Raw genomic sequence first — 46501 nt, forward strand, 5'->3', positions numbered from 1 at the left:
GTCTGGCTGCCGTTGGTGGTCGCCCTGTCGCTGGCCCTGATGCGGCCGGGGCGGGGACTGATGATCGGGCTGCAATATCGGAACCAGCGATGAAGCGTTTCCCCTGGATCCTGACCGTGCTGACGGTGCTGGGCCTGATCCTGCTGATCGGGTTGGGCGTGTGGCAGGTCGAGCGGCTGAAGTGGAAGGAAGGGCTGATCGCGGCGGCCGATGCGGCGGCGGCGAAACCGCCCGCGCCGCTGGAGCAGGTGCTGGCCGAAGGTGATCTGGAGTTCAGGAAGGCGCTAATCGTCTGTCCGGGCCTGGCCAGCGCACCCTTCGTCGAGCTTCAGAGCATCCATGACGGCGAGGCCGGGGTGCGGCTGATCTCGGCGTGCAAGCCGGCGGGGGCGGATTTCACCCTGCTGGTCGATCGTGGCTTTGTCGGCGACGGCGTGACGGCGCGTCCGCGCGTGCTCGAAACCACCCTGCCGCTCGTGATGGTCGGAGAGTTCCGCACCTTCGACAAGCCCGGCGCCATGAGCCCGGCGCCCCGCGACGGCCGCTTCTACGCCCGCGACACGGCGGCGATGGCCAGGGCGCTGAACGTCTCCGGGCCGGTGCGACCCGAGGCCGTGTTCGCCATCACCGCCGTCAATCCCGAGTTCCCGGCGCTAAGGCCCTCTGCGCCGCCCGCGGCCTTTTCCAACAACCATTTCGGATACGCCCTGACGTGGTTCGGACTGGCGATCGCGCTTGCGGGTTTCTATGTGGCCCTGCTTCGCCGTCGCATCAAGAAAGACGGTCCTCAAGCAGCCGCGCACCGCGTGCGCGGCGATAGGAAAGACTAAAGTCCTGACCGCTACGCTTCACACCCTGTCCAACGGCGTTCGCGTCATCTGCGATCCGATGCCGGGGCTGAAGACCCTGGCCGTCGTCGTCACCGTCAAGGGCGGGGCGCGGTGGGAGCCGCTGGATCGGTCCGGCTGGTCGCACCTGTTGGAGCATCTGGTGTTCAAGGGCGCGGGCGACATGGCCGCGCGCGAGATCGTCGAGCGGATCGAGGCCGAGGGCGGCACGATCAACGCCTCCACCGGATACGAGCGGACCAGTTTCGAGGTGCGGGGGCTGGACGGCTCCCTGCCGCTGGCCATGCAGGTGCTGTCGGACCTGGTGTTCCGCCCCACGCTGGACCCGGCCGAGATCGAGCGCGAGAAGGACGTGGTCGCCCAGGAGATCGCCGAGGCCTTCGACACGCCTGACGACCATGTGTTCGAGATGGTCCAGACGCGCGCCTTCGCCAAACAACCGCTGGGCCGGCCGATCCTGGGCTCGGTCGCCAGTCTGAAGCCGGCCGACAAGGCGTCGGTCGAGGCGTGGCGTGCGCGGCTGTATTCGCCCGACCGGATGGTGGTGTCGGTCTCAGGCGCAGTGGACGAGACCGAACTGCTGGCCCTGGCCGAGCGCTGGTTCGGCGATGCCGTGGCGACGCCGGCTGACGCGCCCGCACCGGCCGCCTTCGTCGGCGGCCATGCCAAGCTGACGCGCAAGATCGAACAGGCCAATCTGGTGTTCCAGCTGCCCGCCCTGTCCGCGACCGATCCGGCGCTTTCGGCCATGCGGCTGTTCGGCGAGATCCTGGGCGGCGGCATGGCCTCGCGCCTGTTCCAGAGCGCGCGCGAGGAGCGAGGCCTGGCCTACGCCATCGACGCCTATCAGGAGCCGTACGAAGATGCGGGCGTGCTGGGCATCTACGCCGGGGCGGCGGCGGATCGGGCGAAAGAACTGGCCGAGGTCTCGGCGGCCGAGGTGCGGGCCCTGGCCGAGGTCGGGCCGACCGAAAAGGAGCTGTCGCGGGCCAAGGCGGTGATGAAGGCCGGCCTGTGGATGTCGGACGAAAACCCGATGAGCCGGGCGGGACGCAACGCCGCCCAGACCCTGATCTTCGGCGCCCCACGCTCCAGCCTGTCGATGACCGAACAGCTGGAAGCCCAGACGATTGAGAACGTGCGCGCGGTCGGCGGCCGGGTGCTGGCCTCTGGCCAGGCGGCCAGCGCCGTCTTGGGCCCGAAGTCGGCCGCACCGGCAGGCGAAGCGTTCGCTGCGGCCCTGTCTGCAGGCTAGGTTTTCGGCTCTTGTTCTCTCGGTTCGGTCGCTCTTGCGCGGAGATCCAGCGGGACAGACTATCCCAGCGGCGGCCGTCTGAATGTCCGGATCAGGGTTGAGGCAAACGTCTCTTCACGACCCATCGCGGGCGTTCACACAGCGTTTGGTAGCTCGGCGATGAACTGGTCGGAGAAGGTGTCTCCGTGCACATGGGGCTCATACCAAACGTCGGTCCTGCCATTGAAGAACCGGGAAACCTCGTAGCGGTCGTCGAAGACTTCGATCTGTAGGTTCTTCGCTTCTTCAGCCTCCCACTCCACAAGGAAGGTCGGCCAATAGCCCGGCAGTATGGAGGGAGCAGGTCGTTTGGACTTCTGAATGTAGGCCAGAAGATCGTCCAAGTTCTGGATGACCGATGCCTCATACTCGTCAGGACGGGCAGCTACCACCTCAGCAACAGCCCGTTTTACCCCTGCCCAACCGTCAATGCTCGTGCTCATGGCGCCATCGTCGCGCTGCCATACCCGGCACGCAATGTCCGTTTTCCACCGGAACATCCTACCGCCGGGATCGGTTATGCTGACGCTTGAACCCGTCCAGCCCGGAGACTTCCATGACCGTCCGCGTCGCCCTGATCGTCGGCAGCCTGCGCAAAGGCTCCTATTCGCGCGCCATCGGCATGGAGCTGAAGGCGCTGGCTGAGCCGGGGCTGGAGATCGAGCCGGTCGAGATCGGCGATCTGCCGCTCTATGACCCCGATCTGGAAACCGACAACCCGCCGCCCGCCTGGGAGCGGTTCCGCGAAGAGGTGGCGACGACCGAAGCGGTGCTGTTCGTCACGCCCGAATACAATCGCTCCATCCCCGGCGCGCTGAAGAACGCGCTGGACGTCGGCTCGCGCCCCTATGGCCACAGCGTCTGGCAGGGCAAGCCCGCCGCCATCGTCAGCGTCTCGCCCGGCGCCGTCGCGGCCTTCGGCGCCAACCACCACCTGCGCCAGCCGCTGGTGTTCCTGAACATGCCGACGATGCAGCAGCCCGAGGCCTATATCGGCAACGTCGCCAACCTGCTGGACGAGAACGGCAAGCTGAAGAAGGACGACACCAAGACCTTCCTGAAAAGCTTCACCGACGCCTTCGCCGCCTGGATCGACAAGACGAAGGCGTGAGGCCGCCGCCTCAACCGATCCATGAAATCCCTGTCATGAGGTAACGGTAAGCTGTGCCGTTGAACGGGACATGTCACTAGAGCCGTGACGGCTTGCGCTTCGCATCCGCGAAATGAGGCCGAACACGGGACGAAATGACATGAAGGCTTTGATGATCGCGCTGGGCGCCGCGCTGCTGCCGGGTCTGGCCGTCGCGCAGGAAGCGCCTCGCGAGGTGTCCATTCCGTCGGGCGATGCGACGATGTCGGCGCGGCTGCTGCAAGGCGTCGGAGAAGGCGCGCGTCCAGCCGTCGTCCTGTTCAACGGTTTACCCGCCGGGCCCAACATCCCGCGCATCGCACTGGATCTTCAGAAGGCCGGCTATAGCGTGCTGCTGCCGCAGTATCGCGGCACGGGAACGTCCGGCGGGACGATCAGCCTGCAGCACTCGCGCGAGGATGGGGCGGCGGCCGTGGCTTGGCTGAAGACTGATGCGGCCAGCGGAGCGGACGCCTCGAAGATCGGCGTGATCGGCGTCAGCTATGGCGGCTGGGTGGCGTTGCAGACGGCGGCGGCGGATCACGGCGTGCGCTGCGCCGTCGCTCTGGTTCCGGCCGACATGGGCGTTATCGGCGCACGCTGGGGCACGGACGCGGACTATCGTGCGGCCTGGAAGACGGATCTGGACAGTTTCGCCGCAGAACCCGAGACGACCCGTTTCGGCCCCGAAGGCGTGGACGGCTTCATGAACGCCATCACGCGCGACGCCGCCATGTCCGGTCTGGCCCAACGCGCGCCCGAGCTGGCGGACCGGCCGATCTTCGTCGCGGGCGGCCGCAAGGATCCGGCCGCGCCGTTCGCAGACCACTATGCGCCGCTGGTCGAGGCCCTGCGCGTGGCCAAGGCGCCGTTCGCGGCTCTGGAGTTCGACGGCGGGCACAATCCCTCAGAAGCCTCGGCCGCCGCGCAGGGCTTCATCGAGCGGACCTGCTTCGGGCGATAGGCTGAGCCCCAATTGAAAACGGCGGCTCCGTGAGGAGCCGCCGTCGCCAGTTCAGCTGTGACGCTGAAATCAGCCGATGGTTTGCAGCTGGCCAGCCGATTCCTTGCCCGAACGCTTGTCGCGTTCCAGCTCGTAGGAAACCTTCTGGTTTTCATCCAGGCCGCGCAGGCCAGCGCCTTCGACGGCCGAGATGTGGACGAAGACGTCCTTGCCGCCGTCGTCGGGTTGGATGAAGCCGTAACCCTTGGTCGGGTTGAACCATTTGACAGTGCCGGTAGCCATTTTGAGACCTCCGTTAGAAATTGACCGAGGGAACGTCCCTGCGGCCTGTCGGGTCTGAATGGGAGCGGCCTTGACTCGTGCGTTCGCAGAGAGAGTGGGCGTTACGCAGAGAGATCGACGAGCTCTATGTGCGCAGATATTCATGACAGATGCAAGCGCGGGCCGGGCGGGACGAAAATCCAATAATGGGAACGGTTTAGCTTGGCGCACGTTGTTCGAAGGCACGAAAGGCTTCCAACATGAACCGCACCCACGTCGTGGAGCGCGCCTACCAGCTCGCTCGGACCAACGATTGTCTGAACACCGGCGACGTCGTCAAGGCGCTGTCGGGCGAGGGCTATTCGGGCGCCGAAATCTCGCACTTCCAGGGCAGCTCGATCCGGGCCGACCTGAACCGCATCTGCAAGATGCCCAAGCCCGACCTCGAACCGACCTCCAACGCCGCCTGACGGCTCAATGCGCGCCGGCGCCGTCCGGCAGATGCATCTTCTCGAACCGCCCCACCCGCGTGACCAGGGTGCGGGCGGCGTCGTTCATGCCCAAGACCTGCACGTCCGCGCCCTGACGGCGGTAGCGGAAGACGACCTTGTCCACGGCGGCGACGCCGGTCAGATCCCACAGATGGGCGTCGCTGAGATCGATCTCGACGCGCGTGGGTTGGCCGTGATGCTCAAAGCTGGCGGCGAACAGATCGGCCGAGGCGAAGAACAGCTGGCCTGAGACGCGGTAGCGCAGGACGCCCGGTTCCGGCGTCGAAACCTCGGTCACGGCGATGGTCTTGCCGACCTTGCGCATGAAGAAGATCGCCGACAGCAGCACGCCCAGGATGACGCCCTTGGACAGGTCGTGGGTGGCGACGACGGTCACGGTCGTGGCGATCATGACGATGGACGACTGAAGCGGAGTGGAGCGCAGCTTCATCACCGAGGACCAGTCGAAGGTGCCGATCGAGACCATGATCATGACGGCGACCAGGGCGGCCATCGGGATCCGGGCGACCCAGGTCTGAAGCGCCAGCATCAAAAACAGCAGGAACAGGCCGGCCCACAATGTGGACAGACGCCCGCGTGCGCCGGAGGTGACGTTAATCATCGACTGACCGATCATGGCGCAGCCCGCCATGCCGCCGAACAGGGGCGACAGGATGTTGGCGATCCCTTGGCCGCGCGTCTCGCGATCCTTGTCCGAAGGGGTGTCGGTGATGTCGTCGATCAGGTTCGCGGTCAGCAGGCTTTCCAGCAGGCCGACGAAGGCCAGGGTCGCCGAAATCGGGGCGATGATGACCAGCGTCTCCCACGTCAGGGGGACGGCGGGCAGATGGAACATCGGCAGGCTGGTCGGCATCTGGCCCATGTCGCCGACGGTGCGCACATCCAGCTTCAGCACGATCACCAGGGCGCTGATGGCGACGATGGCGACCAGGGGCGAGGGCACGGCCTTGGTGAGGCGCGGAAAGCCGTAGATGACGACCAGGGCCGCCGCGACAAGGGCGTAGGTGATCCAGCCCTGGCCGATCAGCTCAGGCATCTGGGCCAAGAAGATCAGGATCGCCAGCGAGTTGACGAAGCCGGTCATGACGCTGCGGCTGACGAACTTGATGTAGCGGCCCAGCTTCAGCAGGCCGATGACAATCTGGAACACGCCGCAGAGCAGCGAGGCGGCGAAGAGATATTCCAGCCCGTGGTCGCGCACGAGCGTGACCATCAGCAGGGCCATGGCGCCGGTCGCGGCCGAGATCATGGCCGGCCGGCCGCCCACGAATGCGATGGTCACGGCGATGACCACGCTGGCGTAGAGGCCGACGGCGGGATCGACGCCGGCGATGATGGAAAAGGCGATGGCTTCGGGGATCAGGGCCAGGGCCACAACGGTCCCCGCCAGAAGATCGCGGCGAGGATTGGCGAGCCATTGCTGGCGCGCGGAGGCGATAATGGACATTTCAGGATTTCATCTGGATGAGCCTTACCGATGCTTCGGTTTCTGGCGGCTCGGTTTCCCAGCGGATCGGCGGCGGGGATAGCCACCCGTCGCCTGCGAACAGGGCCGGGTCCAAGGTGATGGCGTCCTGATGCGATGTTGCGCCGCGAAAAGCAAGCGTGACGGCTAGATCAATCCGTCCATCGTCGGCGCTTCGGCGGCGCTGCCGGGGAAGACGCGGGCGTCCAGGGCGGCGCGGTCGAGGCCCATGTGATCGCGCAACACGCCCTTGAACACCGAACGGATATCCAGCGTCGGCGCCAGGTCGCGGTTCTCGAACAGGCGGTTGTCGGCCAGGGTCGGCCAGTCGCCGATGGGGCCGCCGCGCTTGACAGCGCCGCCCGCCAGCAGAAGCGAGGAGCCGGTGCCGTGGTCGGTTCCCTGGGTGCCGTTGGCGCGGGCGGTGCGGCCGAACTCGGTGGCGACGACGACGGCGGTGCGCGACCAAGCCTCGCCGAGACCGTTCTTCAGGCCTGAGATCAGTTGATCCAGTCCGGTCAGGCGGGTCTGGAGTTGCGCCCTCTGACCCGCGTGGGTGTCCCAGCCGTCCAGCGAGACGGCGACGATGTCGGCGCCCTCCGGTCCGGTCATCAGCTTGGCGACGGCTTGGCCCAGGCCCTGGACGTCGTTGCGGCGCAGGCGTTGGTCGCCGCCGTCCATCCCCACCAGTTGCTCGGTCGCCAGACCCCGCGCCAGGTTCTGGCCCAGCATCGGATCCTCGACATAGAGGTCCTGAAGCAGGGAGGCGATGCGGTCGCCGTCGCGCACCTGTCCGCCCGGCGCCCAGCTGGACACGGGTGCGTCGCCGCGCAGGATCAGGGGCGTCTGGGCGCCGATCGACAGGCCTTTCAGCGACGTTCCGCCGACCGCGACGATGGCGCGGTTCAGCCAGCCGTCGGATTGCTGGCGCAGACCTTCACCGCCGTTCTCCAGCACGTCCTGGGCGTCGAAATGCGAGCGGATGCGCACGGGCAGGGCGACGGCGGGGGCGAACCGCATCTGACCCTGACCATAAAGGGCGTGCAGGCCCGCCAGCGCCGGATGCAGGCCGAAGCCTTCGCTTAGGGCCAGGGCGCCGTTCGTCTCGCCGGGCGCGGCGATGGCCAGACCACCGCGCAAGGGGACGTAGTTCGGATCGGCGTAGGGGACCGTAACCGACAGCCCGTCCATCGCGCCGCGCGCGATGACGACGACCAGCTTGTTGGTTGGGCCGTTGGTCTGGGCGGCGACGCGTCCTGCGAAGGCCAGGCCGACCCCGGCGGAGGCGGCGGCCAGCAGATGGCGGCGGTTCATATTGAGGGCGGTCATCGGCGTTGGAACTCCGGCGACATGAACAGAAGGGTGAGGGCCTCCGGCCGGCTTTCGGCGCGGGCGACGGCGAGCCGCGTGCGTTCGCCGAGGCGCGGGCCGAGGGCGGCGGCGGCGACCGCGTTTGGATCGCTCGCTTGCGCCAGATCGGCGGCGGTGCGCGACCAGTTCAGCCGTTTGACCAGGGCGTCGGGACCGGCCCAGTCGGCGGCCGTGTCGGGCCAGCCCTCGGGCGACGCGGGCGCGAACGGCGGCTGGCCCATGTCGAGCAGGGCCTGGCGCAACGGCTGGATCCGCTGAGGCTGGGTTCCCAGCGCGCGATGGGTCGAGACGATGAAGTCGTAGGGCGTCTTGATCTTGGCGGGCTGGGGCGTCCAGGTCTCGGGCGCGCCGATCAGGGTGCGGGCGACCTGGGCCAGATCGCCGCCGGAGCGGGTCCAGGCCGCTTCCAGTCGGGCGACCAGGGCGGGCGGCGGATCGTCGGCGACGAAATGGGCGGCGAGACGGCGCGACAGACGTTTGGCCGTCGCCGGATGCCGGGCGAGGTCGCGCAGGATGGCCTGCCCCTGGGCCAGGCCCGCCGCGGGATAGGTCTTGCCCATCACCGTGCGGGCGCCGGGTTCGTGGACATTGGCGCGGAAGACAAAGCCGTCGGGACCGGGCTCGGCCTGGGCGGCCATCCTGCGCGCTCGCTGAGGGCGACCCGGCTGACGCTGGTCGCGCGCGGCGGGGATCGACCAGCCGGTCAGGGCTCGGGCCAGTTCGGTGACGTCGCCCTGCGTATAGCCGCCGTCGGCGCCGACGGTGTGCAACTCCATCATCTCGCGGGCCAGGTTCTCGTTCAGCCCGGCGTTGCGGCGGGCGCCGGCCAGGCTGTCGGGACCGACGGAGCGGGCCTGATCCAGATAGAGCAGCATGGCGGGATGCTGTTCGGCGGCCAGGACCAGATCCTCGAACCGGCCGAAAGCGTGGGGGCGGATGGCCTCGCGCTCGTACTGGCCGACGAAGGCGCCGCTGGCGAACTTGGCGGCCGAGACGGTCAGGGCGTTCGACCAGAACAGGGCCCAGCGCTCGGCGAAGCCGTCGTCGGTGGTCGCGCCCAACTGGGCGCGGGCCAGGAATTCCTGCGCCGTGTCCTGGGTGATGTCGCGGCGGGCGGCCTGGCGGGCTTCGCGCCGGGCGACGGCTTGCGGATCGGCGGCGTCCGGCATGGCTGGCGAGGGAGCGGGCGCGGCGTCGGCCGTCGCCGGAGCGGCGGCGCGTCGGTCGCGGCGGACCAAGCCGGCGTCGTTCTGATAGTCGATATATTGGGCGACGCGTTCGGCGGTGTCGGCGAACTGGCCGGACGGCTCGGGCGCGCCCTGGGGCCGAATCTGGCCCATGGCCCAGCCGCGCGGATCGACGGCGACGCGGTCGATCTCGCCGGGCCGTGCGCCGAGACCCAGGCGGGTCAGGGCGACGGCGGCGTCGGTCGGTGATGAAGCCATGGCCTTCTCCTCTCCGTCCCCAGCACACTGTAACGCCGTCGGGCGAAAACTCCGTCGCGGGGTCGGATTTGAGAGTCAGGCCGGTTGGGCCAGGCCGGCCTCCGCGTCCGCGATCAGGTCGCGGTCGTCGACCTGCCACGGGTGGAAATCGGGTTTGTAGAAGGCGAGGTAGTCGCCGATCATCCGGCGATACAGACCCGGCTTCAGCCACAGCCAGCGGAACAGGCCCAGACGCGCCCGCCAGCCGACGATGCCGTCTTGTTTGAGCAGCATGAAGGTCGTCTCGCGCACCGTGCGGGTGAACAGCAGGGTCGTCAGGAACATGGCCCAGCGGCGGATGCGCCAGCGCTTCAGCGGACTGAGGTCCCGGGTCGCGTGCAGGAAGACGTCATAGGCCACGCCCTTGTGCTCGATCTCCTCAATGGAGTGCCAGCGCCACAGGCGGGTCAGGTCGTGGGGCGAGCCCTTCAGCAGCTCCGGATCGGCCAGCAGCCGATGGGCGAAGGCGGCGGTGAAATGCTCCAGCGCCATGGTCGCCGCCAGCTGGGCCAGGGCCGGACGGGCGCGGGCGATGTCGAGACGGGCAGTGACATAGGCCTCGATCTCGGCGGTGTCGTAGCCGGCGCGTTCGGTGATGGCGTTGAAGGCCATGTGTTCGCGGGTGTGGGCACCTTCCTGGACCGTGAAGGCGCGGATGTCGGCGGCCAGAGCCGGGGGCGCGTCCTTGGCGAACCGCTTGACCGACTGGATGAAGAACCGCTCGCCGTCGGGGAAGGTCAGGCTGAGCGCGTTCATCACGGCGGTGCCGAACGGGTCGCCGTTCAGCCACCACCGTGGCGTCGGAGCCTCGCGGTCGATATGCAGGTCGCGCGGCTTGATCTGGAGGTCGGCGGGGGTGGCGGATTTCGCCATGGTTCTGCTCCTCGATTTCGAGAGGATTATGGAGTTAACTGACATCAATGTCAACTAATGGTCCGGTGAAGCGGCGACGCGGGGCGGTGGCGCGCGAAGAGGCGCTGGAGGCGGCGCGCGACCTGTTGCTGTCGGGCGGGCCGGCGGCGGTGACGCTGAAGGCGGTGGGCGAACGTATGGGCGTGGGTCACGCCAATCTGATCCATCATTTCGGCTCGGCGGCCGGGCTTCAGGGCGCGCTGATGGATGCGATGGTTCGCGATCTGGCGCAGCGGATCGAGGCCGGCCTGGGAGAAGGGCGCGACGGCGTCGAGCCGGGGCGGCTGATGAGCGTCGTGTTCGACGCCTTCGGACCGGGCGGCGCCTCTCAGATGGCGGCCTGGCTGGCGCTGGCGCGCGAGCAGGGCCGCGCCGAGAGCTTCGCCGAGGTGGTGCGCGATCTGGCCGAACGGCTGGCGGCCATGGTGCCCGATGATCCCAAGGCGGCCGAGCGGGCCAAGGCCCTGGTGGTGACGGCCGCCTATATGGCCTTCGCCGAGGGGCTGATCGGGGACATCCTGAGGCCGATGCTGGGCGCGCCCGAGGGACTGGGCCGCGATCTGGCGCTGAAACTGACCGCGACACTTTTGGCCGAACCGTAAGGTTCAGAGCCGAATCTTGGTGCTATAGTTCCCATCGATGGCGCTTCTGGACTGGATGAGCGATGTGGCCGGGCCCGTGGTCCGGAGGGACGGCGTGCTGCTGCGGCCGCCGCGCGCCGCCGATTACGCCGCCTGGTCCACGCTGCGCGACGGCTCGCGCGACTATCTGCAACCGTGGGAGCCGGCCTGGCCCGAGGACGACCTGACCAAGGCGGCCTTCCGGCGCCGGTTGTCGATCTATGCGCGCGAGATGGAGCTGGGCAACGCCTGGCCCTTCTTCGTCTTTGTGCAGGACGGCAAGACCCTGGCGGGGGCGGTGACCCTGTCGAACGTGCGGCGCGGCGTCGCCGAGACGGGGACGCTGGGCTATTGGATCGGTCAGCCGTTTTCCGGTCAGGGCGTGGCGACGGCGGGCGTTCGGGCCGTCGTCGGATACGCGTTCGACAAGCTGAAGCTGCACCGGCTGGAGGCGGCCTGTCTGCCCACCAATCACGGGTCGCGACGGGTGCTGGAGAAATCCGGCTTTCGCAACGAAGGTCGGGCTCGCGCTTATTTGAAAATTAACGGCGAGTGGGCAGACCATTTGTTGTTCGGCCTGGTCGAGGACGAGCGTTGACGGCCGGGGGCCGTCTGGAAGGGCGAGACGCGTGACACCACGATCCCGATCGCTGGCCTGGGACGCCACGACCGCCATCGAGGCGCTGGCCGCCGCCGAGACAGCCCTGTGGGTCTGGACCCCGGCGACGGACGAACTGCGCTTCACCGGCGCGACGCGATCGCTGGGCCTGGGACCGTTGGCGCCGGAATGCACGGCCGCCGGATTCGTGGCCCTAGCCATGCCGCAGGATCGCAGCCTGGCCGAGCGGATGCTCAAACCCCAGGACGAGGGGGCCGAGATCGCCGTGCGTCTGCGCATGCGCGGGTCCGAGACCTGTCTGTGGCGCGGCGTCTGGCTGGAGGACGGCCTGCGCGCCGCCGGCGTCGTGGCGCTGGAGACCAAGTTCGCCGGATCGGACCGCGATACGCTGACGGGCCTGCTGGATCGTCGCGCCTTTTTGACCCGCGTCAGCGAGGTGCTGACCCAGCCCGGCGAATACGAGATCGTGGTCGGCGACGTGGACCGGCTGCGGCGCCTGAACGAGGCGCTGGGTCATGAGCGGACCGACCTGGTGTTGTCGGCACTCGGCTCGCGTCTGGCCGCCGCCTTCAACAAGGACGCCTCGGCCGCGCGAATCGGCGAGGATGAGTTCGCTATCATCGTCCCCAAGACCGCCTCGCACACCAGCTATCGCGTTCGCGACGCGCTGGAACAGCCGTTGCGGGTCGCGGGCTTCGACATCTATCCGACCGTCTCCATCGGGGCGGTGATGGTGGAGGGAGGGCCGGATGCGCCCGACGCCGCCGAACTGTTGCGCCGGGTCGAGCTGGCGGTGGAATCGGCCAAGGGCGCCGGGCGCGGCGGATCGGCCGCCTATGGCCGGGCGCTAGAAAGCGACAGCTTGAGCCGTCTGGCGCTGGAGGCGGATCTGAGGAACGCCTTCGTGCGCGGCGAGATCGTGCCCTTCTTCCAGCCGATCGTGAACCTGAACACGGGGGCCGTCGCCGGTTTCGAGGCGCTGGCGCGCTGGCGTCACCCGCGCCGGGGTCTGGTGCCGCCGGACGAGTTCCTGGGCCTGACCGCCGACCTGGGCATGATGAACGACCTGGGTCTGCTGATGATGACCCAGTCGGCGAGGCAGTTGGCCGAATGGATCGAACGCCATCCGCTGGCCGGCAAGCTGTTCTGCAGCGTCAACCTGTCGGTCGGCGAGATCGAGCGCCCGCACCTGTGCGAGGACGTGGCGCGCATCATCAAGGAGACCGGCCTGCCCAAGGGCGCGCTGAAGCTGGAAGTCACCGAGGGCGACATCATGCGCGACACCGCGCGCGCCGCCGAGGTGTTGCAGTCGCTGAAGGACGTCGGGGCCTCGCTGGCGCTGGACGACTTCGGCACCGGCTTCTCGTCCCTGTCCTATCTGGCGCGCCTTCCGTTCGATACGCTGAAGATCGACCGATATTTCGTGCTGACGATGAACAAGGACGAGGGCTCGGCCAAGATCGTCAAGTCGGTGGTCAACCTGGGTCGCGACCTGTCGCTGGAAGTCGTCGCCGAGGGCGTGGAGAACGCCGAACTGGCCCGCCTGCTGCTGGACGCCCAATGCCACTACGGCCAGGGCTTCGGCTATGCCCCCGCCCTGCCGGCGCAGGAGGCCGAGGTCTATCTGGCCGAAAGCCTGGCCGACGGCACCGCGCCGCTGAAGCAGCGGTCGGCTTAGGGCTCAGATTGCGTTTAGGGGCAGGCGCAGGTAGCGCTGGCCGTTGGCGTCCGGGGGCGGCAGGTCGCCGGCGCGGATATTGACCTGAAGCGAGGGCAGGATCAGCTGCGGCGCGCCCAGGGTGGCGTCGCGGGCCTCTCGCATGGCGACGAAGGCGTCCTCCGATGCGCCGCCGCCGATGTGGATGTTATGCGCGCGCTGTTCGGCCACGGTGGTCTCGAACCGGAAGTCGGTGCGGCCCTGGGGCAGATAGTCGTGGCCGACGAAGATGCGGGTCTCGTTGGGCAGGGTCAGCAGGCGCTGGATCGAGCGGTAAAGGGTTCGCGCGTCGCCGCCGGGAAAGTCCGTTCGCGCCGTGCCGTAGTCGGGCATAAACAAGGTGTCGCCGGTGAAGACCGCATCGCCGATCCGATAGCTGACACAGGCGGGGGTGTGGCCGGGCGTGTGGATCACCTCGACCTTCAGATCGCCCAGGGCAAACGCGTCGCCGTCCGCATAGAGATGATCGAAAACCGCGCCGTCCGGGCGCACGTCGTCGGCGTCGAACAGGGGGCCGAAGGCGGACTGAACCTGGGTGATCCGCCCGCCGATGCCGATCGACACGCCCGTCGTCGCACGCAGGTGCGCCGCCGCCGTCAGGTGGTCGGCGTGGGCGTGGGTTTCGAGCACCAGGGCCAAGGTCAGCGCTTCCGACCGCAGCGCCGCCATGACGGCGTCGATCGATCGCGTCGAGGTGCGGGCCGAGGGCGCGTCGAAGTCCAGGACGGGGTCGATGATCGCCGCGTGACCCGTCGCGGGGTCGCTGACCAGATAGGTGACGGTGTGGGTCGCGGGATCGAAAAAGCCGCGGACGTCGGGGGATTGGGTCATGGAGGACGCTCCTTTCGCAATCCAATATATTAGGCATTGCTTATTTAGCAAGTGCGCATATATTGCGCCCCATGATCGACCTTCAGACCATCGGACTTGAGCGTTTCCAGGCCAGCGCCGGCGAGGCGGCGGCGTTGCTGCGCGCGCTGTCCAACGAGAAGCGGCTGATGATCCTGTGTCAGCTGGGCGAGGGCGAGATGTCCGTAGGCCAACTGCTGCCCCAGGTCGGCCTGTCGCAATCGGCCCTGTCCCAGCACCTGGCCAAGCTGCGCGAAGAGGCGCTGGTCAGCACCCGTCGAGACGGCACGACCATCTTCTACCGCATCGCCGATCCGGCCGTCCTGAAGGTCATCGCCGTGCTGGCCGAAATCTATTGTCCCCCTGTTTCCTCCGAAAAGGCATGATTCCCATGAGCGTCCTGACCCCCCTCTCCCCCGCCGAGGTTTCGCGTCGGCTGAAGCAAAAGACGGCCGTGCTGGTCGATATTCGCGAGCCGGATGAGTTCGCCAGAGAGCATGTCGTCGGCGCCGTCCATGCGCCGCTGTCGGCCTTCGACGCCTTTACGCCCGCCTGCGTCGAGGGCCGCGACGTCATCTTCACCTGCCGGACCGGCAATCGGACGGGCGTCAACTGCGACCGTCTGGCGGCCAAGACGACGGGCCAAGCCTTTGTTCTGGAGGGCGGGCTGGACGCGTGGAAGGCGCAGGGCCTGGCCACCCACGCCGACCGCTCCAAGCCGATCGAACTGATGCGTCAGGTGCAGATGGTCGCGGGCGGCCTGATCCTGCTCGGCGCGGCGCTGGGCCTGCTGGTGCATCCGGCCTTCTGGGGTCTGTCAGCCTTCGTCGGCGCGGGCCTGTTCGTCGCGGGCGCGACGGGCTTTTGCGGCATGGCGCGGCTGCTGGCCGTCATGCCGTGGAACAGAACCGCGACCCGGCCAGTGACAAGAGCGGTCTGATCCGATGACGACCGAACTGACCCCGCTGGTCCTGACCGCCTTCAGCGGCGGCGTCGTCGCCCTGCTGCTGACCCTGTTCGGCGGCGGCGGGTCGGTTCTGGCCGTGCCGCTGCTGCTCTATGTCGTCGGCGTCGCCGATCCCCATGTCGCCATCGGCGTGTCGGCGGCGGGCGTAGCGCTGAACGCCCTGACGGCTCTGGCCGGTCACGCCAGGGCAGGGCGGGTGCGCTGGCCCTGCGCGACCCTGTTCGCCATCACCGGCGCCGCCGGGGCCTGGTTCGGATCGTCCCTGGCCAAGAGGATCGACGGCCATCAGCTGCTGCTGATCTTCGCCGTCGCCATGGCGGCCGTGGGCTTATCGATGCTGCGCCCCAAGGCGGCGGTCGCTCGCGTCGAGCCCCGGCTGAATTGGTCGATGTCGCCAAAGGTCGGCATGGCGGGCGCCGGCGTCGGCTCGGCCGCAGGCTTCTTCGGCATCGGCGGCGGCTTTCTGATCGTGCCCGGCCTGATGGCGTCGACGGGCATGAGCCTGGCGACCGCCCAGGCGACGTCCTTGCTCAGCGTGGCCGCGTTCGGAGCGACGACGGCGGGCAATTATGCGCTGTCCGGCTGGGTCGATCCGGGCCTGGTCGCAGCCATGGCGGTCGGCGGGGTCGCCGGGACGGCGGCGGGTCTGCCGTTGGCGCGTCGGCTGGGGTCGAACGCCCGGCTTGGGCGCATCCTGTTCGCGGGTCTGATCCTGGTTGTCGCCGCCTATGTCGCGGTGCGGGCGATCCTGGCGCTCTAAGACCTCTGTTCAGCGGGTCGTCTTTCGACGACAGTTCGGCCCATGACCGACGCCAGACTGGAGATCGCCGCCGGCTTTGCGACCTTGCAGGGTCCCAAGGCGGACAATCAGGACTTCGGCGGCGTCCATATCGGCACGGCGGCCGAGCAGCGCGAGCATGGGGTCGTGGCGGTGATCGCCGACGGCGTGTCGGGGTCCAAGGCCGGGCGGATGGCGGCGGAGCTGACGACGCGCAGCTTCATCGACGGCTATCTGGATCAGAACCCGCTGAACGGCATCGCGGCCAACGGCATCAAGGCGCTGCGGGGCTTCAACCGCTGGCTCCATGCGCGCGGGCGGATCGATCCGGCGATGGAGGGGGCGGCGACCACCTTCACGGCCCTGATCCTGCGCGGGCGCGAGGCGACGGCGCTTCATGTGGGGGACAGCCGGGCCTGGCATTTCCGCGATGGCGTTCTGACGCGGCTGACGGAAGATCACACGCGGGCCCAGCAAGGGCTGAGCCATGTGCTGTACCGCGCCGTCGGCATCGAGGCGGATGTGAAGCTGGACGTCCGGCAAGTGCGGCTGGAGCCGCACGACCGGCTGCTGCTGACCACAGACGGGGTGCATGGGGTGCTGGCCGATGCGGTGATCGCGGGCCTGTTGGGACGGCGCAGTTCGCCCGATGCGGACGCCAAGGGGATTCTGGCCGAGGTCGAGGCGGCGGGTCCGCGCGACAACGCCACCGCCATCGTCATCGACGTGGTCCGCACCGGCGCGCCCGACTGGGAGGCGATCACGGCCGAGGCGGAAGGCCTCGCCATCCTGCCGCCGCCCGCCGTGGGCGACAATGTGGACGGGTTCGCGCTTCAGCGGATCGTGGCGGACGGGCGCTATACGACCCTGTTCCTGGCGAAGGACACCTTGGGCGACGCAGGCGCGGTAGTGCTGAAGTTCCCCAAGCCCGCCGTGGTGTCCGAGCGCGGGGCGCGCACCGCCTTCCTGCGCGAGGCCTTTATCGGGCGGCGCATCGACAGCCCCTTCGTCGGCAAGGTGCTGAGCCTGGATGCGGGCCGTCAGAGCCGCCTCTATATCGCCCAGCCCTTCCATGCCGGACAGACCCTGCATGCGCGGTTGGCGGAGGAAGGGCCGTTCGAGATCGCCGACGGGATCGGCGTCGCGCTGCGCCTGTCGCGCGCCGTGTCGGCCCTGCACCGGGCGGGAGTGACGCACCGCGACATCAAGCCGGACAATGTGATCCTGGAGACACAGGGCGGGCTGAAACTGGTCGACCTGGGCGTCGCGCGATTGCGGCTGGCCGAGGAGTTCGCCGAGGCCGAGGCGCCGGGCACCGCCGGCTACAAGGCGCCGGAAATGTATGCGGGCGAGAGCGGCGACGCCGCCACGGATCAGTTCGCCCTGGGGGTGACGCTGTACCGGCTGTTCACCCGCACCTATCCGTGGGGCGAGGTGGATCCGGCCGATGCGCCGCGCTTCGACAGGGCGCCCGCGCCGCCGACGCGACACCGGCCGGATATGCCCGCCTGGCTGGAGGCGGCCATCATGCGCGCCGTCGCCGTCGATCCGAATGAGCGGTTCGAGGATGTCGAGGAACTGATCCATGTGCTGGAAACCGGCAGCGCCGTCGCCGCCCCGCCGCCGCGTCAGCTGTCCCTGATCGAGCGCGATCCGGTGCGGTTCTGGCAGGGGGTCAGCCTGGTCCTGCTTATCGCTTTTCTGGTGTCGATGGCGACGCGCTAGGGCGGCCTACGTTCAACCTAAGCCATTGGATGTGCGACATTTGGCGATGGGAACTCGAGGGAACCTGTGGCCGCCTTCGGCTTTTGTGACGGCGAGCGGGGATGTCGCGCCCGCACTTTCGGCACGAAAGCCTCCCCAAATGATCAAGACCCTCGCTTCCAGCGTCCTGGCCCTGGCCATGGTTTCCACCCCCGCCCTGGCGCAGTCCGTCGCCCCCGACTGGTCCGGCCCCTACATCGGCATCTTCGGCGGCTACAACCAGTCGAACGATGACGGCGACGAGATCCTGCGCTTCGACCGCAATCTGGACGGCAACTACGGCGACCAGGTCACCACTGTGCCCATCGCCCCCGCCACCGTCGGAACCAACGCCTTCAGCCCCGGCTTCTGCGGCGGCATGGCGACCAGCACCGTTCCCACCACGGGATGCCGTGACGACAACGACGGTGTCGAAGCGGGCGTGCGCGCCGGTTACGACATGCAGTTCGGCAACTTCGTGGTCGGCGCCCTGGCCGAATACAGCGTCAACAATGTCCAGGATTCGGTGACCGGCTTCTCGACGACCCCGGCCTTCTACACCTTCACGCGCGAGCTGGAGAGCACGGCGGCGGCTCGTCTGAAGCTGGGCTACGCCTATGGACCGGCCCTGATCTACGGCACCGGCGGTTACGCCTATGGCAAGTTCGAGAACAAGTTCCGCACCTCGAACCAAGCGAACAGCTTCACCGAAACCAGCGAAGGCGATGACGGCGACGGTTGGCAGGCCGGCGGCGGCGTGGAATACGCCCTGGGCCGCGGCCTTACGGTCAGCGGCGAATACCTCTACACCTCGCTGGACGTCGACAGCCCGGTGATCCGCGTCGGCAATACCGGCACGACCCCGGCGACGAACCCGTTCATCCTGGCGCCGAACACCACAGGCACGGACATGGTGCGCGGCAACGGTCGCTTTGGAACGCACATGTTCCGCATCGGCATGAACTACCGCTTCTAATCGTCAAGCGGGGCGGTCTGGCCTCAGGCCCGGCCGCCCTGGCTCGACAGCATGGCCGCGTCCACGCCCAGCTGGGCCAGGGCGCGTGTCCATTTCGACGTATGTTCGCCATCGAAAATCAGGTCCAGATCGGCGTCGGCGGTCAGCCAGACGTTGTCGGCCAGCTCTTCCTCCAACTGCCCCTCGCCCCAGCCGGCATAGCCCAGCAGCAGAGCCGAGCGGCGCGGACCGGCGACTTCGTCGGTCATGGCGGCCAGCGCCTCGCGCGTGCCCGTCATAGCCAGACCGTCGCCGAAGGCCAGGGTGTCGTCGCCGACCGTCCAGTCATCGGTGTGCAGCACGAAGCCGCGCTCGCGCTCGACCGGTCCGCCCATCAGGACCGCGCGACCGATGGATTGATCGGGCGCCGGCGCGTCCAGCTTGTCCAGAACCGTCTTCAGATCCACGCCCGGCGCCGGTCGATCCAGCCGCAAGCCCATGGCGTGATCCGGCCCGTGGGCGCAGATCAGGATGACGGCGTGTTCGAACCGGGCGTCGTCGATCCCGGGCATGGCGACCAGCAGTCGGCCGGTCAGGGTGGAGGCTTCGCTCATGATCCTGGCATCATCCGTCCGGAAAGCGGCGCAAGCAAGCCGAACCGGCGCTTGCGGTGTCGCCCGTGGTGTCTATGTGTCGCACACGGCCGTTCCAACGCGCCGGCCTCAAACCTCAGCGAGACAGACATGACCATTCAGATCGGCGATCGCATCCCCAACGCGACCCTCGCCCAAGCGACCGCCGAGGGCCCCAAGCCCGTCAGCACCGACGACATCTTCGCCGGCAAGACTGTGGCCCTGTTCGCCGTGCCCGGCGCCTTCACCCCCACCTGCTCGGCGCGCCACCTGCCGGGCTTCAAGGATCACCTGGCCGACATCCAGGGCAAGGGCGTTGATACGGTCGCGTGCATCTCGGTCAACGACGCCTTCGTCATGAAGGCCTGGGGCGAGAGCCAGGGCATCACCGACGACAGCATCGTCATGCTGGCCGATGGCAACGGCGAACTGACCCGCGCCCTGGGTCTGGTGCTGGACGGTACGGGCTTTGGCCTGGGCGAGCGCTCGCAGCGCTATTCCATGCTGGTCAAGGACGGCGTGGTCGAGCAGCTGAACATCGAACAGGGCGGCGAGTTCAAGGTGTCCTCCGCCGAGCATCTGCTGGCGCAGCTCTGATGCTTGTCGATCCGGGCTATCGCTTCGCTGCTTGAGCCCGGATCGAAGTTGATGACGGATGTGTTCAGCCCCGAGAAGCGCAGCGCCGTGATGCGTCGCGTGAAGGGGCGGGACACGTCGCCGGAACTGGCCGTGCGCAGGATCCTGCGTGCGGCCGGGATCGGCTATCGGCTGGGCGGCACGGGTCTGCCGGGCCGTCCGGATGTGGTGATGAAGGGCCGCAAGGTCGCCCTGTTCGTCCACGGCTGCTTCTGGCACGGCCATGATTGCGCCCGTGGATCACGCCAGCCCAAGACCAACGCCGATTACTGGATCGCCAAGATCAGCCGAAACCGCGTGCGCGACGCCGCCGCTGGTCAGGCGCTGGAGGCGTCAGGCTGGCGTGTGGTCGTGGTCTGGGAATGCGAGATGAAACAGCCTGATTTCGCCGCGCGTCTGATCGCGACCGTCCGGGGTCAGGCGGCCTCGGTCGCGGCCTGAGCGGCGGTGTCGTTCAGGACGTGCTGTAAGGCGCCGATCAGGGCGGGCGGCGTCAGGGGCTTGGAGACGAAATAGGCCATGCCGGCCGCCTGACAGGCCGCGACGTCCTCGGGCGCGGTGTCGGCGGTGACGGCGACGACCGGGGTGGCGGCGTTGGGTCCGCCGCCGGCGCGCAGGCGACGCGTCGTCTCGCGCCCGTCCAACTCGGGCATCCGGACATCCATGAAGATGACGTCGAACACCGCCTCCTGACAGCGTTCCAGCGCGATCATGCCGTCGGCGGCGGTGGTGATCTCGCAGCCCAGCGGTTGAAGGATCAGCTGCACGGCGCGGCGGTTGATGTCGTGGTCGTCCACCACCAGCAGGCGCAGCGGCTGGTCTTCGGCCTCGTCGGTGACCGCAGGCGTCGCGACGACCGGCTCGGGCTCAAGCGGGGACGCAGGGGCGACGGATGCGGGCTGGGGCGTGGGCGCGACTGAGGGCGAAAGCGAGCGGGCGATGTCCAGGCGGCTTTGGTCGACGACCTCGACGATCTGAGCCGCCTCGTCTCCGCGCGGCAGGATCAGCGAGACGGTGAAGCGCGAGCCCTGACCCGGCGCGCTGCGGACCGTCAGTCGGCCGCCCATCAGGTCGATCAGATTGCGGCTGATCGCCAGCCCCAGGCCCGAGCCGCCGTAGCGGGCGGAGACGCCGTCGGCGGTCTGATCGAACGGGGTGAACAGGCGGGCCAGTTGATCGCTCGTCATGCCCGGACCCGTGTCCACGATCTCGAACAGCAGGGCGTAGCCAGACGGCTCCTCGGGCCAGGCCTGGACGCGCAGGGTGATCTGGCCCTGCTCGGTGAACTTCATGGCGTTGGACATCAGGTTGTTCAGCACCTGACGGATGCGCATGACGTCGCCCTTGACGTGGCGCGGCATGGCCGAGGCGCCCTCGATGCGCAGCTTCAGCCCCTTGGCGTCGGCGACGCCGCGCCACAGCATCAGGGTCTGGGCCAGCATTTGCCGCAGGTCGAAATCCTTGGCCTCGACCGTCATCCGCCCGGCGCCGATCCGGGTGTGGTCCAGCAGGTCGTCCAGCAGGGCCTTCATCATCAGGCCGGCGTCGGTGATCAGATTGGCGCTGTTGCGCGACTGGGCGTCGGGCGTACGCAGCTCGGCGGCGCCGGCCAGGATCGCGCCGATCGGGGTGCGCAGGTCATGGCCGATGGCGGCCAGGAAGGTGGTGTGGTCGGCCAGGCTGCGCTCGGCCTTGAGGCGGGATTCCTCAGCCAAGGCATGGGCGCGAATGACGGTGACGCTGGCCTCGACCATGCGCTGACCGGTGATGGCGACATAGAAGGTGAACAGCACCACGGCCGCTGCGGCCGACATGACCAGCGGGCCGGGGGCGTGCAGCGCATAGACAAAGAAGGGGGTCGCCAGCAGGAAGCCGACCTGGGGCGTGAGGCCGGCGATCATCACGGCTTGGCATCGGGTGGCGTTCACGATCGCCGTCAGCATGACCGCGGTCAGCATCAGGACCGCACAGACGCCGCCAAACGCGCCGCCGATCCACCAGAGGACCAGGGAAAGCGAGGAGAAGACCGTCGAATTCGCGAAGACGACGGCCAGGATCGCCAGCTTGCGGCCCGTGGAAAGCTCGTCTGGACTTTTCAGGATCGGTCGATAGACGACCACCTCCATGGCCTGGACCGCCATATACAGGACGACCCAGCCGAGGGTGAAACGCACCCCGACCATCGGGGTCACCACCAGGGCGACAGCCGCCGCCGCCACGACCCGTTGTACCGCAGCGCCCGAGCGTTGGCGAACGGCGGCGGTCCAGCTGCTTTCAGCGATATCGACGGCGGTCGATTTCATTCAGGCTCTCGAATGACGAACGCAGGTCGCTCGCATCGGTCACCCTAGACGTGTCGACACTAACGCTCCGTCAACGGGGCGCGCCGACCGCGTCTGTTACTGCGGAAAAACCGTCGGCGCGCAGCCGAGCGGCCAGGTCACGCTTGATGCGGGCGACCAGGCCGGGCCCCTCGTAGATCAGGGCGGAATAAATCTGGACCGCCGATGCGCCAAGCCGGATGCGGGCATAGGCCTCGGCGCCGCTGTCGATGCCCCCGACGGCGATCAGGGGCAGGCGGCCGGCCGCCGCCTCGGCCGCCGCGCGCAGGGCCTTTGCCGCGAAGGGACGGATGGGCGCGCCGGACAGGCCGCCGGTTTCGTACGCGTCCTGCGAGCGTAGCCTCTCGGGACGTTCCAGCGTGGTGTTGGAAACGATCAGGCCGTCGATCCGATGGGCCAGCGACGCCTCGACGATCATGCAGATCTCTTCGGCGATCAGATCGGGCGCGATCTTCAAAAAGACCGGCACGCGGTCAGGCGCGACAGCCGGACGGGCGGCGTCGATACGGCCCAAAAGGTCGTCCAACTGCTCGCGGCCCTGAAGTGCGCGCAGGCCCGGCGTATTGGGCGAGGAGATATTGACGGTGAAGTAGGCGGCGCGGCAGGCGAGGCGTTGCAGACCGGCGACATAGTCAGCCGCCTTGTCCTCGGTGTCCTTGTTGGCCCCCAGATTTGCGCCGACGACGACGCCCGTCGGGCGCTGGTCCAGCCGCTCGGCGAAGGCGTCTAGCCCGGCGTTGTTGAACCCCATCCGGTTGATGATGGCCCGGTCCTCGCTGAGGCGGAACAGGCGCGGCTTGGGATTGCCGGGCTGTGGCCGGGGCGTGACCGAGCCGCATTCGACGAAGCCGAAGCCGAGGCGCGACAGGCCGCGCAAGGCCTCGCCGTTCTTGTCCAGACCGGCGGCCAGACCGACCGGATTGGGCAGGTCCAGCCCCGCCAGCCGTGTTCTCAGGATCGGATCGTCCGCAGGCGGCGTCGGCAATGGGGCCAGCGCCAGCCCCTTGATCGCCAGCTGGTGCGCCTGCTCCGGATCGAGCCGGCGCAGCACGGCGGCGCCAAGATCGGTCAGGCTCATGCGCCGTCCTCGAACGCCATCTCGCCGTTGGCCGTGACCGAGAAGGCGCGCGAGGCCGTCACGGCGACGACGGGCAGGGGGGCATAAAGATGCGGAAACAGATCGCCGCCGCGCGACGGCTCCCAGATCAGGTCGGCGCCGAAACCGCTGAGATCGACGGTCAGCAGCAACAGATCACCACGTCCGGCGAAGTGCCGTCGCGCGGTCTCGGCCAATTGCGCCTCGGTCGACATGTGGATGTAGCCGTCGGCCAGATCGACGGGCGCGCCGTCGTATCGACCTTCGGCGACGGCGGCGCGCCATTCGGCGGCGTCGACGATCTTGTAGGCTATGTCGGTCATTCTGATGGCGCGCCCAGCGACCGCGGCGTCAGGAAGCCTTCGTAGGTGCAGCGCCCCGCGACATCGACGCTGAACAGGGCGGCGGCGCCGGTCGGGAAGCCGGCCGACAGCTTGTCCACCACCGCCGGCGAGGCGGCGCTTTCGATCAGGTATTCGGCGGCCAGCACGTGGACGCCCGGATTGTGGGCCAGGATTAGCAGGCAGCCGGCCTCGTCCTCGCTGGTCTCGACGAAGCGGCGGATCACGTCGGAGGGCGCGTTGTAGAGGGCGTCCTCGTCGCGGACTTCCACATCGCCGAAGGCGTCGTGCATCTGCTCCCAGGTCTGGCGGGTGCGCACGGCGGTGGACACCAGCGCCAGGTCCGGCTTCAGGCCCCGCTCGGCCAGGGCGCGCCCCATCAGCAGGGCCTCGGCGCGGCCGGCGGCGGACAGGGGACGGGCCTCATCGCCGCCGGAGGGGGCGGAGGCTTCGGCCTGGGCGTGCCGCATCAGGATCAGTCGGTGCATGATCTTCGCCATAGGGCGGTTTCGTCCCGCCCGCCAGATGGGCCGGCGGTCAACTCGGCGTCAGTCGCGATGTTCGCCACGCGAAGAGACGGAGGCGGCGGGTTGGGGCGCCAGGACGGGGGCGGCGACGCGCTGGGCATGGCCGCTGGGGCGGATGCGGGCATAGCTGTGGCGCGAGGCCTCTAGCAGGATCAGCCCGGCGGTTCCGGGAAAGACCCGGCGCCCGACCTGTTCGAATCCTTCGGCCAGGGGCAGCATCGGCCCCCAAGGCGGTACATACAGGGTTTGGGACCAGGCCATCGGCTCCAGCCCGACATCGCGCACCAACCGTTCCAACTGGCGCCGGGTGAAGGGGCGGCCGTGACCAAAGGGGGTGTTGTCCGCCCGCGCCCACAGGCCGCCGCGCGCCGCCGCCGCCAGGATGATGCGCCCGGTCGGTGAAAGCGCGCGCACGGCTTCCAGTAGCAGGGCGGCGGGGTCGTCGGCCTCTTCCAGGGCGTGAACCAGCAGGATGCGGTCGAACGCTCCGGCGGGGAAGGGCAGGCGGCGATCATCCACCAGCAGGGTGCGGTTGCGACCGACCGTCGGCCAATGCTCGACGCCTTGCCCGCCCGGCATGGCCGCGACGACGCGCCGCGCGCCGACGAAGGCGTCCAGCCAAGGGGTGGCGTAACCGACGCCCAGCACGTCGCAGTCGGTCGCCTCGCCCCAGGCGTCGTCCAGCCGTCGCGCCACCAGCCGTCGCGCCAGCGCCCCGGTCGGCTCGCCGTAGAAGGTTCGAAGCTCGTCGATGCTGCGCCGCATGGCCCCACTATAGGCCTGTCGGCGGCCCTGCTGCTAGGATGGGCGCATGACCCTGGATGTGCATCTGTTTCCCTGCCGCGCCGACAACTACGGCTTCCTGATCCGCGATGCGGCGACCGGCGTGGTCGCGGCGGTCGATACGCCCGATGCAGCGCGCATTCTGGAGGAGCTGGAAGGCTTGGGCTGGGGGCGTCTGGACCTGATCCTGAACACCCACTGGCACCCCGATCACACAGAGGGCAACGCGCGGCTGAAGGCCGACTGGGCTTGCGAGATCGTCGGGCCGGAAGAGGTGCGCAAGGTCGCGCCGCTGGACCGCGTGGTCGCGGACGGCGATGTGGTGATGGTGGGCGAGACGCGGTTCGAGGTCACCGAAACGCCCGGCCATACGCTGGGCCATGTGGTGTTTCATGCGCCGGGGGACGATCTGGCCTTTACCGGCGACACCCTGTTCGCCCTGGGCTGCGGCCGGTTGTTCGAAGGCACGCCCGAGCAGATGTTCGACAGCCTGCAGCGGCTGAAGGTCTGGCCCGACCAGACCGTGATCTGGTGTGCGCACGAATATACGGCGTCGAACGCGCGCTTCACCGTGAGCCTGGATGACCGGCCAGAGGTCGCCGCCCATGCCGAGGCGATCTTCGCGGCGCGCGCGCGGGGCGAACCGACCGTGCCGACGACGCTGGGGGTGGAGAAGCGGTTCAATCCGTTCCTGACCGCCACGGATGCGGATCAGTTCGCCGCGCGCCGGGCGGCCAAGGACAGCTTCCAGGGCTAGCGGTTCAGGGCGTCCCCGCCCACGACCCGCACGATGCGGGCCGAAGACGGGCGGCCGGCGATGCCGGCGTCGGCGTCGATGACGATCCGCAGCGTGCCCTGGACCAGGCTGACGCCGGGACGCCCCTGATCCGACACGACAACACGGCGCACCCGCTCGACCTGGGCGCGCAGGTTGGAAGACCGCGCCATGCGCACAATGGCGTCGCTGGCGGCCGAGACGGTGTCGGCGGCGACCTGTTCAGAGCCGGGCTGAATGTCCACGTCGATGACGATCAGCCTGCCCATCGCCTGGCTGGCGCGGTAGCTCTGGCGCATGAAGTAGTCGACCAGCTGGGCGCCGGTCATGGCCGCGCCGGCCAAGCCCTGCGCCTCGCCGACGCGCGAGGCGGGCGAGCCTTGCGGGGCGGCGGTCGTGTAAAGGGTGATCGCGCCGTCGGGCGTAACCTTCAGCACCTGATCGCCATTGTCGTTGCGATAGATGATGTCGCCGCGCGGCGCGGGCGTCGGCCGCAAGACCCAGATTTCGGTCGACCGTTCCAGCCGCATCAGCGGCCGCGACCCGGAGGTGTCAAGGATGAACCCCTGGCCGCTGCTGCTGACGTAGCGGGCGGTCGGCGGCACGGTCCGGCGGGACTGGGCCTGGCTTTCGGTCGGGACGACCACGGGCGCGGCGACGCCCACGCCGATGACCGCGATGGCGGCGACCGCCATCGCGGTCACGCGTGGCGATTTTTTCGCCCTGACCGATCCCAACAACTTCATGACAGACTTGATGAAACCCGCGCGCGGCGGATTTTGGGCGAAGCCCGCCTCAACCCACCAGGTACTGACCGCCGTTCAGCGACAGTGTGCAGCCTGTGACATATCCGGCACGCTCGCCCACCAGCCAGGACACCATGTCGGCGATCTCCTCGCCCTTGCCCAGGCGGCCGACGGGAATGTGGCTGATGATGCCCTCCAGCACCTTGGGGTCCATGGCGCCGACCATTTCGGTGTCGATATAGCCCGGCGCGATGCAGTTCACGGTCACGCCCTTGCGCGCATTTTCCAGCGCCAGCGCCTTGGTGAAGCCGATCATCCCGGCCTTGGCGGCGGAATAATTGGTCTGGCCGATCTGACCCTTCTGACCGTTGATCGAGGAAATGTTGACGATGCGCCCGTGGCCCCGGTCGCGCATGCCGTTGATGACCTGGCGCGTCATGTTGAAGACGCTGTCCATGTTGACGCGGATCACGTCGGACCACTGGTCGTGACTCATCTTGTGGAAGAAGCCGTCGCGGGTGATGCCGGCGTTGTTGACCAGGATGTCGATGGGGCCGAGCTGTTCCTCGACCTCCTTCACCGCGCGGGCGCAGTCGTCGAAGCTGCCGACGTTGCCCTTCACCACCATGACGTCCAGCGCATCGGCGATGGCCTTGGCCGCCTCGTCGTTGCCGGAATAGCCGGCGGCGACCTTGAAGCCGTCCTCATGCAGGCGCTGAACGATCGCCTTGCCGATGCCCCGGGTCCCGCCCGTCACGAAAGCTACGCGCGCCATATCGTCTCCTGTCCCTGTGCAGACCCTTCAGAAGGCCTTGTCGCGGTTCAGGATTAACGTGCGAGCGCTAGCGCGCAAGGCGAGAATCTGACGCGACGGAAGTTTCATGCCTCCGTCGCGTTTCGTTGATCTTCGCCCCGGCGATCAGGCGGCCAGCTTTTCCATATCGATGACGAAGCGGTAGCGGACGTCGGATTTCAGCATCCGCTCGTAGGCGTCGTTGATCTGGTCCGGGGCGATAGTCTCGATGTCGCAGGCGATGCCGTGCTCGGCGCAGAAGTCCAGCATCTCCTGCGTCTCCTTAATGCCGCCGATCAGCGAGCCGGCGATGCGGCGGCGACGCCACAGCAGGGGCAGGGCGAAGACCGGCAGGCCCTCGGTGGTCAGGCCCAGCATGATCATGGTGCCGTCGCGGGCCAGCAACTGGATGTGGCTGGCGATCTCGTGCGTGGCCGAGACGGTGTTGATGATCAGGTCGAACTTCTCGGCCGCCGCCTTCATCGCATCCTTGTCGGAGTTGATCAGGAAGTGTTTGGCGCCCATCCGCTCGGCGTCGGCCTTCTTGCGGTCCGAGGTGGACAGGACGGTGACTTCCGCTCCCATGGCCGCCGCCAGTTTGACGGCCATATGGCCCAGACCGCCCAGGCCGATGACCGCGACCTTGGAGCCGGGGCCCACGCCCCATTCCTTCAGCGGCGAATAGGTGGTGATGCCGGCGCACAGCAGAGGGGCGGCGACGTCCAGCGCCAGGCTGTCGGGGATGGACAGGACGAAATGCTGATCGACGGTGATGTGGTCGGAATAGCCGCCCTGGGTGATGGCTTCCGACGTGCCGCCCTTCTTGTCCTTGCCGCCGTAGGTGCCGGTGAAGCCGGGGATGCAATACTGTTCGACGCCTTCCTGGCAGGAGGCGCATTCGCGGCAGCTGTCGACCATGCAGCCGACGCCGACGCGGTCGCCTTCCTTGAAGCGGGTGACGTTCGATCCGACCGCCTTGACCACGCCCGCGATCTCGTGACCCGGCACCAGGGGGAAGGCCGTGCCGCCCGTCTCGCCGCGCGCGGCGTGAAGGTCGGAGTGGCAGACGCCGCAGTATTTGATGTCGATCAGCACATCGTCTGGGCCCGGATCACGGCGCTCGAAGCTGTAGGGCGTCAGCGGCTTGTCGGCGGCGGTTGCAGCGAAGGCGCGTGTGGCGATCGGCATGGGAATAGTCCTTCAGGCTTTGCATTGAGCCGGCTTCAGATGTGGGGACGGCTGCAGGTCCGCAAGCGTACGGACCGCTATTTCAGCTTGGCGATCAGCGCCTGAGCCGCCGCAGGGTTCCGCACCTTCGCGCCCGAGATGAAATAGGCGAAGACCGGCCCGCGTTCAGCCCAGGTTTTCGCCTGATCCGCCACCGCCTCCAGTTCGGTCGCCGTCATGCCGGTCGGCTCGTCCTCGCGGCTGGACATCAGCCGGGCGTAGCTGAAGTCGGCGGTCGCCTCGTCGATCTGGGGCCAGGTCGGCTCCTCGTCATCGACGCCATAGACGATGGCCGCGCCGTATTTGCGGGCCAGGTCATAGAATTGTTCGGTGGCGAAGGTTGGGTTGCGAACCTCAAGCGCGTGCCGCAGCCGCACCCCGTCCTTCTCCTTGGGCAACAGCTTCAGGAAGCCCTCGAAATCCTCGGCGTCGAACTTCTTGGTGCCCATGAACTGCCAGTTGATCGGACCCAGTTTGTCGCCCAGTTCGGTCAGGCCCTGGCTCAGGAACTTGTCGAAGCTCTCGGCGCCTTCGGACAGCACCTTGCGATTGGTGCAATAGCGGCTGGCCTTGACCGAAAAGACGAAGCCGTCCGGCGTCTCGTCGCGCCATTTCTTCCAACTGTCGGGCTTGAAGGTCGAATAATAGGTGCCGTTGATCTCGATCGAGGTCAGTTTCGACGCCGCATATTCCAGCTCCCGCTTCTGAACCAGGCCCTCCGGATAGAAGACCCCCCGCCACGGCTCAAACGTCCAGCCGCCGATGCCGACATGGATGGAATGGGTCATGGTTCGCTCCGTTCGTCGCCGGTCGCGCCTTGCCAATCCTCGTGTCCGTGACGAACCCGCTGGATGAGGACGCCGTCATGTTCCTGATCGTAGACTATCACATGAGCCTTGAAGGCGAACACGCGGATGGGCGGATCGTATTCCAGACGCAGTCGGGCCATCCCGGGAGAGGCCGCCAACCGCCGAAACAGGGCGTCGAGTTCGTCCTGATAGCGGTCGGCCTGTCGCGGACCGAACTGGTCGTGACCCTGAATATAGATGGCGACGAGATCCTCGCTCGCCTCCTTCGACAAGCGATAGCCGCTCATCCAGCCTTACGCCGCTGGGCGATGCGGGACAGGGCCTCGGCGCGAATATCCGCCATGGTCATCTCGCTGATCCCGCTGGCCCGGCCTTCATCGATCAGGCGCTGCATGTTGGCGATCTTCTCAGCCTTGACCTGCTCGCGGCGGATCAGGTCGCGCACCACGTCCGACGTGTTGGCGTAGCGCCCGGATTTCGCCTGTTCCTCAACCCAGGCCTTCATGGGATCGGGCAGGGAGATGTTCATCGTCGCCATGGTCGGCCTCCTCTCGACAAGAATGGCTCGTTGGCAAACTTTGTCAACGTCGGATCACGGGGCGGTCGCCGCCTGTATGCCGGCCAGCAGGCTGGCGGCGGTGATGGGTTTGGGGACGTGCAGGTCGGCGCCGGCATCGCGCGCCTGGTCGCGGTGCTCGCTCATGGCGTTGGCGCTCAACATGATGATCGGCGTACGGTCCTGATCGGGACGGGCGGCCTCGATCCGGCGAATGGCGCGGGTGGCGGTCAGGCCGTCCATTCCCGGCATCTGCATGTCCATCAGGATCAAGTCGAACGTCTCGGACTGGAAAGCGGCCAGGGCCTGTTCGCCATCCGCGACGGTGACGACCTGCATGGCGTGCGCCGCCAGGATCAACTGCACGACGCGCTGATTGACCGGGTGATCCTCGGCCAGCAGCACGCGCAGCGGCGACAGAGCGCGGTCGGCCTCGGCCGCACGCGCGCGTCGTTGCGCATCGTGTTCGGTCAGTGAGGCGGCGCGCGTCAGCGGGATCTCGACGGTGAACCGGCTGCCGACGCCCGGCGTGGAGGCGGCGGCAATCCGCCCGCCCATCAGTTCGACCAGCGAACGACAGATCGACAGGCCCAGTCCCGTGCCGCCGAACCGACGCGTGATGGTGCTGTCGGCCTGGCTGAACCGATCGAACAGACGGGCCGCGTGGTCGGAAGAGAAGCCGACGCCCGTATCCTCAACCCGCAGCGTCAACTGGGTCAGGCCGTCGGAGTCCTCGTCCACCCCAATGGCGACGCCGACCGAGCCCTGATGGGTGAACTTGATGGCGTTGGACAGCAGATTGTCGAGCACCTGACGGATGCGGGTGCTGTCGCCGACGAACATGCCGCGCGCATCGGCGTCGCGGCGGATGTCGAAAGTCAGTCCCTTGGCTTCGGCCTTCAAACGCATGACGTCCAGCGGGGCGGCGACGGCCTCGTCCAGATCGAAGGGCCGGCTTTCCAGGTCCAGATGCCCGGCCTCGATCTTGGACACATCCAGAATGTCGGACACCAGCCGTTCCAGCGTTACGCCGGAGCTTGCGATAAGGGCCACCATCTCAGCCTGCTCGGGCGTCAACTCGGTGCGCGACAGGGCGTCGACGATCCCGATCACGCCGTTCAAGGGCGTGCGGATCTCGTGGCTCATATTGGCCAGGAACTCGGACTTCGCGGCATTGGCGGCCTCGGCGGCGGCGGTCGCTTCGCGCAGGGCCTGCTCTGCCGCGACCTTTTCGGTCACGTCGCGGGCGATGCCATAGATGCGGTCGCCCTGCCGATGGGCGCGCCATTCGACGGTGACGTAATGACCAGCCTTGTGGCGATAGCGGTTGACCTGACCCAGGACTGGATCGCCCGGCCGCCGGTTTTCGACCTCGACGATGCTCTGGCGGGTGGCGGCGTGATCGTCCGGGTGGATCAGGCGCAACAGGCCCTGGCCCTCGATCTCGTCGGGGCGATAGCCCAGCATGGTGAACCAGGAGGCGCTGGCCTTGACCACGCGCCCATCCAGCTCGCGCACCACCAGCAGATCCAGCGACACATCGAAGAAGGTGTCCAGATCCACATCGGCTGTGGGGAAGGCCAGGGCCGCAACGGGCGAACAGGTCATTGCGCACTCTCTCGAACTGAGACCCATGTTACGGCGCATCGGTTAAGCTCGCCTTTGCAAAGGATCGAAAAGAGCCGATGGCATCGTGCGCTGTCTGGGCTAGGGTCGGCTCATGATCTTGCTCCTCACCGCGATCGCAATGCTGCAATCCCCGCCATCAGGGGAGGGGATCGAACCCCTGACCCGGGCCGAGGATCGGGCCTGCACGGCCGACGGGGCCCTGTGCGTTGGTCTGACACAGCAGAAGCGTGACGGCGAGCCGGTCTTCACTCCGGTCGTCCGTGCGCCCGACGCCCTGCCGGCCGCGCCGCAAGAGGCGTCGGGCGAGGTGGAAAATTACAAGCCATGGAATAGCCTGATCAGGCTGTAGGACGGCGGGTTTCTGGTCGGGGTCGAGATGGAGAGCCGCAGCATGTATTCCGGCGGCGGCGGACAGGCGACGGAGTTGCGGCTCTATCGGCTGGATGCCGACGGTGAGGCCGGCGCCGCGCCGGTGCTGACCGTGCCGATCCAGGCTTCGCTGATGATCCGCGCCTGTTTCAGCGAGGAGGACATGACCCAGCGCGCCGGCGCATGCCACGACGAATACAGTTTCGCTGCGACCCTGACCGCGAGCGACGCGGCGGATGCGATGCCGGTCCTGACCTATGAGACGACCGCCACGGCCTATCCGCGCGGCGCCTCGCGATCCGAGGACTCGCTGGAGAAGCCGCCGCTGAAGCCTGCCGACCTGATCGCCGCGCGCGATCCGAAATGCAGCTTCAGCCGCCGGTTCGCCTTCGACGCCAAGACGGGTGAATACCAGCCGGACAGCCCGCTGCCCGACTGCTCGGACTACACCGTCCCCTAGTAGGCGAAGTCGGCGTAGATGCGCTTCACGTCGCCCTGCCAGGCGCCGTGATACAGGTCCAACAGGCGCTCAGCCGGCGTGACGCCGCTGTCGGCGATGTCTTCCAGTTCCGACAGGTAGCCGCGCTCGTCCACCATGCCGCCCGAGAATTTGGCGCGGTTCTTCAGCCCCTGTTTGGCGATGTTCACCAGGTCGACGGCGATGTCGCGCACCGATCGGCCCGCCACCTCGGCCTTCAGACCCAGGCGCGTCACGTCGCGGCGCAGGCGCTCGTGGTCGGCGATGTCCCAGTCCTTGACCAGGTCCCAGGCGGCGGCCAGCGACGGCGCGTCGTACAGAACCCCGGCCCACAGGGCGGGCAGGGCGCAGATCCGGCTCCACGGTCCGCCGTCGGCGCCGCGCATTTCCAGATAGGCCTTCAGCCGCACCTCCGGGAAGAGGGTGGTCAGGTGGTCGTTCCAGTCCTTCAGGGTCGGATACTGGCCGGGCAGGGCGGGCAGTTTGCCGGCCTGGAAATCGCGGAACGACTGGCCCGAGGCGTCGACATAATGGCCGTCGCGCTTGGCGAAATACATCGGCGTGTCCAGCGCATAGTCGGCGTAGCGCTCGAAGCCGAAACCTTCCTCGAACACGAAGCCCAGCATGCCCGTGCGATCGGCGTCGGTGTCGGTCCAAACATTGGCCCGCGCCGACAGGAAGCCGTTGGGGCGGCCCTCGGTGAACGGCGAGCAGGCGAACAGGGCGGTGGCGATGGGTTGCAGCGCCAAGGAGGTGCGGAACTTCATCACCATGTCGGCTTCGGAATCGAAGTCGAGGTTCGCCTGGATGGTGCAGGTGCGCAGCATCATGTCCAGGCCCAAGGTCCCGACCTTGGGCATATAGGCGCGCATGATGTCGTAGCGGCCCTTGGGCATGACCGGCACTTGTTCACGGGTCCACAGCGGGTCGAAACCGGCGCCCAGGAAGCCGACGCCGATCTGGTCGGCGACCTGCTTGACCTCCATCAGGTGCTGGCCGGTCTCGTTGCAGATGTCGTGGATGGTCAGAAGCGGCGCGCCCGACAGTTCGAACTGACCACCCGGCTCCAGGCTGACGGAGGCGACGAAGCCTTCGCTGTTCCTGCGCTCCAGTCCGATCAGAAAGCCGTTTTCCTCGACGGGCGACCAGCCGAAGCGTTGCAGCCCCTCCAGCATGGCCTTGATGCCGTTCGGGCCGTCGTAGGCGGGGCGGGCCAGGGTGGTCTTGTCGAAGCCGAACTTCTCGTGCTCGGCGCCGATGCGCCACTGGTCCTTGGGCTTGATCCCCTTGGACATGGCCTCAATGAGGTCGGTCCGGGTCAGCGGCGCGTTGTCGGTCATGCGTCAGTCCCCTGCGGGCGCATCGTAAGCGACCGTGTGTCGCGGCTAGATGGGCAAGATTGGGGCAAGGCTCAAGAGGGCTTTCGTCTTTCCCTGACGGTCGGTCTGCGTCGGCTCGCTGCCTGAGGGGCGGACTTATCGTTCCCAATCACCGACGGCCGCCTGCCACAGGGTCATGGCGGCGATGGCGGCGGTGTCGGCGCGCAGGATGCGCGGGCCCAGCGACACGGCGGTGGTGAAGGGCAGGGACCGCAGCCGCTCGCCCTCTTCCGGCGAGAACCCGCCCTCCGGCCCGATCAGGATGGACCAGGGGCCTTCGCCTGCGTCGCGCAGGGACGAGACGGCGGGCGCCCCGCCCGTCTCGTCGCAGAACATCAGCCGGCGTCCGGTCTCCCAGCCGTCCAGCAGGGCGTCCAGCTTGATCGGATCATCGACCACAGGCACGTCCATGCGCCCGGTCTGTTCGGCGGCTTCCTCAGCAATGGCGTCCAGCCGGTCCAGGCGGATGCGGTCGGCGTTGGTGCGTTTCGTCAGGACCAGCCGCACCCGGCGCGCGCCCAGTTCGGCGGCCTTCTCCACGATGGTCTCGACCCGCGCCTTCTTCACCACCGCCACGATCAGTTCCAGGTCGGGACCGAAGGTCTGGGGTCGCACCTGTTCCTCGGCTCGCAGGATCACGCCCTTCTTCAGGACTTCCGCGACCGTGCAGCGCCACTCCCCGTCGCGCCCGTTGAACACCAGCAGATCGTCCCCGGCCTTCAGCCGCATGACCTGGGTCAGATAGCGCGATTGGTCCAGCGTGGGCGCGACGGGCGCGGCGGCTTTCAGGTCGCCGTGAGCATGCAAACGGATCATGGCTTCAATAGTGAAAGCGGCATTGGACGATTTCCAAGCCGGTCTGGGTCGCGCGATAGACTAGGCGATGCTCCTGATCGATACGTCGCGACCAAAATCCCGCCAATTCACCCTTCAATGGCTCGGGCTTGCCGGAGCCTGTAAACGGGGTTCGTTGGCATTCCTTGATGAGCGTGTTCAGCTTCTTGAGCGCTTTGCGGTCCGTATCCTGCCACTCGGTATATTGAGACCAGGCGCGGGCCGTGAAGAGGACGTTCATTCTTCGATCAGTTCGCGCACCTGGCCGCCACCCGCTTCAAGTTCGGCAATCGAGGCTCGCAGCGCTTCGCGGTTGGCCGGGCTGCGCAGCAGATACTCCGTCTCCTGCCACGAGGCGAAGTCCTCCAGCGACATCAGCACCGCCGCCGGCTTACCGCCCTCGCGCGTGATGATGGTGTAGTCATGATCCGCCGTCACCCGGTCGATGGCCGAGGCGAGGTTCTTGCGGAGATCGGTGACGGACATCGCGTTCATGACGACAATGTACGAAGTATCGTACGTTGTCGCAAGTGGTGAGTATTAGGCTGTCAGAGCGTCCGCGCGATCAGCAGCTTCATGATCTCGTTGGTGCCGCCGTAGATGCGTTGGACGCGGGCGTCCTTGTACAGCTGGGCGATCGGATATTCGTTCATATAGCCATAGCCGCCGTGGAGCTGGAGCATCTCGTCGATGGTCTCGCCCTGGATGTCCGTGACCCAGTATTTGGCCATGGAGGCGGTGGCGGCGTCGAGCTTGCCCTGCAAATGCAGGCCGATGCAGTGGTCGGTGAAGACCTTGGCGACGGTCAGCTTGGTCTTGACCTCGGCGAGTTTGAACTGGGTGTTCTGGAAGTCGATGACGCGTTTGCCGAACGCCTTGCGTTCCTTGACGTAGGCCAGCGTCGCCTCAAGGCCGCGCTCGGCGGCGGCAACGCCCTGGACGGCGATGTTCAGCCGCTCCTGGGGCAGTTGCTGCATCAGCTGGACGAAGCCCTGGCCCTCGGTCCCGCCGATGATGTTGTCGCCGGGGACCTTCACGTCGTTGAAGAACAGTTCGGAGGTGTCGTTGGCCTCCATGCCGATCTTGTGCAGGTTGCGACCGCGTTCGAACCCTTCCGCGCCATCGGTCTCGACCACGATCAGGGAAGTGCCCTTGGCGCCCTCGGCCGGATCGGTCTTGGCGACCACGATCAGGAAGTTGGCCAGCTGGCCGTTGGTGATGAAGGTCTTGGAACCGTTGACGACATAGCCGTTGCCCGACTTGACCGCCGTGGTCTTGACGCCTTGCAGGTCCGAGCCGGCGCCCGGTTCCGTCATGGCGATGGCGCCGACCAGTTCGCCCGATTGCAGGCGCGGCAGCCAGCGCTGCTTCTGCTCCTCGGTGCCGTAATGCCAGATGTAGGGCATGACGATCGCATTGTGCAGCGAAATGCCGAAGTGGTCCGCGCCCTTCCAGCCCAGCTGGCGCATCAAGACGACCTCGTGCCGATAGTCGCCGCCGAAGCCGCCGTCCTCTTCCGGCAACGACAGGCCCAAGAGCCCCGCCTCGCCCGCGTCGTTCCACAGCTGTCGCGGCACCGAGGAATCGGCGATCCACTGCTGCACCTTCTCAAGCGGCGCGTGCTCGTCGATCCATTTGCCGACGCTGTCGGAGAAGAGGATGATCTCTTCTTCCTTCATGAAGTCGGGGTCTGGGCTGTTGAGCACGTTCATGGCGTCTTCCCGAGAAATGCGGCGCCGGTCATTGTCGCCGGGCCTTGGAGATGGATACTAAGCTATGCGGCGTTTTCTACTGTCGGCGACTTTGGCCTTGGCGGCCTGCAACGGGCTGGTGATAGATCAGGGTGTCGCAGGCCCCTATCGACTGGTCGCCACCGATGCGCAGGCGGAGCAGATGCTCTGCTATTCGCTCTCAGATGGAAACTGCGTTGAGCGAGTTCCCGCCACGGTGTTCGAGGTGGGCTACGACAATCGCTACGTTGTCGCCAGCGTTGATGAGGACAACGACGGCAGTCATCTGAGCTACTATTATATTGTACGGTCTCTCGATGGGCCGCTGGTGGATCCATCGGTTTCGGTTAAAGGCCCCTTATCCCTTCAAGAGTTCGAACGTGAACAGTCACGACTGGCCTTGCCGAAGGCAAGGCCAGTCGATTGATCAGAACGCCTCGGCCGGCATGGCCATCAGCACGTCGGCGCCGGTCTTCATCTTCTTCAGATGGGCTTCGGCGTCGGGCAGGATGCGCTCGACGAAGTAGCGGCCGGTCTGAAGCTTGTTGGCGTAGTAGGGGTCGGTCGAACCAGCCTCGACCTGCGCTTGCGCGACCTTGGCCATTTGCGCCCACATATAGGCCAGAGCCGTCAGGCCGAAGACGTTCAGATAGTCGGTCGAGGCGGCGCCGGCGTTGTCCGGATTGGCCATGCCGTTCTGCATCAGCCACATGGTGCCGTCCTGCAGCTTGGCCTTCATGTCGGCCAGGCCGTCGACGAACGGCTTGATCGCTTCATTGCCGCTGTTCTCGGCGACGAAGGCGTCGATCTCGCCGAACCAGGTCATGATGGCGCGACCGCCGTTGGCGGGCAGTTTGCGGCCGACCAAGTCCAGCGCCTGGATGCCGTTGGTGCCCTCGTAGATCATGGTGATGCGGGCGTCGCGCAGATACTGCGAGGCGGTGAAGTGTTCGGTGTAGCCCGAACCGCCATGCACCTGCATGCCCAGCGAGGCGACGTGGAAGCCCTTGTCGGTCAGATAGGCCTTCAGCACCGGCGTCAGCAGGCCCATGTAATCCTTGGCCTTTTGGGCCACGGCGGCGTCCTCGGACTTCTCCAGGTCGGCGTGAAGCGCGGTCCACAGGATGAAGGCCTGGCCGCCTTCGACGAAGGCCTTGGACTCCAGCAGCATGCGGCGCACGTCGGGGTGGACCATGATGCTGTCTGCCGGGCCGTCCGGGTTCTTCGGTCCGGTCAGCGAACGGCCTTGCAGGCGGTCCTTGGCGAACTCGACGGCGGCCTGATAGGCGGCGGTGCCGATGGCCAGACCTTGCAGGCCGGTGCCGAGGCGCGCCTCGTTCATCACGACGAACATATTGTTCATGCCGCGGCCTTCTTCGCCGATCAGCCAGCCCTTGGCGCCGTCGTACTGCATAACGGCGGTGGCGTTGCCGTGGATGCCCATCTTGTGCTCGAGGCCGGCGCATTCCAGGCTGTTGCGCTCGCCCAGCGAGCCGTCCTCATTGACCAGGAACTTGGGCACGACGAACAGCGACAGGCCCTTGATGCCCGGAACCGCGCCTTCGACGCGGGCCAGCACCGTGTGGATGATGTTGTCGGCGAAATCGTGCTCGCCCGCCGAGATCCAGATCTTCTGGCCGGTGATCGAATAGGAGCCGTCGCCGTTCGGCACGGCCTTGGTGCGCACCAGTCCTAAGTCCGTGCCGCACTGCGGCTCGGTCAGGTTCATCGTGCCCGACCATTCGCCGGTCGCCATCTTGGGCAGGTATTTCTGCTTCAGCTCTTCGGACGCATTGGCGTGGATGCCGGCATAGGCGCCGGCGGTCAGGCCCGGATACATCGAGAAGGCGGCCGAGGCGCCGGCCGTCATCTGACCGAAGGCCGAGGCCACCACGCTGGGCATGCCCTGACCGCCGTAGGCCGGGTCGGCGGCCAGCGCCATCCAGCCGGCTTCGGACATGGCCTTATAGGCTTCCTTCCAGCCCTTGGGTCCCGTCACCACGCCGCCCTCGGCCCAGTGACAGCCTTCCTTGTCGCCCGGATTGTTGATCGGGGCGATGACCTCGTCAGCGAACTTGGCGCCTTCTTCCAGGATCTGGCTGACCAGATCCGAAGAGACGTCCTGGAAGCCCGGCTGGTTGGTGTAGCGGTCGATCTCCAGCACTTCATTCAGGATGAAGGTGAAGTCGCGGACAGGCGCCTTGTAGGCCATGGATTACGCTCTTGCTTTGAAGGGGTGGTGGTGGTCGTGGTTGAGACGCGCGCGCAGCAGCTTCTCATAATCTTCGGCGCCCGGCAGCAGGTCGGGGCGGTGTTCGGACAGCTTGGATTCCATCCAGGCGCAGGCCTGTTCGGCCGTCTCGATGGCGCCTTCGATATCTTCCAGCTGCTGTTTCAGCGCCGCGATCTGGGCGCGGTGCCGCACCAGGGCCACGGCCATCTGATGGACGTTGTGATCCTTCTGATCATAGAGATCCATCATGTCCTGGATCTCCTGAAGGGTGAAGCCGATGCGGCGGCCCCTCAGGATCAGTTTCAGCCGGGCGCGGTCGCGCGCGTCATAGACGCGGGTCTGCCCCTTGCGCGCGGGCGTCAGCAGGCCCTTGTCTTCATAGAATCGAAGGGCGCGCGCCGTGGCGCCGAACTCGCGGCACAGCTGGCGAATGGAGTAGGTGCGGTGGTCGTCGGCGGTGGCCATACGTCTTCATAACTTGACGTGCGCGTAAAGGGAAGAGGCTTACGCGCACGTAAGGGTAAGCTTTTCTTTCGCGCCGACGATCAGGCATGAAAAAGCCCGGAGCCTGGGGGGAAGCTCCGGGCGCAAACGCCGGACTGCAGGGGGGAGAGGGGTCCGGCGTTCGATCTCTTTCAATCAGGCGCTGCAGCATTCAGGCTCTGCGGCGGCCCAGCAGCACGGGGACGGTGATGGCCAGCAGGACGGCGTTGACCGCCGCCAGTCCGAAGTCCTGGCTCAGCGCATGGATCATCATCATGGTCGCTTCCATGACGATCAGGCCGACCGCCGCCGTCAGCAGCAGGGGGCGACCCACCCGCCACGAGATCAGCGGGCTCAGCACGCCCATGGCCAGAACGATCTCGACCACGCCCAGGCCGCGCACCATGTTCTCGGGCGCGACGGCGGGCCAGCCCATCAGATTGATCAGGTTGGTCATCGGCTCTGTCAGCTTGGCGTAGCCGGCGGCGATGAAGAACATCGCGATCCAGCCCTGCAGCGTCCAAAGGGCGATGTTGGCGTAGGCGGCGCGGTTGCGCGACGGCGCGGTGGTAAAGGTCGAGGTGGTCATCGGGGAGGACGCCTGAAGGTCATGAACGGCTGCGATCCGGCCTTGGGGCGTTCCCCGGGGAGCCGTTCGCTGAAGCCTATATAGCGGCGCTTCAGACGGTTGTCATCATGCGATGACATCAACTGATGACATCAGCTGATGACTTTCTGTTACGGGGCGGGGGCATTGGGCCGATTCCCAATGCCCCACAAGGATTTGCGACGCGCGATTTCAGTCTTCGGGCTGCGGCCCCGGCGTCTGGACGATCAGGTCCCCGGGCTGGCAGTCCAGTTCGCGGCACAGGGCGTCCAGGGTGGAGAAGCGCACCGCGCGGGCCTTGCCGGTCTTCAGGATCGACAGATTGGCCAGGGTGACGCCGACGCGGTCGGACAGTTCGGTCAGGGACATCCGGCGTTCGAGCAGCAGCCGGTCCAGTTGGATCATGATCATGGCGCGCGCTCCTCAGACCGTGGTCAGCTGTTCGTCGCGCATGGCCGACCCCTGCCGGAACACCTCGGCCAGGATGAAAACCACCAGAATGCCCAGCCAGGAGCCCAGGTCGAAGTCATAGTCGGACGGCGATTGGCCGATGCTCTGCGGGGCGACGAAGACCAGCAGCAGCGCCGTCAGCTGAATGCCGATCAGGCCCAGACCCACGCCCTGCAGCCGTTTGACGTTGGCGAACTCGAAGGCGTCGCCCTGATTGACCGACAGCAGGATGCGTCGCAGCCTGTTGATGATCCACCAGGTGAAGCCGCAGGCCATCGCCGCGCCGAGGAAGGTCAGGCGACCTGTCCATTGCAGGGTGTTGTTCGGATCAGCGTGGGCGCCCTTTAGTCCGTCGATCAGGCCCGCACCGAAGCTGGGCACGATCAGGGTGAACAGGAAGACGAGGATGGTGGCGACAGCGCCGATCATCACGAACACATTGACGAAGCCCAGCAGCCAGCGCAGGGCGCTGGCGACGGAATATTTGCCGATCATCTTCATCTCGAAAGCCCTTCCATTCGGGTCGCCCTCCGCGACCGCCTTGGTGACTATCGATATGGATTTATCGATAAACGGGCAAGAACATTATCGATAAACGAGATGAAGCTTTCGTAAGGTTCGGCTTCAGGCGGTGAAGCCCCAGGCCAGACGCGCCGCCTCCAGTCGATCCAGCTTGGCTTGGAAGGGCGTCCAGTCGTCGGCGTCCGCGATGGCGGCCCAGATGGCCTCGACCTCGTCGATCAGCATCTCCTCCGGTTCGCGCGCCGCGAACATCGGGTGTTCCAGCCGTTCGATCCGGTCGGGCTCGTGTTCCATCAAGGCGAAGCGGAAAGCGTCGAAGGCCTCGCCCTGGTAATGCTTCGCGCGCGGTCCCGACAAGGCGCGCGCCGAGGAGGCGAAGCCCCCGAACCAGTCGAAGAACAGCGGCTCCCACCGTAGGGCCGCGCCGCCTTCGCGCAGTAGGGCCAGGGTCGTATCGACCAGCCGCTGATCCGCCGCCTCGCCCAGGCTGTGGACGCCCAGCCGCATCAAAAAGGCGGCGCGCAGCTCGTGGATATAGGCGGGACCGAAGCCGTTCAGCGCATCCGTCAAAGGCTCGACCTCGGCGACCAGTTTCAGACATCCGGCCAGCTGCGTCAGGTTCCAGAACACCGCCTCGGGCTGGCGCGCGAAGGCGTAGAGGCCCGTCTGGTCGAAATAGGCGGCGGTGAAGGCCGGGTCGTATTCGGGCAGGAACCGCCAGGGGCCGTAGTCGAAGCTCTCGCCCGTGACGTTCAGATTGTCGGTGTTCAGCACCCCGTGCACGAAGCCCGCCGCGATCCACCGCGCCGTCAGTTTCGCCGAGGCCTCGACGACAGCCCGCAGCAGGCCGGGCGCATCGCCGGCCGCCACGTTTGGGTGATACAGGCTGCGCACATGCTCGATCAGCGCCTCGATCTGGTCCCTGCGTCCCAGATAGGCCGCGCGCTGGAACGTCCCGAACCGCACATGGCTGTGCGACAGTCGCACGAGCACGGCCGACCGCGTCGGCGACGGCTCGTCCCCGCGCTCCAGCGCCTCGCCGGTTTCAATCAGCGAAAAGGCGCGGCTGGTCGGGACGCCTTGCGCCTCCAGCATCGTCGCCGCCAGCACCTCGCGCACCCCGCCCTTCAGGGTCAGCCGCCCATCGCCGCCGCGCGACCAGGGCGTCTGGCCGGTGCCCTTCGTTCCCAAATCCATCAGCCGACCCGAGGCGTCGCGCATCTGCGCCGCCAGGAACCCGCGCCCGTCGCCCAGATCGGGATTGTAGTGCCGGAACTGATGCCCGTGATAGCGCATGGCGATCGGACCGGGCTGCCCAGGCAGAGGCTCGAACCGCCCGAACGCCGCGATCCATTCCGCCTCGCTCAGCCCATCCAGCCCGACTTCGGTCGCCGCGCGGTCGTTGCGAAAGCGCAGGATCGTCCTCGGAAAGTCGGCGGGCTGAACCGCATCGGCATAGTCCGCGCCCAAATCAAAAAAGCGCGGTTCGGGGCGATAGGCGGGGGACACGGGCATGGCAGTCTAGGTGCGGCGGTCGCGCCGGTTTCGCAAGTCGTCTCACGGCGACGGTTGGGGTTGAACCTTCTTTCAGGTTCCGTATTCTTGTGCGCAGAGATCAGGTCGCTCCGCGCGGCCAGGCTGGCGCGCTCGACGCTCGAGCGACGAATCCGGTCCGACGCCCGTCGATAACCTGGCGTCACGACGAAACTTCCGTTCGATTGGAGGCCGCCGTGGCGCGCAAACTGACACTCGATTTCCTCAAGACCGAGGCCGCATCCGGCTCGGCCCTGGCGCTGGCCGCCATCGCCGCCGTGGCGATCGCCAATTCGCCCTGGTCGGCCGACTATTTCGCCTGGCTGAAGAGCTACCACGTCTTGCAGATCGGCCCGATCCGGCTGGAGGAGACGATCTCCGACTGGATCAAGGAAGGTCTGATGGCGATCTTCTTCCTCGTCGTGGGGCTGGAGATCAAATACGAGATCGTGCGCGGCGAACTCAGCGACCCGAAGAAGCTGGCGACGCCGGTGCTGGCGGCGCTCGGCGGCATGGCGGGGCCGGCGGCGGTCTATCTGCTGCTGTCCGGCGCCATCGGGGCGCCGCACGCCGGCTGGCCCATCCCGCTGGCCACCGACATCGCCTTTGCGCTGGCCATCTTCGGCTTCGTCGGCAAGGGCTTGCCGTCTTCGCTACGGGTCTTCCTGCTGACCCTCGCCATCGTCGATGACCTCGGGGCCATCGCCCTGATCGCCGTGCTGTTCAGCGAGGGCGCGAACTGGACGCCGCTGTTCTGGGCGCTGGGCGCGCTGGCCGTCGGCGCGGTCGCGGCGCACCGTATCCGCATTCCTGCGCCGTTCTGGGTGCTGGGGTTCGCCCTGGTCTGGTATCTGACGGTGCTGTCGGGCCTCAGCACCTCCCTGACCGCCGTGGCCTTCGCCATGATCGTGCCGATCAAGGGGCGCGCCGAAGATGGTCAGAGCCCGTTGAAAGAGGCGATGCACGATCTGCATCCGTGGAACGCCTTTTTGGTCCTGCCGCTGTTCGCCTTCGCAAAGGCGGGCGTCTCCTTCGCCGGCCTGTCGATGGAGCAGGCGTTCGCGCCCCTGGTCATCGCCATCGCCCTGGGCCTGTTCTTCGGCAAGCAGATCGGCGTTCTGGGCGCCGCCTGGCTGGCCTCGGCGTTGAGGATCGGCGCGCGGCCGACGGGCGCCAGCTGGCTGCAAGTTTACGGCATCTCCCTGCTATGCGGGGTCGGCTTCACCATGAGCCTGTTCATCGGCGTTCTGGCCTTCCCCGGCGCGGTCGATTCGCCCGAACAGGTCGAGGTCAAGCTGGGCGTCATCGGCGGCTCGATCCTGTCCGCGATCGCGGCGGCCCTGGTGCTGGGTTTCGCTGGTCGCGGTCGTGAGATCGACCCCGCCGCCTTACAGCCCGAGGTGGAGCCTCTGGGGCCGAAAGACGGGCAAAAACTGACCTAGCGTCAGCGTTTTCTGTCGCTTCCTCGACACACAAAGGCGAATCCACGGCGAAAAATGGTCGCGGGTAACAACGCTCGCTTGTCGGTCGGCCCGAACCGCGCTTAGCCTGTCCCTAACGAATGATCCCCCACGTAGGGGACGTCGAGGGAACAGGAAACGCTGCGATCGCCACTGGCGTCGCGGCTTCAGCCGGGAGGACGCCTATGCGCCGCAATCTTCAACTCAGGACCACCGTGTCCGCCGCCGTCATGGGCGCCGCCGTCATGGGATTCGCCGGCGTCGCCGCCGCGCAGGAAGCGCCCGCCAGCGTCGACGACATCATCGTCACCGCCCAGAAGCGTGAGCAGAGCCTGCAGGACGTGCCGATCGTGGTCACGACCCTGTCGCAGGAGCTGCTGGACGGCGCCGGCGTGCAGGACATCAAGGATCTGCAGATCCTGACGCCGGGCATGACCGTCACCTCGACCCAGTCGGAAGCCTCGACCACCGTGCGCATCCGTGGCGCCGGCACCGTCGGCGACAACCCCGGCCTGGAAAGCTCGGTCGGCGTGGTGATCGACGGCGTGTATCGCTCGCGCAACTCGGTCGGCTTCGGCGACCTGGGCGAACTGAGCCGCATCGAGGTGCTGAAGGGGCCGCAGGGCACCCTGTTCGGCAAGAACACCTCGGCCGGCGTCATCAACATCATCACAGAGCGCCCGTCGTTCGACCCGTCGATCTCGGCGGAGCTGACCGGCGGCAACTTCGGCGCCATCGGCGGTTCGGTTTCCGTCACGGGCGGCCTGACCGACCAGGTGGCCGGTCGCCTGTTCGTCGCGCACCGCGAGCGTGACGGCTTCTACGACGTCAACAACGGCGACGGCCCCAACACCCGCAAGGACGACCAGACCCAGGACTACTGGACCACGCGTGGTCAGCTGCTGATCCTGCCCAGCGACGACGTCTCGGTGCGCCTGATCGCCGACTACACCAAGCGCGAGGAATACTGCTGCGTCGCCGTGCAGACGCGCGTCGGCCCGACCCAGGCCTTCATCGCCGCCCTGACGGCGCCGAACGGCCCAGGCCAGCGTCCGCCGGTCGCCGGCTTCGGCACGGTGCCCTTCTCGCGTCTGGCCTATTCCAACCGCGAGACGCCGCAAGAGATCGAGGACATGGGTCTGTCGGCGGAAGCGACCATCGACTTCCCCAGCATCAACGCCACCCTGACGTCGCAGACCTCGTGGCGCGACTGGTCGTTCCAGCAAGGGATGGACCTGGACTACACCGGCGCCGACATCCTGTACCGCGCCAACGACGGGTCGAACGGCTACGGCGTCGACAACCTGACGCAAGAGTTCCGCCTGGCCGGCACCTCGGACAAGCTGGACTGGCTGGTCGGTCTGTTCGCCACCAAGGAAGGCGTCTACCGCGACGACAGCTATGTCTATGGCTCGGACTACAACGCCTTCGCCTCCCTGCTGCTGACGGCGTCCCTGCCGGCGGCCGTGGGCGGCCCCAGCCCGTCGCGCCTGGGCTGCTTCACCAATCCGAACGGCTTCCTCGTCGGCACCGCCGGCGCGGCCGCGGGCCAGCCGCTGTGCGTGATCGGCGCGGTGCCGCCCAGCGCCGCAGCCCCGACCTTCGGCGTCGGCAAGGCCTATGAAGACCACTATTCCCAGAAGTCGGAATCGGTCGCCGTCTTCACCAACAACACCTATCGGGTGACCGAGGCCTTCGATATCAACCTGGGTCTGCGCTACACCTACGACAGCAAGCGCCTGCTGGGCATCCAGGACAATCTGAGCACCAACGGCGCGGCCTGCGGCGGCGCCCTGGCCAACCAGATCGCGGCCAACCGCACTGTGTCGCCGATCCCCGGCACCGCCAACGTCGCCACGCCGGCCGCTGCGCTCGGTCTGTTGTGCCTGCCCTGGTCCAACCCGCAGTACGACGGTCGCCGGATCCAGGAGAAGTTCAGCGACACCGACCTGTCGGGCACAATCAAGGCGTCCTACCGCTTCAATCCGTCGATCATGGTCTATGGCTCGTATGCGCGCGGCTACAAGGGCGCGGGCTACAATATGGACCGGGTGCAGACGGGCGTGACGCCGGACGCCTCGCTGTTCTTCAAGGCCGAGACCGTCGACAGCTATGAGGCGGGCGTCAAGACGACCCTGTTCGACCGCACCATGCTGCTGAACGTCACCTACTTCGACCAGAAGTTCGAGAACTTCCAGCTGAACACCTTCCTGGGCACCGCCTTCGTGGTGGAATCGATCCCGGAACTGACCTCGCGCGGCGTCGACGCCGACATGGTCTGGTTCACCCCGGTCGAGGGCCTGAGCTTCCAGGGCGGCGTGACCTACACCGACGCCAAATACGGCCAGTTCGGCGCCGGCGACCTGTCCAGCCCCGGCCGCTTCCCGCAGCTGTCGCTGCTGCCGGGCGCGCGTGCGTCCTTCGCTCCGGAATGGTCGCTGACCGGCGCCCTGGCGTTCGACCGCGAACTGGGCGGCGGCCTGCGCGGCGGCTTCAACCTGTCGGCCAAGTATTCGACCGAATACAACACCGGCTCGGACCTGCTGCCGTACAAGAACCAGGACGCCTTCACCGTCGTCAACGGCCGGGTCTCGATCGGTTCGGCGGATGAGCGCTGGACGCTGGAGGTCTGGGGCCAGAACCTGCTGGAAGAAGAATACACCCAGGTCGGCTTCGCCGCGCCGCTGCAGGGTACGGCCTTCACCAACACCACGACGCCGCAAGCCAACGGCACATTCTACAACCAGGCCACCGACACGGCGACCTACAACGCCTACCTCGGCGCCCCGCGCACTTACGGCGTGACGCTGAAGGTCAAATACTGATCGCCGGCCTTCGAGGCTGACCGACCAAGGGCCGACCGGGAAACCGGCCGGCCCTTTTTCGTAGGCGCTAAGGTCAAGGGTCGTGGCTGTCCGGTCTCGAAGGCGGCCCGACATGTGTCCTCAACTCGCCGCAGCGAGAGCGGGGCGTCTTCTCGCCTCCGTGATGATGAAACGCCAAACGCAAACAGGGGGCCCGGAGGGCCCCCTGTCGCCGTTTC

At 67.2% G+C, this 46501-nt stretch carries 53 protein-coding genes and 1 other annotated feature (1 of these 54 cut by a window edge); of the genes, 22 read left to right on the forward strand and 31 right to left on the reverse strand.

Going from position 1 to position 46501, the window contains the following annotated elements:
• The 3 genes in view from BVE01S_RS09790 to BVE01S_RS09800 are tightly spaced (at most 58 nt apart) and all read left to right on the forward strand, a layout consistent with a single transcriptional unit that may run on beyond the window.
• Positions 1–93, forward strand: the end of a protein-coding gene (locus BVE01S_RS09790; protein ID WP_066626894.1) for a DUF983 domain-containing protein. 309 nt of this gene lie to the left of the window's left edge; 93 of the gene's 402 nt are visible here — the last part of the coding sequence; the start codon falls outside the window, past its left edge; the stop codon is at positions 91–93.
• A complete protein-coding gene (locus BVE01S_RS09795; protein ID WP_066627007.1) occupies positions 90–830 on the forward strand; it encodes an SURF1 family protein in 741 nt (246 codons plus the stop codon). The genes BVE01S_RS09790 and BVE01S_RS09795 overlap by 4 nt, the downstream gene beginning before the upstream one ends.
• A gap of 58 nt (positions 831–888) precedes the next feature.
• Positions 889–2103 carry a M16 family metallopeptidase gene (locus BVE01S_RS09800; RefSeq protein ID WP_088582685.1) on the forward strand — a complete coding sequence of 405 codons (1215 nt, stop codon included), beginning with the start codon at positions 889–891 and terminating at the stop codon, positions 2101–2103.
• Between the two features lie 134 nt (positions 2104–2237).
• On the opposite strand, the gene BVE01S_RS09805 is transcribed toward BVE01S_RS09800, so the two are convergent.
• Complete coding sequence (locus BVE01S_RS09805; RefSeq protein WP_146112034.1) at positions 2238–2585, reverse strand: hypothetical protein; 348 nt, start codon at positions 2583–2585, stop codon at positions 2238–2240.
• A gap of 113 nt (positions 2586–2698) precedes the next feature.
• On the opposite strand from BVE01S_RS09805, the gene BVE01S_RS09810 reads away from it, so the two are divergent.
• Both BVE01S_RS09810 and BVE01S_RS09815 read left to right on the forward strand, forming a co-directional pair.
• Positions 2699–3253, forward strand: coding sequence for an NADPH-dependent FMN reductase (locus tag BVE01S_RS09810; RefSeq protein ID WP_066626897.1), 555 nt, complete (start codon positions 2699–2701; stop codon positions 3251–3253).
• A gap of 139 nt (positions 3254–3392) precedes the next feature.
• Positions 3393–4235, forward strand: a complete 843-nt coding sequence (locus BVE01S_RS09815) for an alpha/beta hydrolase family protein (protein WP_066626898.1) — start codon at positions 3393–3395, stop codon at positions 4233–4235.
• 69 nt (positions 4236–4304) lie between these two features.
• Here the strand turns inward: BVE01S_RS09815 and BVE01S_RS09820 are convergent, their stop codons facing one another.
• The gene (locus BVE01S_RS09820; RefSeq protein ID WP_008260410.1) at positions 4305–4517 is read right to left on the reverse strand and encodes a cold-shock protein; all 213 of its coding nucleotides are present in this window, start codon (positions 4515–4517) and stop codon (positions 4305–4307) included.
• Between the two features lie 239 nt (positions 4518–4756).
• Between BVE01S_RS09820 and BVE01S_RS09825 the strand changes: the two genes are divergently transcribed.
• Positions 4757–4966 (forward strand): hypothetical protein, encoded by a 210-nt coding sequence (locus BVE01S_RS09825; protein WP_055753991.1) that lies wholly within the window; start codon positions 4757–4759, stop codon positions 4964–4966.
• Positions 4967–4970: 4 nt separating this feature from the next.
• On the opposite strand, the gene BVE01S_RS09830 is transcribed toward BVE01S_RS09825, so the two are convergent.
• The 4 genes from BVE01S_RS09830 to BVE01S_RS09845 all read right to left on the reverse strand — a co-directional run bounded on the left by BVE01S_RS09830 (position 4971) and on the right by BVE01S_RS09845 (position 10201).
• Entirely contained in the window at positions 4971–6455 is a 1485-nt protein-coding gene (locus BVE01S_RS09830) for a SulP family inorganic anion transporter (RefSeq protein WP_174523851.1), read from the reverse strand.
• Between the two features lie 52 nt (positions 6456–6507).
• Positions 6508–6571 (reverse strand) — a sequence feature (sul1 is cis-regulatory element that is thought to sense ions involved in sulfur or methionine metabolism; They are found in Alphaproteobacteria).
• 49 nt (positions 6572–6620) lie between these two features.
• Positions 6621–7802, reverse strand: coding sequence for a DUF1501 domain-containing protein (locus BVE01S_RS09835; RefSeq protein WP_066626900.1), 1182 nt, complete (start codon positions 7800–7802; stop codon positions 6621–6623).
• The gene (locus BVE01S_RS09840) at positions 7799–9289 is read right to left on the reverse strand and encodes a DUF1800 domain-containing protein (RefSeq protein WP_066626902.1); all 1491 of its coding nucleotides are present in this window, start codon (positions 9287–9289) and stop codon (positions 7799–7801) included. Before BVE01S_RS09840 ends, BVE01S_RS09835 begins: the two co-directional genes overlap by 4 nt.
• Positions 9290–9364: 75 nt before the next feature.
• Positions 9365–10201: a metal-dependent hydrolase gene (locus tag BVE01S_RS09845; protein WP_066626906.1), complete on the reverse strand. Its 837-nt coding sequence runs from the start codon at positions 10199–10201 to the stop codon at positions 9365–9367.
• Positions 10202–10248: 47 nt separating this feature from the next.
• Here BVE01S_RS09845 and BVE01S_RS09850 point away from each other — a divergent pair, with 47 nt between their 5' ends.
• The 3 genes from BVE01S_RS09850 to BVE01S_RS09860 are packed head-to-tail and all read left to right on the forward strand — an operon-like array spanning position 10249 to position 13157.
• Positions 10249–10842, forward strand: coding sequence for a TetR/AcrR family transcriptional regulator (locus tag BVE01S_RS09850; protein ID WP_084375371.1), 594 nt, complete (start codon positions 10249–10251; stop codon positions 10840–10842).
• A gap of 37 nt (positions 10843–10879) precedes the next feature.
• A complete protein-coding gene (locus BVE01S_RS09855) occupies positions 10880–11458 on the forward strand; it encodes a GNAT family N-acetyltransferase (RefSeq protein ID WP_066626910.1) in 579 nt (192 codons plus the stop codon).
• A 31-nt stretch (positions 11459–11489) separates the two neighbouring features.
• Positions 11490–13157: a putative bifunctional diguanylate cyclase/phosphodiesterase gene (locus BVE01S_RS09860; RefSeq protein ID WP_066626914.1), complete on the forward strand. Its 1668-nt coding sequence runs from the start codon at positions 11490–11492 to the stop codon at positions 13155–13157.
• 3 nt (positions 13158–13160) lie between these two features.
• Here the strand turns inward: BVE01S_RS09860 and BVE01S_RS09865 are convergent, their stop codons facing one another.
• Positions 13161–14027: an MBL fold metallo-hydrolase gene (locus BVE01S_RS09865; RefSeq protein ID WP_066626917.1), complete on the reverse strand. Its 867-nt coding sequence runs from the start codon at positions 14025–14027 to the stop codon at positions 13161–13163.
• Positions 14028–14098: 71 nt separating this feature from the next.
• On the opposite strand from BVE01S_RS09865, the gene BVE01S_RS09870 reads away from it, so the two are divergent.
• The 5 genes from BVE01S_RS09870 (at position 14099) to BVE01S_RS09890 (ending at position 18509) form a co-directional block, all read left to right on the forward strand.
• Positions 14099–14431: an ArsR/SmtB family transcription factor gene (locus BVE01S_RS09870; RefSeq protein ID WP_045809770.1), complete on the forward strand. Its 333-nt coding sequence runs from the start codon at positions 14099–14101 to the stop codon at positions 14429–14431.
• 5 nt (positions 14432–14436) lie between these two features.
• The gene (locus BVE01S_RS09875) at positions 14437–14985 is read left to right on the forward strand and encodes a rhodanese family protein (protein ID WP_205678470.1); all 549 of its coding nucleotides are present in this window, start codon (positions 14437–14439) and stop codon (positions 14983–14985) included.
• Positions 14986–14989: 4 nt separating this feature from the next.
• Complete coding sequence (locus BVE01S_RS09880) at positions 14990–15772, forward strand: sulfite exporter TauE/SafE family protein (RefSeq protein WP_066626922.1); 783 nt, start codon at positions 14990–14992, stop codon at positions 15770–15772.
• A 42-nt stretch (positions 15773–15814) separates the two neighbouring features.
• Entirely contained in the window at positions 15815–17515 is a 1701-nt protein-coding gene (locus BVE01S_RS09885; RefSeq protein ID WP_066626927.1) for a bifunctional protein-serine/threonine kinase/phosphatase, read from the forward strand.
• 139 nt (positions 17516–17654) lie between these two features.
• A complete protein-coding gene (locus BVE01S_RS09890; RefSeq protein WP_066626931.1) occupies positions 17655–18509 on the forward strand; it encodes an outer membrane protein in 855 nt (284 codons plus the stop codon).
• Between the two features lie 23 nt (positions 18510–18532).
• On the opposite strand, the gene BVE01S_RS09895 is transcribed toward BVE01S_RS09890, so the two are convergent.
• Positions 18533–19102 (reverse strand): YqgE/AlgH family protein, encoded by a 570-nt coding sequence (locus BVE01S_RS09895; RefSeq protein ID WP_066626932.1) that lies wholly within the window; start codon positions 19100–19102, stop codon positions 18533–18535.
• A gap of 129 nt (positions 19103–19231) precedes the next feature.
• Between BVE01S_RS09895 and BVE01S_RS09900 the strand changes: the two genes are divergently transcribed.
• Together BVE01S_RS09900 and BVE01S_RS09905 are read left to right on the forward strand one after the other, a co-directional pair.
• Positions 19232–19717 (forward strand): peroxiredoxin, encoded by a 486-nt coding sequence (locus tag BVE01S_RS09900; protein ID WP_066626935.1) that lies wholly within the window; start codon positions 19232–19234, stop codon positions 19715–19717.
• Between the two features lie 51 nt (positions 19718–19768).
• Positions 19769–20197 (forward strand): very short patch repair endonuclease, encoded by a 429-nt coding sequence (locus BVE01S_RS09905; protein ID WP_066626937.1) that lies wholly within the window; start codon positions 19769–19771, stop codon positions 20195–20197.
• On the opposite strand, the gene BVE01S_RS09910 is transcribed toward BVE01S_RS09905, so the two are convergent.
• The 5 genes from BVE01S_RS09910 to BVE01S_RS09930 form a co-directional block, all read right to left on the reverse strand.
• Entirely contained in the window at positions 20173–22059 is a 1887-nt protein-coding gene (locus BVE01S_RS09910; protein WP_066626939.1) for an ATP-binding protein, read from the reverse strand. The two genes, BVE01S_RS09905 and BVE01S_RS09910, sit on opposite strands and share 25 nt — an antisense overlap.
• Before the next feature lie 70 nt (positions 22060–22129).
• Complete coding sequence (locus BVE01S_RS09915) at positions 22130–23176, reverse strand: quinone-dependent dihydroorotate dehydrogenase (RefSeq protein ID WP_066626941.1); 1047 nt, start codon at positions 23174–23176, stop codon at positions 22130–22132.
• The gene (locus BVE01S_RS09920; RefSeq protein ID WP_066626942.1) at positions 23173–23517 is read right to left on the reverse strand and encodes a DUF952 domain-containing protein; all 345 of its coding nucleotides are present in this window, start codon (positions 23515–23517) and stop codon (positions 23173–23175) included. The genes BVE01S_RS09915 and BVE01S_RS09920 overlap by 4 nt, the downstream gene beginning before the upstream one ends.
• Positions 23514–24035, reverse strand: a complete 522-nt coding sequence (locus tag BVE01S_RS09925; protein WP_240612053.1) for a SixA phosphatase family protein — start codon at positions 24033–24035, stop codon at positions 23514–23516. Before BVE01S_RS09925 ends, BVE01S_RS09920 begins: the two co-directional genes overlap by 4 nt.
• Before the next feature lie 48 nt (positions 24036–24083).
• Positions 24084–24827: a methyltransferase domain-containing protein gene (locus tag BVE01S_RS09930; protein ID WP_066626944.1), complete on the reverse strand. Its 744-nt coding sequence runs from the start codon at positions 24825–24827 to the stop codon at positions 24084–24086.
• Between the two features lie 46 nt (positions 24828–24873).
• Between BVE01S_RS09930 and gloB the strand changes: the two genes are divergently transcribed.
• Entirely contained in the window at positions 24874–25602 is a 729-nt protein-coding gene (gloB, locus tag BVE01S_RS09935) for a hydroxyacylglutathione hydrolase (RefSeq protein WP_066626946.1), read from the forward strand.
• Here the strand turns inward: gloB and BVE01S_RS09940 are convergent.
• From BVE01S_RS09940 to BVE01S_RS09970, 7 genes are all read right to left on the reverse strand, one after another.
• Entirely contained in the window at positions 25599–26315 is a 717-nt protein-coding gene (locus BVE01S_RS09940) for a DUF4908 domain-containing protein (RefSeq protein ID WP_240612182.1), read from the reverse strand. The genes gloB and BVE01S_RS09940 overlap by 4 nt on opposite strands.
• Positions 26316–26415: 100 nt before the next feature.
• Entirely contained in the window at positions 26416–27141 is a 726-nt protein-coding gene (gene phbB, locus BVE01S_RS09945) for an acetoacetyl-CoA reductase (RefSeq protein WP_039244832.1), read from the reverse strand.
• A 144-nt stretch (positions 27142–27285) separates the two neighbouring features.
• Complete coding sequence (locus tag BVE01S_RS09950) at positions 27286–28347, reverse strand: NAD(P)-dependent alcohol dehydrogenase (protein ID WP_055754012.1); 1062 nt, start codon at positions 28345–28347, stop codon at positions 27286–27288.
• 77 nt (positions 28348–28424) lie between these two features.
• Positions 28425–29174 carry a DUF72 domain-containing protein gene (locus BVE01S_RS09955; RefSeq protein WP_066626948.1) on the reverse strand — a complete coding sequence of 250 codons (750 nt, stop codon included), beginning with the start codon at positions 29172–29174 and terminating at the stop codon, positions 28425–28427.
• Positions 29171–29482: a type II toxin-antitoxin system RelE/ParE family toxin gene (locus BVE01S_RS09960; RefSeq protein WP_066626950.1), complete on the reverse strand. Its 312-nt coding sequence runs from the start codon at positions 29480–29482 to the stop codon at positions 29171–29173. Before BVE01S_RS09960 ends, BVE01S_RS09955 begins: the two co-directional genes overlap by 4 nt.
• Positions 29479–29733, reverse strand: a complete 255-nt coding sequence (locus BVE01S_RS09965; RefSeq protein WP_066626951.1) for a type II toxin-antitoxin system ParD family antitoxin — start codon at positions 29731–29733, stop codon at positions 29479–29481. Before BVE01S_RS09965 ends, BVE01S_RS09960 begins: the two co-directional genes overlap by 4 nt.
• A gap of 54 nt (positions 29734–29787) precedes the next feature.
• Complete coding sequence (locus BVE01S_RS09970; RefSeq protein ID WP_066626952.1) at positions 29788–31359, reverse strand: ATP-binding protein; 1572 nt, start codon at positions 31357–31359, stop codon at positions 29788–29790.
• A gap of 112 nt (positions 31360–31471) precedes the next feature.
• Between BVE01S_RS09970 and BVE01S_RS09975 the strand changes: the two genes are divergently transcribed.
• Both BVE01S_RS09975 and BVE01S_RS09980 read left to right on the forward strand, forming a co-directional pair.
• Complete coding sequence (locus BVE01S_RS09975; RefSeq protein WP_066626953.1) at positions 31472–31729, forward strand: hypothetical protein; 258 nt, start codon at positions 31472–31474, stop codon at positions 31727–31729.
• A gap of 27 nt (positions 31730–31756) precedes the next feature.
• Positions 31757–32209 carry a hypothetical protein gene (locus BVE01S_RS09980; RefSeq protein WP_157076451.1) on the forward strand — a complete coding sequence of 151 codons (453 nt, stop codon included), beginning with the start codon at positions 31757–31759 and terminating at the stop codon, positions 32207–32209.
• Here the strand turns inward: BVE01S_RS09980 and BVE01S_RS09985 are convergent.
• From BVE01S_RS09985 to BVE01S_RS10005, 5 genes are all read right to left on the reverse strand, one after another.
• On the reverse strand, positions 32206–33567 hold the full coding sequence (locus BVE01S_RS09985) for a glutamate--cysteine ligase (protein WP_066626956.1): 1362 nt from the start codon (positions 33565–33567) through the stop codon (positions 32206–32208). The genes BVE01S_RS09980 and BVE01S_RS09985 overlap by 4 nt on opposite strands.
• A 135-nt stretch (positions 33568–33702) precedes the next feature.
• Positions 33703–34422 carry a 16S rRNA (uracil(1498)-N(3))-methyltransferase gene (locus BVE01S_RS09990; protein WP_066626959.1) on the reverse strand — a complete coding sequence of 240 codons (720 nt, stop codon included), beginning with the start codon at positions 34420–34422 and terminating at the stop codon, positions 33703–33705.
• A gap of 4 nt (positions 34423–34426) precedes the next feature.
• A complete protein-coding gene (locus BVE01S_RS09995; protein ID WP_066626960.1) occupies positions 34427–34681 on the reverse strand; it encodes a Txe/YoeB family addiction module toxin in 255 nt (84 codons plus the stop codon).
• A complete protein-coding gene (locus BVE01S_RS10000; RefSeq protein WP_066626962.1) occupies positions 34678–34935 on the reverse strand; it encodes a type II toxin-antitoxin system Phd/YefM family antitoxin in 258 nt (85 codons plus the stop codon). The genes BVE01S_RS09995 and BVE01S_RS10000 overlap by 4 nt, the downstream gene beginning before the upstream one ends.
• 53 nt (positions 34936–34988) lie before the next feature.
• Positions 34989–36152, reverse strand: a complete 1164-nt coding sequence (locus tag BVE01S_RS10005; protein ID WP_066626964.1) for an acyl-CoA dehydrogenase family protein — start codon at positions 36150–36152, stop codon at positions 34989–34991.
• 64 nt (positions 36153–36216) lie between these two features.
• Here BVE01S_RS10005 and BVE01S_RS10010 point away from each other — a divergent pair, with 64 nt between their 5' ends.
• Positions 36217–36597 (forward strand): DUF3997 domain-containing protein, encoded by a 381-nt coding sequence (locus tag BVE01S_RS10010; RefSeq protein WP_066626969.1) that lies wholly within the window; start codon positions 36217–36219, stop codon positions 36595–36597.
• Here BVE01S_RS10010 and BVE01S_RS10015 read toward each other — a convergent pair whose 3' ends face one another.
• The 6 genes from BVE01S_RS10015 to BVE01S_RS10040 form a co-directional block, all read right to left on the reverse strand.
• Positions 36598–38382, reverse strand: coding sequence for an acyl-CoA dehydrogenase C-terminal domain-containing protein (locus tag BVE01S_RS10015; RefSeq protein ID WP_066626971.1), 1785 nt, complete (start codon positions 38380–38382; stop codon positions 36598–36600).
• 3 nt (positions 38383–38385) lie between these two features.
• Positions 38386–38868: a MerR family transcriptional regulator gene (locus BVE01S_RS10020; protein WP_039244783.1), complete on the reverse strand. Its 483-nt coding sequence runs from the start codon at positions 38866–38868 to the stop codon at positions 38386–38388.
• Between the two features lie 190 nt (positions 38869–39058).
• Complete coding sequence (locus tag BVE01S_RS10025) at positions 39059–39475, reverse strand: DoxX family protein (protein WP_066626973.1); 417 nt, start codon at positions 39473–39475, stop codon at positions 39059–39061.
• A gap of 210 nt (positions 39476–39685) precedes the next feature.
• Entirely contained in the window at positions 39686–39904 is a 219-nt protein-coding gene (locus BVE01S_RS10030) for a helix-turn-helix domain-containing protein (protein ID WP_039244779.1), read from the reverse strand.
• A gap of 12 nt (positions 39905–39916) precedes the next feature.
• Positions 39917–40444, reverse strand: coding sequence for a DUF2975 domain-containing protein (locus BVE01S_RS10035; protein ID WP_066626977.1), 528 nt, complete (start codon positions 40442–40444; stop codon positions 39917–39919).
• Between the two features lie 123 nt (positions 40445–40567).
• Positions 40568–41980, reverse strand: coding sequence for a protein adenylyltransferase SelO (locus BVE01S_RS10040; RefSeq protein WP_066626980.1), 1413 nt, complete (start codon positions 41978–41980; stop codon positions 40568–40570).
• 215 nt (positions 41981–42195) lie between these two features.
• Between BVE01S_RS10040 and nhaA the strand changes: the two genes are divergently transcribed.
• Both nhaA and BVE01S_RS10050 read left to right on the forward strand, forming a co-directional pair.
• Positions 42196–43440, forward strand: coding sequence for a Na+/H+ antiporter NhaA (gene nhaA / locus BVE01S_RS10045; protein ID WP_066627016.1), 1245 nt, complete (start codon positions 42196–42198; stop codon positions 43438–43440).
• Positions 43441–43643: 203 nt separating this feature from the next.
• Positions 43644–46283 (forward strand): TonB-dependent receptor, encoded by a 2640-nt coding sequence (locus BVE01S_RS10050; protein WP_066626983.1) that lies wholly within the window; start codon positions 43644–43646, stop codon positions 46281–46283.
• The last annotated feature ends 218 nt before the right edge of the window (positions 46284–46501 follow it).

The sequence above is a fragment of the Brevundimonas vesicularis NBRC 12165 genome, from assembly GCF_001592205.1.
GTDB classification, from domain to species: Bacteria; Pseudomonadota; Alphaproteobacteria; order Caulobacterales; family Caulobacteraceae; genus Brevundimonas; species Brevundimonas vesicularis.

Coding starts and splice junctions, on each gene's coding strand:
- BVE01S_RS09795 (WP_066627007.1), top strand. CDS start 90: ATGAAGCGTTTCCCCTGGATCCTGACCGTGCTGACGGTGCTGGGCCTG.
- BVE01S_RS09800 (WP_088582685.1), top strand. CDS start 889: ATGCCGGGGCTGAAGACCCTGGCCGTCGTCGTCACCGTCAAGGGCGGG.
- BVE01S_RS09805 (WP_146112034.1), bottom strand. CDS start 2,585: ATGAGCACGAGCATTGACGGTTGGGCAGGGGTAAAACGGGCTGTTGCT.
- BVE01S_RS09810 (WP_066626897.1), top strand. CDS start 2,699: ATGACCGTCCGCGTCGCCCTGATCGTCGGCAGCCTGCGCAAAGGCTCC.
- BVE01S_RS09815 (WP_066626898.1), top strand. CDS start 3,393: ATGAAGGCTTTGATGATCGCGCTGGGCGCCGCGCTGCTGCCGGGTCTG.
- BVE01S_RS09820 (WP_008260410.1), bottom strand. CDS start 4,517: ATGGCTACCGGCACTGTCAAATGGTTCAACCCGACCAAGGGTTACGGC.
- BVE01S_RS09825 (WP_055753991.1), top strand. CDS start 4,757: ATGAACCGCACCCACGTCGTGGAGCGCGCCTACCAGCTCGCTCGGACC.
- BVE01S_RS09830 (WP_174523851.1), bottom strand. CDS start 6,455: ATGTCCATTATCGCCTCCGCGCGCCAGCAATGGCTCGCCAATCCTCGC.
- BVE01S_RS09835 (WP_066626900.1), bottom strand. CDS start 7,802: ATGACCGCCCTCAATATGAACCGCCGCCATCTGCTGGCCGCCGCCTCC.
- BVE01S_RS09840 (WP_066626902.1), bottom strand. CDS start 9,289: ATGGCTTCATCACCGACCGACGCCGCCGTCGCCCTGACCCGCCTGGGT.
- BVE01S_RS09845 (WP_066626906.1), bottom strand. CDS start 10,201: ATGGCGAAATCCGCCACCCCCGCCGACCTCCAGATCAAGCCGCGCGAC.
- BVE01S_RS09850 (WP_084375371.1), top strand. CDS start 10,249: ATGTCAACTAATGGTCCGGTGAAGCGGCGACGCGGGGCGGTGGCGCGC.
- BVE01S_RS09855 (WP_066626910.1), top strand. CDS start 10,880: ATGGCGCTTCTGGACTGGATGAGCGATGTGGCCGGGCCCGTGGTCCGG.
- BVE01S_RS09865 (WP_066626917.1), bottom strand. CDS start 14,027: ATGACCCAATCCCCCGACGTCCGCGGCTTTTTCGATCCCGCGACCCAC.
- BVE01S_RS09870 (WP_045809770.1), top strand. CDS start 14,099: ATGATCGACCTTCAGACCATCGGACTTGAGCGTTTCCAGGCCAGCGCC.
- BVE01S_RS09875 (WP_205678470.1), top strand. CDS start 14,437: ATGAGCGTCCTGACCCCCCTCTCCCCCGCCGAGGTTTCGCGTCGGCTG.
- BVE01S_RS09880 (WP_066626922.1), top strand. CDS start 14,990: ATGACGACCGAACTGACCCCGCTGGTCCTGACCGCCTTCAGCGGCGGC.
- BVE01S_RS09885 (WP_066626927.1), top strand. CDS start 15,815: ATGACCGACGCCAGACTGGAGATCGCCGCCGGCTTTGCGACCTTGCAG.
- BVE01S_RS09890 (WP_066626931.1), top strand. CDS start 17,655: ATGATCAAGACCCTCGCTTCCAGCGTCCTGGCCCTGGCCATGGTTTCC.
- BVE01S_RS09895 (WP_066626932.1), bottom strand. CDS start 19,102: ATGAGCGAAGCCTCCACCCTGACCGGCCGACTGCTGGTCGCCATGCCC.
- BVE01S_RS09900 (WP_066626935.1), top strand. CDS start 19,232: ATGACCATTCAGATCGGCGATCGCATCCCCAACGCGACCCTCGCCCAA.
- BVE01S_RS09905 (WP_066626937.1), top strand. CDS start 19,769: ATGACGGATGTGTTCAGCCCCGAGAAGCGCAGCGCCGTGATGCGTCGC.
- BVE01S_RS09910 (WP_066626939.1), bottom strand. CDS start 22,059: ATGAAATCGACCGCCGTCGATATCGCTGAAAGCAGCTGGACCGCCGCC.
- BVE01S_RS09915 (WP_066626941.1), bottom strand. CDS start 23,176: ATGAGCCTGACCGATCTTGGCGCCGCCGTGCTGCGCCGGCTCGATCCG.
- BVE01S_RS09920 (WP_066626942.1), bottom strand. CDS start 23,517: ATGACCGACATAGCCTACAAGATCGTCGACGCCGCCGAATGGCGCGCC.
- BVE01S_RS09925 (WP_240612053.1), bottom strand. CDS start 24,035: ATGGCGAAGATCATGCACCGACTGATCCTGATGCGGCACGCCCAGGCC.
- BVE01S_RS09930 (WP_066626944.1), bottom strand. CDS start 24,827: ATGCGGCGCAGCATCGACGAGCTTCGAACCTTCTACGGCGAGCCGACC.
- gloB (WP_066626946.1), top strand. CDS start 24,874: ATGACCCTGGATGTGCATCTGTTTCCCTGCCGCGCCGACAACTACGGC.
- BVE01S_RS09940 (WP_240612182.1), bottom strand. CDS start 26,315: ATGGCGGTCGCCGCCATCGCGGTCATCGGCGTGGGCGTCGCCGCGCCC.
- phbB (WP_039244832.1), bottom strand. CDS start 27,141: ATGGCGCGCGTAGCTTTCGTGACGGGCGGGACCCGGGGCATCGGCAAG.
- BVE01S_RS09950 (WP_055754012.1), bottom strand. CDS start 28,347: ATGCCGATCGCCACACGCGCCTTCGCTGCAACCGCCGCCGACAAGCCG.
- BVE01S_RS09955 (WP_066626948.1), bottom strand. CDS start 29,174: ATGACCCATTCCATCCATGTCGGCATCGGCGGCTGGACGTTTGAGCCG.
- BVE01S_RS09960 (WP_066626950.1), bottom strand. CDS start 29,482: ATGAGCGGCTATCGCTTGTCGAAGGAGGCGAGCGAGGATCTCGTCGCC.
- BVE01S_RS09965 (WP_066626951.1), bottom strand. CDS start 29,733: ATGGCGACGATGAACATCTCCCTGCCCGATCCCATGAAGGCCTGGGTT.
- BVE01S_RS09970 (WP_066626952.1), bottom strand. CDS start 31,359: ATGACCTGTTCGCCCGTTGCGGCCCTGGCCTTCCCCACAGCCGATGTG.
- BVE01S_RS09975 (WP_066626953.1), top strand. CDS start 31,472: ATGATCTTGCTCCTCACCGCGATCGCAATGCTGCAATCCCCGCCATCA.
- BVE01S_RS09980 (WP_157076451.1), top strand. CDS start 31,757: ATGGAGAGCCGCAGCATGTATTCCGGCGGCGGCGGACAGGCGACGGAG.
- BVE01S_RS09985 (WP_066626956.1), bottom strand. CDS start 33,567: ATGACCGACAACGCGCCGCTGACCCGGACCGACCTCATTGAGGCCATG.
- BVE01S_RS09990 (WP_066626959.1), bottom strand. CDS start 34,422: ATGATCCGTTTGCATGCTCACGGCGACCTGAAAGCCGCCGCGCCCGTC.
- BVE01S_RS09995 (WP_066626960.1), bottom strand. CDS start 34,681: ATGAACGTCCTCTTCACGGCCCGCGCCTGGTCTCAATATACCGAGTGG.
- BVE01S_RS10000 (WP_066626962.1), bottom strand. CDS start 34,935: ATGAACGCGATGTCCGTCACCGATCTCCGCAAGAACCTCGCCTCGGCC.
- BVE01S_RS10005 (WP_066626964.1), bottom strand. CDS start 36,152: ATGAACGTGCTCAACAGCCCAGACCCCGACTTCATGAAGGAAGAAGAG.
- BVE01S_RS10010 (WP_066626969.1), top strand. CDS start 36,217: ATGCGGCGTTTTCTACTGTCGGCGACTTTGGCCTTGGCGGCCTGCAAC.
- BVE01S_RS10015 (WP_066626971.1), bottom strand. CDS start 38,382: ATGGCCTACAAGGCGCCTGTCCGCGACTTCACCTTCATCCTGAATGAA.
- BVE01S_RS10020 (WP_039244783.1), bottom strand. CDS start 38,868: ATGGCCACCGCCGACGACCACCGCACCTACTCCATTCGCCAGCTGTGC.
- BVE01S_RS10025 (WP_066626973.1), bottom strand. CDS start 39,475: ATGACCACCTCGACCTTTACCACCGCGCCGTCGCGCAACCGCGCCGCC.
- BVE01S_RS10030 (WP_039244779.1), bottom strand. CDS start 39,904: ATGATCATGATCCAACTGGACCGGCTGCTGCTCGAACGCCGGATGTCC.
- BVE01S_RS10035 (WP_066626977.1), bottom strand. CDS start 40,444: ATGAAGATGATCGGCAAATATTCCGTCGCCAGCGCCCTGCGCTGGCTG.
- BVE01S_RS10040 (WP_066626980.1), bottom strand. CDS start 41,980: ATGCCCGTGTCCCCCGCCTATCGCCCCGAACCGCGCTTTTTTGATTTG.
- BVE01S_RS10050 (WP_066626983.1), top strand. CDS start 43,644: ATGCGCCGCAATCTTCAACTCAGGACCACCGTGTCCGCCGCCGTCATG.